This is a genomic window from Emergencia sp. (assembly GCF_048465375.1).
Classification (GTDB): Bacteria; Bacillota; Clostridia; order Peptostreptococcales; family Anaerovoracaceae; genus Senimuribacter.
The window spans coordinates 113,047-170,717 of sequence record NZ_DBFWLQ010000020.1 but is presented as its reverse complement, the minus strand read 5'-3'; the positions used below and the strand labels follow the sequence as shown (position 1 = coordinate 170,717).

Here is a 57,671-nt window from a genome sequence, read left to right as displayed (position 1 = left end):
TGGATAACCTGTCTTCCTGCAAATCCCCACACGAAATGATGGGGGCAATCATCAAATCCTATTATGCAGAGAAGATCGGCAAGGCGCCGGAAAACATCGCGGTTGTTTCGATCATGCCTTGTACTGCAAAGAAATTTGAAGCGCAGAGAGACGAACTCAATGTAGACGGACAGCAGGATGTCGACGTAGTTTTGACGACAAGAGAACTTTCCAGAATGATCAAAGCCTTTGGCATCGATTTCCCCGCTCTGCCGGATAGTGAATTTGACAATCCACTGGGTGTTTCAACTGGTGCTGGAACCATCTTCGGCGCCTCTGGCGGTGTAATGGAAGCGGCGCTGAGAACTGTTGCCGATATCGTCACAGGTCAGAGTTCGGATTCTATCGACTATATGCAGGTTCGCGGTCAGGAAGAAGGCATTAAAGAAGCGGAAATCAAGATTGGCGATGTGACGGTCAAAGCTGCCGCAGCCCATGGCCTTGGTAATGCCAGAGCCCTGATGGAGAGAGTGCAGGCTGGCGAACACTTTGACTTTATCGAAGTCATGGCATGTCCTGGCGGCTGCATCAACGGCGGTGGCCAGCCACAGCAGCCATCTTCGGTTCGCAACTGGATTAATGTCGGCGAAGAGAGAGCGAAGGCGCTCTACAGAAGTGACCACGAGAATTTCATCAGAAAGTCTCATAAAAATCCAGTTATCAAAGAATTATACAAGGAATATCTGGGTGAACCTGGTGGCGAAAGAGCACATAAACTGCTGCATACCCATTACCATCCGAGAGGCTGATAACCTAAATAGTGACAAATAGATAAAAATGCGGCAGGCCGGCAGCGGTCAGCCGCATTTTTACAATTATGTAGGAAATATAGATGAGGTCGATAACGAAGCTGGTTCAGCAGCAGAAATTTACTATTTAGGGGGCTTTTTATATAAATGAGTATAAAATTTTTCGGTAGATCGTCTCAATCTTTGATTTGAAGGAGGTTATTTGATTATATATGCCTTAAAAGGCAAGGACTTTTCCAGTTCATCCCCAAAAATTATACTCAATTTAAAAAAATATTCTCATATAGTAAAACTATACACAGGTTCACTTAGCCAGTTTTCTGGTGCCTGGTGCGGGAGACTTTACGCTGTCAGTCTTGACCGCCTGGGCCAGCGCCAGTATAATATGAATAAATAAATCCTATCGTTAATTGGGAGGAGAAATTATGTCTGATAAAAAGAAAGTGCCATTCTGCACCTGCGATGATCACCAGTGCCCCTTTAACCCAGTCAACCACGACCAGGGCTGTACACCGTGTATCGCAAAGAATTTAAAGGCCGGAGAAACGCCAAGTTGTTTTTTCAACAAGCTGGACCCGGAGAAAAAGGAGGATCGTGGCGATTATTTACATAAAGACTTTGCCAGAATCGTCATGAAATTGCATGAAGATTGAACAGCTGCAGCAGCTTTTAAAGATCGTAGAAGAAGGCAGTATCAACGAGGCGGCAAAAGAACTGTATATCGCCCGTTCCTCACTGAGCACTTCTATGAAAAATTTAGAGACGGAATTAGGTGCACCGATTTTCAGCCGTAACAGTAAAGGCGTCTGTCTGACTGACTTTGGCGTCGACGTTTACAATCAGGCAAAAGATATCTGCACCAAAATTGATTTTATACAGAGTGTTCCTCATGAGGAACATCCAACGAATCTCTCCATTTCCAGCATGTATTGCTCCCTGGCCAATGATGCCTTTGTAGAACTTTATCAGAGGCATTATCAGGAGGATTTTACCGGAAGCATAGAAGAGTGTACGCTGAACCAGGTGATTAACCAGGTTCAATCTGGACTGAGCGAACTCGGCATGGTGACGCTGTTTTCTGACAGCGAGTCGGTGGCGCTGAAAAAGATCACGGAAAATCATTTGGAATTTCATAAGGTGATTGACCGCCAGCTGCACGCCATCATCGGGCCTAAAAATCCTCTGTACCTGGAAGAGCGAAGCTCGGTCTGTTTGACTGATTTGAAAGACTTCCCCTATATCGTCAACTATGCGTCGCCTTCGGACTACTCCTGGGAACGGACCTTAGACGGGCGCAAGCGGAAGCGGGCAGAGATCCAAGTCAGCGATTTAGGCTGCGCCCTGCGGCTCATAAACGCCACTGACGCCATTATGATCGACACCTACGATAAAGACACCTACGCGCAGCTTTATGCGCCTAATGGCTGCAAATTTATCCCTCTTGCAGATTCACCTCTCGCCTGCAAATTGGGCTGGGTCAAAGCAAAAAACAGGGTGTTGTCTGCCGCGGCAGAGGAATTTATTGAAATTTTGACGGAAAAGAGTGAATAGAAGAAAGAGGGAAAGACCATCTCTGCGGAGAAATATGGTCTTTTTTTCTTGCCATTGACCACTGTCGAGATTCCCGGCGCATTTTGTACGGAATACTGTATGACCAGACCACATAAAATTATGGTAGCATATAGGTAAGGGATGGGATGAGTTTGAAAGAAAAAGTAAATATATTGAGTGTCATCAAGTACGCAGGTGCATATATCGCCTTTGAAATAGGATCAGGCTTTGCGACGGGACAGGAGATTCTGCAGTTTTATACATCTTATGGCGTTTGGAGTATTGGAGCTGCCGTCATCAGCATGTTTCTCTTCGCTTGGGCTGGCGGCAGCGTGATGAAAATCGGTTATGAGACCAGGAACGTGGAAGACCTCAAGCCATATCAGCTCCTTTGCGGAAGAGTTATGGGGACCTTTTACGAGTATTTCGTCCTGTTTTATCTTTTCGCCGTTTTGGCAGTGATGATTTCGGGCGCAGGCGCATCGCTGCAGGAATACTGCGGTGTCAGTTATTATGTCGGCGGCCTGTTCATGGCTCTGCTGGTATTCGTCGCTTTTGCCTTTGGTCTGGAGAAACTGATCGACATTGTGGGTCTCATGGGTCCTCTGATTATTGGATTTTCCATCTTTATTGCCATTTGCACGATTACGGCTAATTTTGGAGACCTGATGGTAGGCAACATCGATGTCAGCAGATTGGTGACGTCAAAACCCACTGACAGCTGGTGGATGAGCGGGATACTCTATGTGGCATACAACGTGGTCAGTTCTATCGCCTTTCTGATGGCCCTGGGCAGAGATGCAAAATCCGCCCGTGAGGCAGCGGCAGGAGGCATCACAGGTGGTATACTGCTGATGGTCACCGTCATCTTTATGAATTTTGCGCTGCTTTCAAGGCTGGATTTAATTGAAGGCAGCATCGTTCCATCGCTGAAACTGGCAAATGAAGTATCCTCCTTGGCTGGAACCATCTTTGTCGTGGTCATGATCTGCGGCATCTTTTCCACTGCAGCGCCGGTGCTCTGGACTATTTGCAATAATCTGGCAAAACCGGGAAGCAAAATCTCCTTGGTGATTGCCTTGCTGGTCAGCCTGGATGCTTTTATCCTGGGGCAGATGCCCTTTGATAAGCTGGTCAGCGTCATCTATCCTTATACAGGATATTTGGGGATGATTCTGTTGTTCTGTATTTGGAGATACAAGAAGTTAAAACATAAGACAATTGGCAGGTGAATACAAATGATGAAAATTAGAGAAGAATTGCTGGCCTTGAAAAAGAACAGCTACGCTACCGGAGATTTTGAGATTCCAGAGGGCAGCATGGACTGCACAGAAGGCGTGAACCCTTATGGCTGCCCTGAGGAAGTTCTGGATGCGTTTAGACAGATAAAACTGGAGGAAATCATCAACTATCCTCACGATGTGAAGGTGTATGAGACAGTCTGCAATTACTGGTCAGATATGGCCTCCTTGAAAAAGGATAATATCATGTTGACAGACGGCAGCATTGCGGCAATCTACATCGTCAACAACATCTTTGCGCAAAAAGGTGCAAAGGTTCTCGGTGTAGCGCCTCAGTTCTCTGACTACGTGTCCAACGCCAGACTTCTGGGCATGGAGTATCGCTTTGTGGCACTGGATCGGGCGGATCGTTACAAATTCGACGTTAATGCGCTTTTGGAACAGATTACGGAAGATTTGGCCGTAGTATATCTGGACAATCCTAATAATCCGACGGGTCAGATGATTACAGCAGGCGAAATTGAGATGGTACTGCGCAGAGCAAAAGCAAAGGATGTCTGCGTCATTGTGGACGAGGCCTATGGTGATTTTGTATCAAAGAGGGAGTCTGCCATGCAGCTGATGGATGAATACGAGAACCTCATCGTATTGCGGACCCTGTCGAAGGGATTTGGCATGGCGGGAATTCGAGCGGGTTACATCGCTGCCTCAAAAGAATTGATTTCCTTTATGAATCAGATTACAAATCCTTATGCTGTGGGACAGATGTCGCGCAGGATGATGGCAGTGGCTTTGGATAACGCCTATAGACTGGAGCGGGATACCCAGGAGTTCGCCTCAGCAAAGGTGAAAGTGAGACGAGTGATCGGGGAGAACATCAAGATGGCTGCCACCGATGACAGAGTGCCGATTTTTCTTCTGTACCATAGAGATCCTGCGGTGGATCTCTATCGACTGCTGGCAGAGAACGGCATCGTCGCCGTAGCGGGCAGCGCTTTTGACGCCATTGATAACAATTGCGTCAGAGTGAGACTGTCTTCGGAAGAGGACTTTCCGCCATACCTGGAAATGCTGGCTAAGGCGGAGAAAGCAGCGGGACAGATTAGCGAGACGAAAATGGCTTGAAGCTTTATCTACATCAGACAGGCAGATCAAGATGTGATGTTAAATAAATGAATAGAGAATGAAATAGCTCTGATCAAGATACGGAGGAACGGCGATGCCGGCTTCCGTATTTTTAATGCCGAAATTACAAAATAATTTGACAAATCTGAAAAATAAGATATAATGGGTATATAATATTAAATGCATTTAATATTGCGCATTTAATATTAATCGCTTAACCATAAATGAAAGGAAGGTTTGCCATGAAAGAAAAGAAAATTGGTTTTTTCTCTGTAACTTGTCTAGCCATAGGAACCATTGTTGGAGCAGGTGTATTTGGAACAATACCGGCGGCTGCCGGTATTGTAGGAACTGGCATAGAATGGGCCTACTTTATTGCATTTATTTCAATCTTGATCTGCTATATCCCGCAGATGGTGACAATATCTGTGCTTCCGGCGCCATTCACGTTTTATATGCATACTACCCGTCTTGTTCATCCGACGGCTGGCTATATGTTGGTGATATTTGGTTTCAACTATGTATTCATCTTGTCGGCCTTGGCAGGTGTCTTTGCAGAATATGCGTCTGTTTACATACCTGTTGATCATCGTATTTTAGGCGTGGGGGCCTTGCTCTTTTTCGCCTTTATTACCACTCTGGGAGTTCAGGCCAATGCCATTGCCCAGAATATCATGGTAGTATCACTGTTTTCTGCTCTGTTCCTCTATGTCTTTGTGGGAATGCCCGAAATCCGTCAGGAGTTTTTGTCCTTTGGTGACATCATTAAACCGGAGAATCTGACTATCGTAACTCTTGGATCTGCTGTGGCATTGCTCAGTGCTAGCCTGCAGGGCGGTGTGAGCATTGCTTTTTATCCAGAGAAAATCAAGAATCCGGGAAAGACTATCCCTCGGGCATTTGTATGGGCAACGGCTATTTGCTGTTTTGTTTTTATGCTGGTAAGTGCTGTAACGATTGGAGTGCTGCCTATGGAGCAGGTATCCTCCCTTCTCGATGTGGCAAAGGTTGTCTTTTCACCTGGCATATATCATTTCTTTATTTTGGCTGGGGCAATCTTTTCCGTACTCACATCTTTGAACGGAATCTTTATTGCAGGCGGAAATGTGGGCAGTGCAACCGCGGATGATAAGGTCATGCCTATGTGGTTCGGCAGGCTGAACAAACACGAAGTTCCTAAAAACACGGTGTGGCTTTTGGCAGGCGTTTCTTCCGTATTTGTCGCCTTCGGCTTTCCTATCGGCACGCTACTGACGGCATATTCGTTGTTAAATCTATTTTGTCTTCTGCTCCTGTTTATTCCGGCGCTCAAGGTGCATAAGCTTTATCCTAATTCTTTCCGAGCAGCATCTTTTCAGATTCCGCCGACAGTAACCGCGGTACTGAGCTTGCTCGGTGTAGGTATTTGTATCTGGCAGTTGGTTTCAACTTTGATTACTCTGGATATGAAAATGATCATCACCATTATTATCTGGTATGCCGTTTGGTACGCATTTTACTTTGGCAGACGTTATTGGCTAAAAAATCAGGGATTTGATTTGAACCGTCAAATGAGGCAGCCTTATCCAGAATGGGTAGAGCGCGAGAAAGAATTATCGAAGATTGCTGAGAAGAAGGAGTGTAAGACAAAATGAAGAAACGGAAAATTATCGACTCTCATTCACACCTGGCCTGCAAGATGTTTGGCAACCCAGAGGAAGGCGCAGGACATCTGTTCCGCTATAGAGCAGCGCCTGACGTGCTGGTTCCGGAAACGGAGGCTTTTGGAAACGTAAATTATTATGAACTATATACAAGGGGACAGTTTCAAGGGGAGCGGATGTGGCCCGACGATCTTTGGCAGAGGGCAGAGGAGGATCCTGCACTGAAAACAGCTATGACTGCAGCTGATACGAAATGGATGGGCAATCGCTGTCTGAAGAATACCTTTTGGAATCTGCAGAAAATTCTCGATGATAATGAAGTTGACTATATTTGTACGCTGCCTATATGGCCGGCTAATAGTTTTGAGGATTATAAAGTTGCAGCGAGTCTGGATTCAAGAATCCTGCCTTTTACTTGCATCTATAATACAGAAATGAATGCGGAGGATGCCATCAGTAAGCTGCTGAATGATGTGAAACAGGGGGCACGGGGATTGAAGATACACCCCATCATACAAAATCTGGACTTAAAATCAGATTACATAAAAAAGATTCTATCAGCTTGGGCAAGAACGGGTCTGCCTGTTATCAGCCATTGCGGTAATGTGGAGTATGGGATAGAAAATCAGGGCGCGCCAAACTACGGTAATCCGGAATTCCTGGCTGATTTAATTGAAGAGATGCCAGAGGTGAAATTTGTCGGCGCCCACTGTGGCGGTTGCCGTTCCTGGGAAGCAGAGTATTTTGCAAAACGGGTAGGAGGGCGGAAAAACGTCTGGGTGGATACCAGTTTCCGCAATCCGAAGGAAATTGCCTGGATGGTTGACGCATTTGGTGAAGACAAAGTATTATTTGGCGTCGATATTCCTTTTTCTGACATGGATGTGAGTATTGCATGTGTAGAAGAATCGCCGTTAAGTGATAGGGAAAAGGAAAGAATCTTCTGGCACAATGCCGCTGAATTATTGAAAATTGAATAAAATGATTGGCTGATTTCTTGACAAATTGGTGGATGCCATTTACTATTAAATAAGACGCTGATACGGCGGATATAATGAAATTCTAACGAAGACAAGGTGGTAATCATGGCAACGATTTTATCGGTGAAGGAACAGACCTATCAAATCATCAAGGAAAAAATTCTCAATCAGGAATATCCTGCCGGTGCTCGAATCAATATCAATGAATTGGCAGAAGAGTTGGGTATTAGCAATTCTCCAATTAGAGAAGCGCTCAGCCTGCTTGAACAGCAAGGTCTAGTCATATCTAATCGCAGCAGTGGGGCGACGGTGACGACTTTTACACACAGGGATCAGTATGAACTTTCACAGATGTATTTGTTTTGGATTGTAGAAAGCTATCGATTTTGTTGTGAGACCAACAGGCTTGGCAAATTGATAAAAAGAGCAGAAGAGGTTCTGGAAACGCAGAAAATCTATTTTAAGAGCAAGGACTACAAAGAGTGCGCATATTATGCTAATTTGTTTGAGCGATGCATTATAGAGGCGACAGGCAATAAGAGAATGCTTGCACAGTATGATAGTATTTTTCCCGTATTTTTCCTCGGTTCTATTTACTTTCTTGAGGGCAAAGAGGAGGAACGGAGGCTTGGGCTTGCACAACACGAAGAAATACTTGCTGCTATGAAAGATGGACGTCATTCTGATGTAATTGATATTTTTAAAAAACATTATTACAAACCGATGTGGGATTTGAGGCTCCAAGACGATGAAACAGAATAAAACGGAAAAAGTGCCAGATAAAAAGTCATCTGGCACTTATGTTTTTTGGACTACTCTTTGTCCTGAAACCGATTGTAGTGTTTAGATAACAGCGTCTTGGCAGTTTCAAATTTGCCGTTCATGATGGCGCCGAGAATCTGCTGGTGCTCCACAATCGCCTCCATACGGTTGGTGTCGATATACCATTGATCATATAGCACTGTCAGATAAAACAAGCCTTCGATTTCGGCGTACTGCTTTGATATATAAGGGTTGTTGCAGCATGCCACGAAAGCCGCTTCGAATGCGATAGAATATTTTGCGTATTCTGGCTGGCTCTCTAAATTCATGTGGCCCATCTGTTCCTTCAGCGCTTTCTGAAGCAGTTCGATCAAGGTGTCTGTCTGTTGGCTCTGCAGGCAGATTTCGAAGGAACCCAAGAGCATGCTGAGTATTGCCTGGGCGATGTGTCCCAGCCGCCTATTGGAAAAGGTAATCACGCTAGGGCCGGCGTTAGGGTAGATTTCTACCAGCCCGTCCCGTTCCAACATAGAGATCGCTTCTCTGACGGGAGAATTGCTCACATTCAGTTCTTTGGAAATGGACATGATAGAAAGTCTTTCGCCCGGCTGATATTTTAGTTCGATGATGTTTTTCTTGATAATGTTATAAATCTGTTCCCTGATGGGGGTTCTGTTCAGTCGTCTATCCATAGTCGTTCCTCACCTTCGTCATATCTATATTTTAGCCCTTTAAAGTGAAACTGTCAAGAAAACGTGAATAAATTAACAGAATATAATGAATAATGGGCAATGCGTGATTTATCTAAGACGAGATCAGATCTTACTGCGGTTATACATAAATTGGAAGCAGGTAAAAGCCTTGAACTTCAATTCTCCTGTCCCAATGCGATCCCAAAATTGTATCATGTATGCACTTGTATAATTAAACAAAAAATAATTAAAAAATTTAATGATAAAAACATGTTTCACTGTAAATTCGTAAAATCCTTCCCATTTAATCCCAAAAAATTTGACAAAGCTTTTTCGGAATTTTACAATAAAAGAAGAAACAGATATATTAGTCCAGCTGCGGAGATGCCGGTGCTCATCTGCGGCGTGATGATTGATAAAATTTAAAGGAGGACGAGAGACCTATGAAAAAATTAATGACAGGCGATGAAGCGATCGCTAGAGGTGCTTATGAGGCAGGGGTTAGACACGCATCCGCATACCCAGGTACTCCAAGTACAGAAATCATGGAAAACGTTTCTACATATGAGGAGATTTACGCAGAGTGGGCTCCAAATGAAAAAGTAGCTATGGAATCAGCTGTCGGCGCATCTATGGCTGGAGCGAGAAGCATGGCCTCCATGAAACACGTAGGTGTGAACGTTGCCGCTGACCCTCTGATGACATTTGCTTACATGAAAGTAAACGGAGGATCCGTTTTGGTTACAGCCGATGAACCGGGCATGTTCTCCTCGCAAAACGAACAGGATAACAGAAACTACGCCAAGATGGGCAAGATGCCGATGTTTGAACCGGCAGACAGCCAGGAATGCGTAGATATGATGAAAGAAGCTTATGAAGTGTCTGAGAAATACGGCGCTGTCGTCATCATGAGAATGGTTACTCGTGTTTGTCACTCCAAGTCACTGGTGGAAATCGGCGAAAGAAAAGAAGTCGGCGTAAAAGAATGGAAGAAAGATCCCCAGAGATATGTCTGTCTTCCAGCACATGCGAGAGTGATGAGAGTCGCTTTAGAAGAGAGAACAAAACAGCTTGCTGAATACAGTGAAACGACCAAGTTCAACTATGCCGAAATGGGTGGTACCAAAGTCGGCGTCATCGCTTCCGGACCTTCCTACTATTATGCAAAAGAAGTATGGGGAGAAGATGCATCTTACTTGAAACTGGGCTTCACCAATCCGCTGCCGGCAGAGAAAATCAAAGATTTCTGCAGCAAAGTTGACACAGTCTATATCGTAGAAGAAGACGACCCATATATCGAAGAATTTGTGCAGAGAATGGGTATCGAATGTCACGGAAAAGACACCTTCCCATCCTATGGGGAGATGACACCAAACGTACTGAGAAAGGCTCTCTACGGTGAAGAACTGCCGCAGGTAGAATACAACAAAGAAAAAGTCATCAAACGTCCGCCTACTTTCTGTGCAGGCTGTCCTCACAGAGGTCTGTTCTACAGACTGGGCAAGAGAAAAGACGTCATGATCAGCGGCGATATCGGCTGCTATACGTTGGCTACAGGCGCGCCTTATAACGCTATGGACGCATGTATCTGCATGGGCGGTTCCATTTCCATGGGCCACGGCGCACAGCAGGTATTTAACAGAGCTGGCGTAAAGAAAAAGGTTATCACTGTATTGGGAGATTCCACCTTCTTCCATACGGGTGTCAATTCACTGATTAACACAGTTTATAACAACAGCAACACCATTAACATCATCCTTGACAACAGAATCACAGGTATGACAGGCCATCAGCAGAATCCGGGTACTGGATTTAACGTAAAGGGCGAAGCCGCACCGATGATCAATATCGAAGAATTGGTTAAGGCAATTGGCATCAAACACGTTAAAGTCATTGACCCTAACAATCTGAAGGAAGTCGACGACGCCTTTGATGCGTTTATGGAACTGGATGAACCTTCTGTTATCATCACCAGATGGCCTTGTGTCCTGAAGAAATTCTCAGATGCAGATCTGGAAGAATGGCCGAACCTGTTTAAGACGAAGAACGTGGTTGACACAGAGAAATGTATCGGATGTAAGCAGTGTCAGAAAACAGGCTGTCCGGCTCTGATCTTTGACAAAGAGGCAAAGAAAGTACATATCAGCAGAGCTGACTGTGTAGGCTGTGACGTTTGTACGCAGGTCTGCCCTGTAGAAGCGATTGTGAAGGAGGATTAATTGAGATGACAAAGAATATTTTATTATCCGGTGTTGGTGGTCAGGGAACCATCACCGCTGCAAAGATGCTGACTTTTGGCTTGATGGAAGCAGGATATGACGTAAAGATGAGTGAAATTCACGGTATGAGCCAGAGAGGCGGAGATGTTGTTTCTCAGGTAAGATACAGCAAAGACAAAGTGTATTCACCTGTCATCGAAAAAGGAACGGCGGATATTGTCGTATCCTTTGAAAAGATGGAAGCCCTCAGAACGTTAGATTATTTGAAACCGGACGGTGCTGTTGTTGTCAATACCCAGGAAATTCCTTCCATGACAGTGCTGACAGGAGCAGAAGAATATGCTGATGATGTTCTCGACGAAATCGAAAAGTCTGCTAAGAAAGTGATCACCCTCGACGCTACGAAGATGGCTGAAGACTTAGGCAACGTCAAAGCTGCCAACGTTATCCTTCTGGGAACTTTAGTAAAGTCCATGGGACTGGACGATATCGATTGGGCGGACATCATCAAAAAGAATGTCAAAGAAAAGTTTGTTGACCTGAACTTAAAAGCTTTCCAAGTTGGAATGGATGCTGTAAAATAGACGGTAGCAAATTTAAGTAAAGGTAGGGAAAATAAGATGATTTCAAAAAAAATGGAGCCTTTGGTAAACAATAACTCTGTTATCAGAGCGATGTTTGAAGAAGGAAAACAGATGGCCGACAAATACGGTGCAGAGAATGTGTTCGATTTCAGTATCGGTAATCCTAACGTTCCTGCCCCAAAGGAGGTTCAGGAAGCGATTATCGACATCGTAACCAACGAAGATCCGGTCAAGGTTCACGGTTATATGAACAATGCGGGATTTCCTGAGACCAGGGCGGCAGTTGCCGGAAATCTAAACAGACGCTTCGGCACCAATTTCACAGAGAAGAATATCATCATGACCGTCGGAGCCGGCAGTGCGCTCAATGTATTGCTGAAAACTATGTTAGAGCCGGGAGAGGAAGTAATCGCCTTTGCACCGTACTTCGTCGAGTACGGTAATTACGTAGCCAACTATGATGGCAAACTAGTCGTCATTTCACCGAATCCAGAAGGCGGCTTCATGCCGAAACTGGATGAATTTGAAGAGGCGATCACACCGAAAACGAAGGCTGTTATCATCAATAATCCGAACAACCCGACAGGTGTTATCTATCCGGAATCTGTCATCAAAGAGATGGCGGCGATTATGGAGAAGAAGCAGAAAGAGTATGGCAGCGTAATCTATCTGATTTCTGACGAACCATATAGAGAACTGGCATATGACGGTGCAGAAGTACCATACCTGACCAAGTATTACGACAACACGCTGGTAGGATATTCCTACAGCAAGTCGCTGTCACTGCCTGGCGAGCGAATCGGTTATGTAGTGATTCCAGATGCGTCAGACAAGGCGGAGGAATTTATCGATGCGGCTACCATTGCTAACCGCGTCGGCGGATTTGTCAATGCGCCTTCACTGATTCAGCTGGTCATCGCCAGGTGCGTAGATGCCAAATGTGATGTTGCCTACTACGAGAGAAATGGCAAAACCCTGTACGAGGGTTTGACGGAAGCAGGATTTACCTGCACGAAACCGCAGGGTGCATTCTACATGTGGATGAAGTCGCCGATTCCAGACGAAAAAGCATTCGTCGCAGCAGGTAAAAAATACAACCTGCTGATGGTACCAGGAAGTTCCTTCGCCTGCCCAGGTTATGTGCGAATTTCCTATTGTGTATCTTATGATCAGATTGAGAGATCACTCCCTAAGTTCAAAGAACTGGCAAAGGAGTATTTCTAAATAATAAGGAAGGCTGAGCCGCACTTGGTAAGTCTATCCCGCAAATGATATTTGTTTATCCGAGAGCGTCGCTTCTCGCGGTAAGGACCTGGTCCGACCGCAGAGCGGCGTTCTTTTTGTATAAAAAACGCGGAAATGACGGAATCAGGCGGTCAAGTCCGTCAAATCGAGATTTGGGGACTTTTCGCATGAGACCTGCCAACGATTTACTTAAAGTAAATCGGACTAGGGCTTCAAGATTCCTATTTCCACATAAAAAACCTGCGCCAGAGACGCAGGCTTAAATGTATGCCTAATCAAGCTGTTCGCTGCCCCAGTCTTTTGTCGGAGCTGCCAGCAGGTATGTAGGTGCGGACAAGGAAGACTGATGCTAATACCAGGGCAAAAACGAAACCGATGACGTATGTCAGGCTGGTATAGCCATTGGCGCCCAGATTCAGGCCTTCTGGTGCGTAGAGGATGTAGGTCATGCTGACGGCAGACATGAAGGTGGCGGGAATTGCCGCCATGAGGCTGGCCTTCCTGCTGACAAATCTGCAGAGATAGACAGCGCCTGCCCATAGAGCCAGCATTGCCAAAGTCTGGTTTGCCCAGGAGAAGTATCTCCAGACCACTTGATAATCCAGCATGGAGATGAAGTAGCCGGCAATCAGCAGCGGTGCAGACAGGGCCAAGCGCTTCTTCATATCCTTTTGGTCGATTTTGAACCAGTCCGAGATGGTCAGACGGGCGCTTCTGAAGGCAGTGTCGCCCGAGGTAATGGGGCAGGCGATGACGCCGACCATTGCAAGTGCGCCGCCGATAGGCCCCAAAAGCTTCATGGACATCTCATATACGACTGTGGAATTGCCGCCGCCTAAATCCAGCAAGGCACCCATACCGTGGGTGGGGTTGTAATAGAAGGCGATGCCCGCAGAGGCCCAGATCAGGGCGATGATACCCTCGGTCACCATTGCGCCATAGAAGATGTTTCGTCCCTGTTTTTCGCTGGTCATACATCTGGCAATCATCGGCGACTGAGTCGCGTGGAACCCTGAAATCGCACCACAAGCCACGGTGATGAACATCAGAGGCCAGATTGGCGCACCATCGGGACGCAGATTGTCAAAGGTCAACTCCAGCATCGGTCTGGTCCCGCTGTGTAATACAGTAGAGCCGCCGATGCCGACAGCCATGACGATGAGACAGATACCGAAGAAGGGATACAGCTTGCCGATGATCTTGTCGATGGGAAGCATTGTTGCCAGGAAGTAGTAAACCAGGACTACGATGGTCCAGAACTTGACACTGAGAGTGCTCGGTGTCAGTAAAGCCAAAAGGCCGGCAGGCCCCACCATGAAGACGACGCCGACACCCAGCAGCAGAATGACGGAGAAGATGCGCATGACGGTCTTCATGACTGGTCCCAGATAGGTACCGACAATTTCTGAAATGCTGGCACCGTCATTGCGTTCCGACAGCATGCCGCACAGATAGTCGTGGACGGCACCGGCAAAAATGGTGCCGAATACGATCCACAGGTATACGACTGGCCCCCAGATTGCGCCGGAAAGGGCTCCGAAAATAGGGCCTAACCCTGCGATGTTGAGGAGTTGAATCAAGAAGGCCCGCCAAGGTTTCATGGGAACATAGTCTACGCCGTCGGGATGGGCCGTGCAGGGCGTCAGTCTCTCATCAGGCCGAAAGACCCTTTCAACGATTTTTCCATATGTGAAAAAACCGATAATCAGTAGTGATAAACAAATGAAAAAAGTAATCACAGAGATCCCTCCTTTGGAAATAGGAATCTTCGATTCCGTCATTTCCACGTTCTTTATTATGTAGGAGATATCGATGAAATCGATATTGACGGAATATCAAAGAACATACCTTGCAAAGAGTCGCCTCCCCTTGCGGACGACATCTGGAAATAGGAATCTTTGATTCCGTCATTTCCACGTTCTTTATAACTCTAGCTATTCTGTGCGTTTCTTCTGTGGCAGCAGAATGCTGACGATGCCGCAGACTGCCATCAAGTATGGATAGAACAGATATGGAATGATGGCGAAAGGTGTCAGTCCGCTGAGAGCGGCAGCTGTCAACAATTGTGCACCGTACGGGATGATGCCTTGGAAGACTGAGGCAAACATATCGAGAAGTGAGGCGCTTCTGGACGGTTCGATATCGTAGTCTTCGCTGATTTCCTTGGCTATCGGTCCTGCGATGACGATGGCGACGGTGTTGTTGGCCGTGGCGGCATCTACCAGAGAAATCAGGGCAGCAACGCCGAATTCTGCGCCTTTGTAGGTGTGTACATGGTTATGTATCTTCTCGAGGATAAAGGCGAAGCCTCCATTTTGCTTTACTAAGGCGCTGATTGCCGCTACCAGGATGGAAATGACCGTGATGTCATACATGTTGGTAACACCTGTGCCGATGGAAGTAAATACTGCGGAAGGAGCCATAGCGCCAGTGGCAATTCCGACGATAACGGAAAGCACCGTGCCGCTGATCAAAACGATAAATACGTTGATGCCGATGATGGCCGTGATCAATACCAGCAGATACGGGATGACCTGCAGGATGTTGTAGTCCAGATTGTCGTCCATGTTGAACTTGGAGCCGCGGGTCAGGAAAAAAAGAACAACGATGGTCACGATGGCCGCCGGCAGGACGATGAGAAAGTTTCGTTTGAACTTGTCCTTCATTTCGCAGCCCTGGGTTCTGACTGCTGCAATGGTGGTATCGGAAATCATGGACAAGTTATCTCCGAACATGGCGCCTGAAACTACCGCGCCGACACAGATGGCCATGGCAAACCCAGTCTTCTCGCTGATACCTACGGCGATGGGAACGAGTGCGGTGATGGTTCCTACCGAAGTTCCCATGGAGATGGAGATGAAACAGCCGATGACGAAGAGCCCGATGACGGCGATGCTCGGCGGCAGCAGTGACAGCCCCAGATTGACAGTGCTGTCTACGCCGCCTGCCGCTGAGACAGACCCGGAAAAAGCGCCGGCAGCCAGGAAAATCAGGCACATGGTGATGATGTTCTCATCTCCCACACCTCTGGCGACGATTGAAAATTTTTCGTTAAATGATTTGCCTCGTGTTTGCATAAAGGCTACAATGAGTGCGATGAGAAACCCAACTACCGCTGGCATGGTATAGAAGTCTTTCAATATGATTCCCGTTCCAAGAAAAAGAACCAGAAAGACCAAAATCGGGAGCAGGGCTAGTCCGTTTGGTTTGATGTTTGATTCGTTCATTTCTATTCTCCTTAATATTGTGGATAATTACGAAAAAAGCCCGGCCTCTGCGGACAAAGGTCGAGCCAAATACTATCGCTTTGCAAGAAATATTTTATCAAAATATTAACTGTGGTGCAAGGCTAATTTCTTGATTCTATGCTGTCTATAGGGTGAATACAGGAATCCCAGACTGCGATTGTATGCCTTGAATCCCCATGTGGCAGCAAAAGAATTTCTCTTTTTGTGTTTTCTTAAAAACACCCGTTCTGTTCCGCCGAAAGCGGCGACGCCACCTTCCTTGACGCATTCGATGAGATCATCGTTGCATGTGATATCGCGGTCGAATTCGGTAAAGGCCATGCCCACGTATTCTTCCTTGTGAGAATCAGAGCCGCCAAGGCACTGCTTGCCGTATTTTTTTGCCAGCAGCTGGGCAACCTGATTGGCGTGGACGGTCTCGCAGGTATTGAATCCTTCCAGGAAATCGAACTTTCTCACTAACTGCGGATTCTTGCGCATTTTGTTGAAGAACATGGCACTGGAACTGCGAGCGCCGAATGGATGTGCCGGGCCGAGGATTCCGCCAAAATGATGTACAATGCGTTCCAGCATTTCTACGGACATGCCGCGAATCTGCAGAACTCTGAGGCAGAGTTCGTCAGGCATGATGACGAGAAAATGTCCGGCATCTTTTGTATCGTACTCTACACCCATCAGTACGACAAAATCATCAGGCATCTGTTCCTTGTTTTGCTGCCAATACCTGAATCCTTTATATGAATCATGGTCTGTGACCAGCATGCCATCAAAGCCTTTTTCTTGCAGCAGCTCGATATATCTTTCGATAGAAATTTTCGAATCAATGGAGCCAGCCTTTGTATGGCAGTGCATATCAAATTTCATATTTATATCACTTCCTTCTTGAATATAGTTTACACCTGTATTAGACTTTATACAAGTTAAGAATTGATGAAAATCATAGTAATTATTTGTGAATGAGGTAAATAATGTTTGTATCCTTGGAAGAAATTTTAAAAAACGCCATGTTTGATGACGCAAAGGTTTTGGCCGGCAGCAGAGGCTTAAACAAAAAAATCAAACGAATTTCCGTCTTTGACTGTCCCTGCAACAGAAATCTTGTTGACAGAGACATCATTGCAGCAGGCGATGTGTTTATTACCTGTCTCGATCAATTTAAATATGAGACGGAGAACATCTACGAGTATTTAGATACTTTAATCAAGACAGAGTGCTCTGGTCTCTTTGTGGTAACAGATGATATGCTGTACGTTTTAACTGATGACATTTTGCAATCCTGCGACCGCAGCAACTTTCCCGTTGTTTTAATTCCAGAAGATATTCCTTATGCGGCAATTATAGATACCGTTAACAAATATATTTCCATCGACAATTTAAATGCCATCAACACCCTGAAAATTGAAAAAATCATGTATGGCAATGTTCACCCCGGCGAGAAGATGGAAATTCTCTACAGCATCAACCCGAATATGAAGAACTATCTGCGCGTGATCGAAGTCGAAGGAGACTTCAATTCTGACATCGCTCAAGTGGAACTGCATTTTTATTATTTGAAACAAAAAAACGACATCTACGTGAGAAGTAACAATCAACAGATTTTTATTCTCAGCGATGATGACGAAAAGTCCCTTCGCCGTCATTCTGACGTAACTTCTATCCGCATCAAAGAGTTCATCAGTGAACCGGTGATGGGCTATAGCAGAATATACAACAGAAAGGACATCGGCAAAGCTTTGGAAGAGGCAAAAAGGGCCTTAGAAACCGCCAGGACCATGAACATGTCCTCTCAGAACTATGACCCGCTCTCGGTGCTGCAGCTGCTTTTGACTGTGAAAGATACACAGGAAGCCCATGACTTTTACAAAGCTTATGTTGACGCCATCAGGCAGAAAGTGTCAATAGAGAATGTAAAGGAAATCCTGCTGACCATGGAAGTTTATGTCGCCAATTCCGGCAATTTTCAAGCGGCCGCCTTGGAAATGAATCAGCACGAAAATACCATCCGCTATCGGGTGAACAAAGTGAAGGCGGCTCTGGGCATGGAGAATGACAACGTGAAATTTCATGAGACAGTAGCTGTGGCTGTCAAACTACGGACGCTGATCAACGAAAAACTCTGATTGAAATTATTTTAAAAAAACCATCATTATTTTAAAATAATAATAAAGTGGTTTCCTTCGAAAATTTGTATAATTTAGAAAAATCACATTGGAGGAGACCTATGGACGAGAAGAAAAAAAGAGGCAGCAATATAGAGACGACGACTCTTGAGAAGGTGCCTGTGGAAGAACGAAAAAATTGGATCGACGTCGCATTAATTCAGGCTGGCATCATGATTTGTGTTCCAAGCCTGCTGCTTGGAGGCATTCTGGCAGAGAGCATGTCACTGACAAATGCCATTCTTTCTGGCGTTGTAGGATATTTCATTGTCATCGTGTTGTTCTGCCTGATGGGTATCATGGGAAGCGATTTGGGTGTGCCCACCTGCGTAACGGCCATCGGCGGCTTTGGTAAAAAAGGAGCGAGGTTCATCATCAGTACGTTAATCTTTATCTCCATGATCGGTTGGTTTGCCGTGCAGACCAGCGTCTGTGGCGATGCGTTTTCCAATCTGATTGACCAATTTTTCCATGTAAACGTGTCCCCGATCATATCCATGATTATTTGGGGATTGATCATGCTGATTACGGCAGTTTACGGCATCAATGCACTGGACAAACTGAACAAAATCGCAGTGCCCGCCCTGTTTATTGTTACGATTGTTGGCTGCATCATGGCACTGAACAAATATGGAACACAGCAGCTGTCAGTTAATCCAGCGGTACCGTCTATGTCGTTTATCGATGGAATCGTATTGACCGTCAGCTTTATGGCGGCAGGCTGTCTCGCGGCTTCTGATATCACCAGATACCAGAGAACGAGAAAAGATACGATTATCTCAAGTTCGCTGGGTGTGGCACCAGCTGGTGTTTTGATGGTGGTTCTGGGCGCAATCATGACCAGAGTCGCTCAGCAGTATGACATCACTTTAGTATTTTGCGAGATTGGCATTCCAATTATCGGCATGCTGGTTTTAATTTCAGCCACTTGGACGACCAATACGACCAATGCTTATTCAGGCGGCATCAATGCCGTTTTGATGTTCAACTTGGCAGAGAACAAGCGGGCGGCAGCAACCATGGTCGCTGGGCTCATCGGTACGGTCTGCGCGGTGTTGGGCCTGGCAGATCATTTTGAGGATTTCCTCTACATATTAGGTGATGCACTGCTGCCGACCATGGGTGTCATTTTGGCCGACTACTGGATTATCGGCAGAGGAAAGCCTGAGAATTACAGAATGCCGGAGGGCTTCAACTGGATTGGCATCTTATCATGGCTCTGTGGTTATGCGGTCATCAAATTGATTCCTTATGGCGTACCTTTTGCACAAGGCATCATCACAGCTGCAGTCTTATACATAATCTTGGCAAAGGTGGTCAAAAGACCGCAGGACAAATTGAATTAGCAGTGGATAGGATTGATGACAAAAGAGGTGCACGTTTGATCCGCCTGTTTGGTTCGCAGCGCCAAGATTTGCCTGAAAGTGCCTTGAAATCAAGTCATTCAGGCGGATTTCGAGAATTGGCAGGGGTATAGCAGTGCAAGAGCGCTTGTGAGAAGGCAAAAAAGTAATCGAAAGATAGATGCGTGAATTATATAATATGAACGAGTATCATTGTTTTAACTGTACTTAATGAATTTTTTCGTCCTGAAACCCTTTGATGGGCAAGAGGAAATGAAAGAGATAGCGCAAAGGCAGGGAAATCCGCCCGAATCAGACCTAAAGTCGGATGATTGAGGCGGATTTTCTATGATTGCTGCGTAATATACGGAGGAGGGGTATGATTTGGACGATTTTACTAAATTCATATTGACAAAAGATGGAGATTATAGTATAGTTAGTTAAAACTAACTGAATGAGAAAACAGATAGTTTATAGTTCTCCTTAAGTGATTTTGATTAACGAATGTGTAGTCTGTAGGCGGGCATATAACATGCCCGCTTCCTATAGACTAAGCGGTTAGCCTAAACTAACTAGACGGAAAGGAAGACAGTATCTATGGAAGATTATTTGATTGAGCATTGTTCTCCAACTTTGGCATCATTGAAAACGGCCAATTTATTTAACTACATATATGATTCAGATGAGCAATTGCATGCATATATCGATGAGCTAAACCGAAATCTGCGGGGAAAAGGCGTTTCGATTGTGATATTGAGAAAATATGAGCACAGCGCTTTGATCTATGTCTATCGGGAAAAAAAGCTGCAGGCAGATTTGGCGCAGAATGGTGTCGAGGATTTTCTCAAGAGTTTTGGTTATGAAAAGTTTTCTGCAGGCGAGGCTATTTCAGTCTTACAGACACGTTTTGAGAAAGAAGGAACGTTTCCTCACGAAATTGGCATTTTTTTAGGATATCCTTTGGGCGATGTGATCGGGTTTATTGAAAATGCCGGCAGAAACAGCAAGTGCAGCGGCTGCTGGAAAGTATACTGCAATGAATGTGAAGCAGTCAGGCTATTTGCTAAATATGAAAAATGTAAAGAGGTCTATAAGCGTCTTTTTCATCAGGGAAAGACCGCTTGGCAACTGACAGTTGCCATATAAATATAAGGAAAGAGGTATGAATAATGAGCAAAATCGCAGTGGTATATTGGAGTGGAACTGGCAATACCGAAAAGATGGCAGAACTGGTTGCAGCAGGCATCAAAGATGGAGGGGGAGATGTGACCAGCTTTCAAGCGGCGGAATTCTCCGCAGAATTAATGGATCACTATGATGCAGTTGCCTTCGGCTGCCCGTCCATGGGCGCGGAAGAATTGGAAGAGGCAGAATTTGCACCTCTCTTTGAGCAGTGTGAGAAAAAATTGAAGGGCAAGAAGATTGCTTTATTTGGTTCTTATGGCTGGGGAGATGGAGAGTGGATGCGCTGCTGGGAGGACCGCTGCATTGAGGATGAAGCCGTCATCGCTTGCCCATGTGTGATCTGCAATGAGGCACCTGATGAAACTGCGCAGCAGGAATGCAAAGCACTTGGAAAATCCTTGCTCTAGGCATTGCTAGCGTAAAGATCAACATAATCTCAACGGGGAACTGCTTTGAGCTGATTAATATTCGGCTGCGAGAGCAGTTCCCCGTTTTTCATCATTCTTTAAGAATCTCCGCTTCCGCGAAAAGAACTGCCTTTCCGCTCAGTATCGTGCGTTCTCCAGCGTAACGACAATAGAGAACGCCACCCCGCTTTGAGGCCTGATATGCAGTAAGCTGATTCTTCCCCAGCTTGTCTGCCCATAATGGAATGACATGACAGTGGCCACGGCCGCAGACGGGGTCTTCTGTCACATTGCATTTTGGCGCGAAGGTGCGGGTTACGCAGTCACTGACGTCACCTTTTGCTGTAACGTGGAGCAAAAGGCCAGCTAGCTGGCGAATTTTTTCCTGATCGCCAGTAACATTTTTTACCTGTTCTTCACTTGCAAGAACACAGACCATATCTTCACCTAGGTACGCTTCCATGGGCTTTATGCCGATAGCTTCAATGATTTCCTGCGTAATGGGGGTAGGTGTCAGTGAAAAGGATGGGAAATCCATGGAGAAGAGATCGTCCTCTTTCTTGACTGTCAGAGTGCCGCTGAGGGTTTTGAAGCGAATTTCCTTCAATGCAGTCTCTGAAAATGTAGTGATGACATATGCAGTGGCAAGAGTGGCGTGACCGCAGAGATCGACTTCACCTCCAGGAGTAAACCAGCGCAGATGATAATCTTCGCCCTCTTTTACGGCAAAGGCTGTCTCCGACAGATTGTTTTCGATGGCGATTTTCTGCATGAGCTCTTCAGGAATCCACTGTTCCATCACACAGACGGCTGCCGGGTTCCCAGAAAAGACCTGATCCGTAAAGGCATCTACGATATATTGTTTCATTGCTTATCCTCCGTTTCCATCTATTTATCTATTGATCTACTTGCCCTCAGTATATCATCGTAGTACAATACATACAATGTAAAAATTGTATGTACAACAATGAGAGGAGGAGAATCTGATGCCGATAAACGCATTCGATCAATACCCATTGACATGGAAGCCGGAGAAGCATCGGCTGGAACAGCCGTATTATAAAGCACTGGCTGCGGATCTGGAGAACAAGATTAAAAGCGGGGTGTTAAAGCCAGGGACAAAACTGCCGCCTCAGCGTGAAATTGCAGATTATTTAGATTTGAATTATACGACCATCACCAGGGTCTATGAAGTTTGCAAAAAGAAAGGTCTGATTTACGGCACCACGGGAAAAGGCACTTTTGTTTCGCCCCACTCTTCAGAAGACATCACCATCACCGCGTCTAATCTCGATAGCCAATGTATCGAGATGGGGGCTGTCAACGGCTTCAGCGAATACAGTGAACTTGTGGAACGAGCTACCCAAACGGTGGTAGAAAGAGGATACCTGCGCGGCCTATATGGGTATTCGCAGCCAGCAGGCCATCCTCATCAGATTGCGGCGGGAATCAGATGGATGGAACAGCTAGGCGTTCATGGCAATCACGATCATACCGCCATCTTTTCAGGTGCCCAGAATGCCCTGACCGTGGCGTTGATCTCTCTGTTTTCACCAGGTGACAGATTGGCCACGGATCGTTACACTTATTCCAATCTGATCGAATTGGCGAAGATGCTTCATATTGTTTTGGTTCCTATAGAAGGGGATCAGGAGGGAATGCGGGCCGACGAACTGAAGAAGCAGTGTACTGTTAGCAGGTTGAAAGGGGTCTATCTCATGCCATCCTGCGGCAACCCGACGACGGTGACCATCTCGGAAAGACGACGGAAAGAACTGGCGGCGATCATCAAAGGGTACGGCCTGATTTTGCTGGAAGATGATATTTCCGCCTGGCTGACTGCGTCCGGCGGCGAAAGGGAGACCTCCCTGTTCGACCTGTTAAAAGGGGAGAGCATCTACATCTGCGGCATGACCAAAAGCTTGTGCCCAGGGCTAAGGGTCGCATATATGACTTTTGGGGAAGGTTTTAGACGTGAAATCCTTCATGGGTTGTTTAATGCAAACATCAAGACCTCTTCCCTCGATGCAGAAATCATCACGGAACTGATTTTAAGTGGTGATGCTTATAAAATCGCTATGCGTAAAAGAGAGATGACAGAGAAGGCCTGTGCGTTGTTTTCAGAGGTGTTCCCAAGAGAAGACGGGGATCCGTGGAAAGTCAGCTACTACCAATGGCTGCCCATTGCAACATCAAAACCTTTTCGCCGGGTGGAGGAGGATTTGCTGGAACGAGGGCTTCGCGTCTATCACTCTGAGCGGTTCGCGGTGACAGAAAACAAGCGCCAAAAGTACCTGCGGGTGGCGCTTTGTTCTGCAGGGAGTATGCATAAGCTATCAAAAGGATTACAGGCGCTCAAAGACTATTTAGAGTAGTAGTGGGCACTGTCTTGCTGAACCCTTTTTTCTTTATATTTCTATTATCATAACATAGGGGCGCAATACACCAAAAGACCTCATCTGACGATGAGGCCTCCTGGCTGCGATATTTTATTTAATTAAGAAAGAACGTTCAAAAGAAATTATCTCGTAACCCTGTATCCTTTTGACACTCTTAGTATAGCAATCTTTTGTGACGAGTATGCGAAGAACGTTTAACGTTTTTGTGGCGCTTTTGTCAAGGGAAAATGGTAATACCATTCTTCAGGCTTCTTCCTTTACTTTCTGCAAGAAAGCTTGGGCGGCTTTGGAAAAAATTTGATATCTTTTCCAGATCAGTGACATGCCTATTTTAGATTCTGGCACCAAGGGTCTGAAACACAACTGGCTATCGCCAGCAGTATTGATCAGCTGATCAAAGCATAGGGCGTAACCCATGCCTTCTTCTACCATCAGAGAACCGTTATATATGAGATTATAAGTGGCGACGACGTTAATCCGTTGGTCGCCGTTTTTGAATGCTTCCTGAAAAGCGGGGTTCTGATAAATCTGTCTGGAAATGATCATGGGCTGACCACGCAAATCCTCTTTCGTGACAGCTTCTTTTGCTGCCAGAGGGGAATCGCGGCGCATGAGAATACCCCAGATGTGGTGATAAGGCACGGGATGAGATTCAAAATGGGCAGAATCTACATCGCCGTGGAGGAGTGCGAAGTCGATCAGGCCCTTATCCAGCTGGTCCATCACTGTAGCACGGTCGCCGCTGATGACGTGAAACCGGATCAGAGGATATTGACGTTGCAGCGCCTGGGCAACCTGCACGAGAAAGCGTACCGGTTTTGCTTCAGCCGCACCGATGGTAATGTCACCAGCAACATTGTCATCGGACTGGGAAATTTCGCTTTCTGTTTTTTGCATCAGTTCTGTAATTTCTTCTGCCCGCTTGCGGAGAAGGATGCCTTCCTCTGTCAAAGTGATCTTGCGGTTTCCTCTGATAAAGAGCTGCTTTCCAAGCTCTTCTTCTAAATCTTTGAGTTGTCTGGATAGGGTGGGCTGAGAGAAATGCAGGGCTTCAGCCGCACCGGAAATACTCTGCTCCCTTGCTACAGCCAAAAAATATTGTAGTACGCGAAACTCCATCGGGTGAATCTCCTTTCTGCTTTATTTGTGAGGTCAGTATATCATAATTACACATGCCTGTAAAGCATGTGAATGTATTTAATATGAGTATTTGCTAAGTGATAAGCCGGATGCTAAAATGAAACTACCGACAGAGGATATAAAGGAGGACAAAACTCATGAAAAGAAGAATATCCCTTTTCCTGTGCGCAGTATTGCTGCTTTCGCTTTTCGCCTGCAGCAGCAATTCCAAACAGGATTCTGATGATGACAGTGCAGATCAGACTTGGGAATCAGAAGAAAATGACACTGATGTGCTACAGATTCGAGTAGAGGGAGCATCTGGACAGAACGTCGTATTTCAGCTCAATGACAGTTCAGCCGCAAAGGCACTGTACGAACAGCTGCCCCTATCAATTCAGGTGGAGAATTACAGCAATAATGAAAAAATCTTCTATCCGCCGGAGGAACTGGACACCAGTGATGCGCCCCCTGCTGAGGGTCCCTCTGGAACCTTGGCATATTACGCCCCTTGGGGTGATGTAGTGCTTTTTTATGGGGAATGCGGCGGCGCAAGCGGTCTGTATGAACTTGGAGAAGCGGTGTCGGGGGCTGACCAGATTGAGACATTGTCTGGGGTGATACAGGTGAGCAAAGTGGCAGCGTAAAAATAACTTTTGCAAAAATGAAAAATAACCCTTGACTTGGAGTCCACTCAAAGTGATAAGGTCTATACATGAAAGGAAGATAAAAATGAAAAAAATATTATTAAGCATATTGATTACTGTGATGGCTCTTGGATTCGCTGGCTGTGGTCAGCAGGAGGAGTCTGCGGGAAATGACAATCAACAGGAACAGACACAGAAACAAAGCCCAAAGGAAGATGGAAAGGTTTTGATCGCCTACTTCTCCAGGGTCGGCAATGTCCAGGAAGAGGATGGTGTAGATGCCGTAGCCTCAGCCAGCGTTCAGGTCGTGGGCGGCCAGCACGAGGGGAACACCAAAATCATCGCTGACATGATTCAGGAAGAGACAGGCGGCGATTTGTTCTTTATCGAGATGGAAGAGAAATACGACGTGGACGATTATGATGGGTTTGTCGATGCAGCACAAGGTGAAGGCAGTCAAGGAATTCGGCCGGCACTAGCGTCTCACGTAGAAGATATGGAAAGCTATGACACCATCTATCTGGGATTTCCGAACTGGTGGTTTGATATGCCGATGGCGGTGTACAGCTTTTTAGAAGAATATGATCTGGCCGGCAAAACCATCGTCCCTTTCTGCACCAGCGGAGGCAGCGGATTCTCGGATGCCATTGCAGCCATTGAAGAGGCGCAGCCAGAAGCTAGCGTGGCAGAGGGGCTGCATATTTATCAGGACGATGTGCCTTCAGCCGGTGACGAAGTGCGGCAATGGCTGAACCGATTATAATATTGGACACCCAGCCGAAAGGAGATAAGAAAGATGAATAAGAAAAGAATCAAAGTCTGTATCGACCTGCTTTTGATTGCTTTATTTCTGGCATTGATGGCATTTCATATAACGGGAAACCGTATCCATGAGTGGCTGGGTGTTGCACTCTTTGTGCTCTTCCTGGTGCATAACGGGCTGAATCTGAAGTGGTATAAAGCCCTGTTTAAAGGAAAATACAAGCCGGCGCGGATTTTTTATACCGCAGTCAATCTCCTGCTGGCTCTGGCCATGATTGGCATGATGATTAGCGGAATCCTGTTATCGACGGAAGTCTTCACCTTCCTGGAACTGCCCGCGTCGATGTTTGCAAGGAAACTCCATATGTTTTCTACCTCTTGGGGATATGCACTGATGGCGATACATCTGGGATACCATTTCGCTCTTTCCAGCCGCAGTGTCAACGATAAAATCAGTCGTGTCTCCGTGGGCATGGGTCTTGGCATCGTTTCGGCGTTTGGCATCTTTGCCGCTGATTCGCAGCAGCTGTGGCAGAAAATGTTTCTGCGCATCGAGTATGTGTTCTTTGATTTTAACAGACCAGCAGTATTTTTGTTCTTCGATTACATCGCCGTCATGGTGCTCTTCGCCTGTATCGGCTATATCAGTAATCGGTTCTTGAAGAAAAGGAGGAAAAATGAAATACAGAAATTTAGGGAAAACGGGCTTACGAGTCAGTGAAATCAGTTTAGGCTGCGAAGGTTTCGTGGATCACGACGGAACTTTGACGCCGCTTCTGATGGATAAGGCGGAGGAACTTCATATCAACTATCTGGATTTTTATACGCCGAATCCGAACCTGCGAGATCGTCTGGGCAAAGCCCTGGCAGGCCGCAGAGAAAAGTTCATTCTGCAGGCCCATCTGTGCACCACGTGGAAGGTCGATCAGTATGAGCGGACCAGGGATATCGAAAAAGTGAGAACCAGTTTTGACGATTTGCTGACTCGCCTTGAAACTGACTACATAGATGTAGGTATGATACACTATGTGGATTCTATGCAAGACTGGCAGGAAGTCTGTCACGGTCCGATTATGGAATTTGCAAAAGAACTGAAGGCTGCTGGAAAGATCAGGCACATTGGCATGAGCAGTCATAATCCTGTCGTATCAAAGGCAGCGGTGGAAAGTGGATTGATTGAAGTTCTCATGTTCAGTATCAATCCGTGCTATGACTTACAGCCAGCCAGCGAAGATTGCAATGACTTGTGGGACGACAAAAACTATCAGTCACAGCATGTCAATATCGATCCGGACAGAGAAAGTCTCTATGAGTTGTGTGAACAAAAAGGTGTCGGCATTACAGTCATGAAAGCTTTTGGCGGCGGTGATCTGCTGGATGCTTCCATGTCCCCTGCAGGCGTTGCACTGACAGCAAATCAGTGCATTCACTATGCATTGACCAGACCAGCCGTAGCTACCGTCCTTTCTGGCGCCCACACTTTGAAAGAACTGGAGATTAGCGTGGCCTATGAGTCGGCCGCAGATGAGGAGAAGGATTATGCGGTTGCTTTCGCTTTGATGCCGAATATCAGCTGGCAGGGACATTGCATGTATTGCGGCCATTGTGCGCCGTGTCCTGCGAACATCGACGTGGCTACTGTGACCAAGTTCCTCAACCTTACGAAAGCACAGGGTTCGATACCAGAAACAGTCAGAGAACACTACAGCGCACTGGAACACACGGCTGAAAACTGCGTTGCCTGCGGTGCCTGTGAAAAACGTTGTCCATTTGGTGTAAGAATTATAGATAATATGAAAGAAGCAGTTACAACCTTTGGAAGATAGTAGGAAAGGAATGTTTTATGAAACAGAAAAATTTAGTCGTATATTATACTCATTCTGCAAACACGCGGAAAATTGCCGAGATCATCAACGAACAGGTGGATGGCACCCTCTTTGAAATCATACCGACGCAGCCTTACCCTGCCGGATATGACGATGTGGTGAAGCAAGCCAAAAAAGAAATCAATGCCGGACACCGGCCTGCGTTAATGTCAGATATAGATATCGCAGCCTATGACGTCATCTATGTGGGGACGCCTAACTGGTGGAGTACCATGGCGCCGCCGGTAGCGGCCTTCCTGGAAGCCCATGACTTTGGCGGAAAAACGGTCGTGCCTTTCTGCACCCATGGAGGCGGCGGAATGGCGCACATCCAGAAAGATGTAGAGAAGCTGTCTGACGGCGCACAGGTCCTTGCAGGCTTTGAAATCTACGGCAGCGGTGGCAGCAATGCGGCATCCGCTGTAGAAAAGTGGCTGAAGGAGGTACAAAAATGATATATAAAGACTTTCAAGATATGAAATTATCGGCGCTGGGTTTTGGCGCTATGCGGCTGCCTACGGTAAATCGTGATCCGAATGGCCCCATTGATGAGAAACAGACAGCCGAGATGACCGCTTATGCCATAGAACACGGCATCAACTATTTTGACACGGCCTACGGTTATCACGACGGTCAATCCGAAGTGATCATGGGCAAAGTTCTGAGCCAGTATGCGAGAGAAAGCTACTATTTGGCCGACAAGTTTCCAGGTTACGATCTTGCCAATATGGATAAGGTGGAAGCGATTTTCGAGGAACAGCTGTCAAAATGCGGCACCGAGTATTTTGACTTTTATCTGCTTCACAACATCTATGAGAAAAATGTCGATCCCTACATGGACGAAAAGTACGGCATCATGGATTATCTGCTGGCGCAGAAAAAGGCTGGCAGAATCCGTCATCTGGGATTTTCTGCCCACGGCCGCTTTGAAACCATGGAGAAATTTCTCAAGGTCTACGGAAAGGATATGGAGTTCTGCCAGATCCAGCTCAATTACCTGGACTGGACGCTGCAGGATGCAAAAGCCAAAGTGGAGCTGTTAGCACAATATGAAATCCCGGTGTGGGTCATGGAGCCTCTGCGCGGCGGCGCTTTGACAAAACTGTCAGATGAGAATAAGGCAAAGCTGGCTGCCCTGCGCCCTGAGGAAAGTGTACCGGCATGGGCTTTCCGTTTTCTCCAGTCCATAGACAGCGTCAAAATGGTGCTCTCCGGCATGTCTGATCTAGAACAGATGAAAGAGAACATCAAAACTTATGAAGAAGAGAAACCTCTGACGGAAAAAGAAACAGCGGCTTTGATGGAGGTTGCGGACAGTATGCTGGATATTCTGCCTTGTACTGCTTGCCGTTATTGTACGGCGCACTGCCCGCAGGAACTGGATATTCCGGTTCTACTGTCCATGTATAATGAAACGCGTTTTTCCAACGGTCTGATCACCCATATGGCTGTAGACGCTCTGGCGGAAGAGAAACGTCCAAGTGCCTGTATCGGCTGCAAGAGCTGCGAAGCAGTCTGTCCGCAGCAGCTTTCTATCGCAGATGCCATGAGCGATTTTGTAGAGAAATTGAATCAGCCGGCAGGGCTGTAAAAAACGTGGAAAGGCCATACGTCATTATGATTGTGGCTGGTGTACCTAAAGACTGTAAAAGAGATATAAAGGCAGAGAAATTTATGGTAAAATAGGGACAGATTAAAACTAGAAAGGCGGCTATCTATGAAACTTACCATGCTGGGAACCGGCAACGCCATGGTTACGGAATGCTACAATACTTGTTTTGTCCTCAGCGAAGGGCAGCGGCATTTCTTGGTGGACGGCGGAGGGGGAAATACCCTGCTGCGGCAGTTGAAGGGTGCGGAAATAGACTGGAGGAACATCGAAGACATCTTCGTGACCCACAAACACATCGATCATGTGCTGGGCATCATCTGGATGCTGCGTATGATCTGCCAGAACATGAATGGAAATAAGTACGAGGGTGAAGTGCGAATCTACGCCCATGATGAAGTGATTGGGCTGATTGATCAGATGGCACAGATGCTGCTGCCAGAAAAGCAGAGCAGATTTATCGGTCAAAGGGTTCATCTCATATCCGTATCTGATGGAGAAAGGCGCAGCATCCTGGGACGAGAAATTGCATTCTTTGACATTCAATCGACCAAAGTAAAGCAGTTCGGCTTCACCATGTATTTTGATGACGGCAAAAAGCTGACCTGCTGCGGCGACGAGCCTTACAACTCTTGCAACGAAGCCTATGCGGCAAGCAGCACCTGGCTGCTCCACGAAGCCTTCTGCCTTTCTTCGGAGGCAGAAATCTATCATCCCTACGAAAAACACCATTCTACAGTGAAAGACGCCTGTCAGCTGGCAGAGAAGCTGCAGGTGAAGAATCTGCTTCTTTACCATACAGAAGATGAGAACCTCTTGCATCGAAAGAAGCTGTACGAACGAGAAGGCGCAGCCTATTTCAGTGGAAACCTGTATGTACCAGAAGACTTAGAAGTAATACAGATTTAGAATGCTGCCGCACTCATCATAACAAAAGCCCGCGAATGAACTTCGCGGGCTTTTGTCATGCGTTGTTATTTCACTGGTGAAAGTGCAGCCAGTTCCTCGTCTACAACGATACCTTCTTTCATGATCAGCTTGCCGTCCAGCCATACGGTGGAGTTCAGGCAGATGCCGTCTGTATGGGATTTCGCATCCTGGCCTGCTGGCGGCGCATCGATTGGGCTGACATAACCGATTCCCCATTCTGTACATCCCCACACTCTCTCATCTTCTACCACGTTGCCGGTCAGTTTTGCTCCCGGGTTGAAGCCGTAGGCGATGTGCGCCATCTTGAACATTCCTTCATCGTCAAAGGATTTCAGGTATTTTTCGTATTCGGCCGCTTCGGGACCACCTTCGAATTTGACGATTTTGCTGTTTTCAACGGTCAACACCACTGGCTGGGAAGGTACCTTGCCAAATGGAGGAGTGATGGTTCCATCGAAGACGATTTTGCCGTTGATCGTTCCAAAACGAGGGACGACGTTGATTTGTCCCGTCAGCATGTGCATGCCGGGAACAGTGGCATTGCCGCAGTCGTTGCAGACCAGGTGACCAGGGTCCAGCTCAAAGCTGACATCGGTGCCGGCAGGTGTTGTGACGTGCATCTCTTTGGCATCGATATGTTTCTGTGTAAATGCTTCCATGAAAATCTGCAGCTGTGGCGTTTCTACGTTGCCGACAGTTCGGATCAGAAGTTCCTGGGAGAAGTCAACAAGGCACATGTATCTCAGCTTCGGATTTTTTTCCATGGCGATTTCAAATGGCGTGGAGTAGAGCATCCATTGATGGTTGAATTCTACCCATACGTCGGCTCCCAGCAGCGCGCCTGTCAATGCTTCTACAGGGATATCTGGATCAGCGGCTTTGCCCACACCGCCAGGCGTAGCGATGGTGATGACCATGGGATAACCGCCGACGCTGTAGACGCTGGCGGCCACAGCATCCACAAGGCCTTCATCTGACATGGTGTCTGCGGTAATGACTACAGTTTCCCCTTTTTTTACTGCAAAGATCTCGTTGATCAGCTTATCAGCTGCTCTCTGTAATTCAAATTTTAACATTTTTCCACCTCGTGTAGTTTTCGAATTTTGTAGCTCCATTATAGCCAAAAAAGGGTCTGATTGCGTTGTAATAACTTCAAATACAAAAACTGAAATTTAAAATAAATACAAGGCAAAAGGGGAAGGGGAACCTTATAATGACAGGAAAATGTAAAGAGGAGGATTTGTCGATGACGATACATGAATTTATTGAAAGAAACAGAGAGGCGATGATTGCTGATGTCGCAGAACTGATAAATATTCCTACCGTTTTTTCTGAGGATGGAGGCAGCAATCAGCCCTTTGGAAAAGAGGTGGACAGAGGTCTGCGGTGGATTCTGCAGCGGGCGGAAGACCTTGGCATGAAAACTCGCAACTTCGACGGTTATGCAGGGGAGATTACTATCGGTGATGGACCGTTCATGATCGGCGTTTTGGCTCATGAGGACGTAGTGCCGGCTGGGGAAGGCTGGGATACGGATCCTTTTGATAGCGTTGTAAAGGAGGGGAAAATTTATGGCAGAGGCAGTGGAGATGACAAAGGACCGCTGATCAGCAGTCTTTACGCCATGAAATATTTGATGGACGAGGGCAGGATTCCTGCCGGGACTAGTCTGCGTTTGATTGTAGGTACCAACGAAGAAGAGAGCTGGGGCGGTATCAACTATTATACCAGCCATGTGGAAAGACTTCCTGACTATTCCATCGTTCCTGACGGATACTTTCCGCTGATTTTCTGCGAAAAAGGTCTTGTCGATTTTGATATGAATATATCGTTATTTGACGATAAGGAGGCAGATATCAGAGTTGTGGGGCTTTATGGCGGCAGCGGCAGAAATGTGGTTGCCGGAAAAGCCGGCTGTGTATTGCAGTGCCACAATGCCGATCCGACAGAAATCATTGCAGAGTTGAATGAATTTGAGGGCATCACGGCGGAATATGCTGACGATGAGATTATCGTCATAGCCCAGGGAAAGAGCACCCACGCCATGTCACCGGAAAAAGGGCTCAATGCCATCAGCCTGCTGATGTTGGGGCTGAGCAGAATCAAATGCACATTGTCAATAGACGATTTTGTTGAAAAATACAACCGGTACATCGGTATGGATTGGAGCGCAGAGAAGTTCGGCTGCGGCTTTGAAGACCAGTTATCAGGGAAAACGACGTTTAACATAGGGGTGCTGCGCTGTGAAGACGGAGACGTGGTATTGGAAGCCAATCTGCGTTATCCTGCTTCTATGGAAAAAGAGACTGTGGTAGGTGCCATTGAGATGACCTGCAGCCGGGCAGGATTTTTCTACAAGGAGAAAGATTTCCTGCCGCCCGTCTATACGGAACCGGACTCGGATTTTGTTGTCAAGCTGATGGAAGTGTACCGCAAGGTGACTGGGGATCAGGAACATGAAGCCTTTGCCATCGGCGGTGCAACTTATGCCAGAGCCATTCCCAAGGCAGTGGCATTTGGACCGCTGTTCCCTTACGAAGAGGAACTGGCCCACGAGGCCAATGAGTTTCTTGCAATCGACAGCCTGGAGAAGATGACCTGGATCTTTGCAGAGGGGCTGGAAGCACTGCTGGGAATGGGGGTAAATAAACGCTGAGATTGGAGTGCTGACCTGCTATCACCGTCATTTTACCCGTCATTTGTCAAAAAACCCCTCAAAACACCTAACAGTTCCCGTATTGCAAAGGGGGCAGCCTTCATTGCGATGGCTGTAACCTTTGAAACTTCGTTGTCAATTGCCGTCCTGCCACCGAATAGAAGAAAATTGTTAGGTGCTTTCATCAAAAAAGACGCAAATGACAGGTAAAATAGACAGGCGGCATGGCAGAATCGCCGATTTTGTCGGGCATAATTGTCACCTTTTGAATAAAAATGGGTTGACGAAAGAAAAGCGCTGGTGTATACTTTCTCTAACAAAAGAAAAGCGGGGAAGTATCTATGACGACGATAACGACAAAACGAAATAAAACTTATGATATGGTATGTATTGCTATTTTTGCAGTGCTGATGGCGGTCTGCTCCTGGATTGCTGTTCCTACGACGGTACCCTTCACCATGCAGACCTTCGGTCTATTTTTGACGGTCGGCGTGCTGGGCGGCAAGCGAGGCACTTTGGCAATTTTGATTTTCATTCTCCTGGGAGCAGTGGGGATACCGGTCTTTTCTGGTTTTACAGGAGGCCTTGGGATTCTCTTTGGAACGACCGGTGGTTACATCATTGGATTTATCTTTTCCGGTCTTGTCATGTGGGCCATGGAGAAGCTGATCGGTAGAAAAACATGGGCCCTGGCTTTGGCCATGGTCTTAGCCATGATCGTCTACTTCACCTTTGGTACGGCTTGGTTTATGGCAGTTTATGGGAGAACCGTCGGTCCTATCGGCCTCTCCGCCGTGTTGGGATGGTGCGTTCTGCCCTTTGTCATCCCTGACATCCTCAAGATGATGCTCGCTCTGATGCTCAGCGGCAGGCTGTCGAGGATGATTGAGAAGGTGTAAGCACAGGCGCCAGTTATGCAAATCGGTCCGTTCTTGGCAATCTGCCGCATGGGATGACATTTTTACCGTTGTTTTGCATAACAACTGATGAAGTCAAAGTTCGTATTTCTTGATTTTTCGATATAAGGTTGCCAGACTGATTCCCAAGAACTCGGCGATTTGTCTCTTAGCCTCCAGCGACGTTCCATTGGTCTGCAGGAGGCTTTTTATCTTCTCTCTTTCGGACATCTGCTCTATAGAACCGGCCGTCGTCTGCAGCGTGTGCTGAGAAAGCCACCTGGGCAGACTGGCTGCGTTGATCAAGCCGCCATCAAAGGTATAGTTGATGGCGTATTCTACCGCATTCTCCAATTCCCTGATATTCCCAGGCCAGTCATATTGATAAAGCAGATCCAGGGCATCCTCTGAAAGCCCCGTAATTTCACGATTTAAAACCTGCGCATATTTGCCGCAGAGAAAATGGATTAACAGGGGGAGGTCCTCTTTGCGCTCTCGTAGGGGCGGAATGGTCATAGGAATGACATTGAGCCGGTAGAACAGATCTTCTCGGAAAGTGCCAGTCTTTATCTTTGCACTGAGGTCTTGATTGGTGGCGGCGATGACCCGCACGTCCACGGGAATTTCCCTGGCGCTGCCGATGTGCTGTACGGTTTTCTCCTGCAGGACTCTCAGCACCTTGACCTGTAAATTCAGCGGCATATCACCGATTTCGTCGAGAAAAATCGTCCCGCCCTGGGCCATTTCAAAAACGCCGGGTTTGCCGGCTGCTTTTGCTCCCGTAAAGGAACCTCCCTCATAGCCGAAGAGTTCACTTTCTAAAAGAGCGTCGGGAATGGCACCGCAATTGATGGGGATAAAGGGATTGTCACTGCGCAGGCTGGCATTGTGAATCGCTCTGGCAAAGAGTTCTTTGCCGGTGCCGCTTTCACCGGTAATCAGAACCGTGGATGGGCTCTTTGCGATGGCGCTGGCGGCAGATTTGGCATCCCGCATGACGCGGCTCTGTCCGATGATGTTTGAGAAAGAAGCTGCATCGTCTCCCCGAAGAAGGCGGTGTGCGATACGAAAGAGGCTCTCATCGGTGTTGAATGACTCCACTGCACCTAGCAATTTCTCTTCTTTTTTAACCAAGGTGACGTTGGAAATCAGATGGAGGGGGCTGCCGTCTGCGGACTGATATTCTGTGCCCTTCTCAAAGATCGAGGTCTTTTTTTCCAGAGCGTCAACGAGCAGGGAGCCGGGAATGACCTCCGCAATCTGTCTGCCCAAAGCGTCGTCACTGGCGATACCCAGTTTTTTTTCTGCCGTCTCATTAAAACAGGTGATGATCCCTTCCGTATTACAGGCGATGATGCCTTCGTGGACAGAAGAAATGATGGTCTTCAGATATTCGTTGGTGCTGCTGAGTTCTTCTCTGATGATCAGTTCCTGAATCTTTGCAGCCAGTATTTCGGCCATTTTGCTGGTGAACTTCATGAAGGCGTAGCTGTTGTCCATGATGTTGCTGCGCTGTTCTTCATTAAACGCTACCAGGCTGATCATGCCATAGCAGGTGCCGCGAAGAAGGATCGGATAATAAAGGCCGGCTTTATAGAAGCAGCGGTCTTTTTCCGTACACTCCGCGCAGAGCTGGTTCTGACCGGGATCGGAGAGAAGCAGCGCACGCTTTGTCTCAAATACCTGTCTGGTAATCTTTGAGTTGGTGTTGTTCCATTCCATGACAGGAGCTTCGAATACCAGGCAAGTTGCGCCTGTCACCTGCCAGCTGTCATCGACGATTTCGGTCTCCACGTGAAGTGCCTCGGAAATGACCTCTGCAAACTGCTGCACTTCCGTCTGAATCTGTTCTAAGTAACTCACCTGCGATACCACCTTTCGTGAGAAAATTGAGAATAGTTCTCAAATGTGAGAAACCACTTGTATTACACACATTATACAACATCTGACAGCAAAAGGATAGAGAATGATTCTCAAATCTGAGAATTGCTTTAGTTTGAGAATGGGCTATGGGCTCACTTTCCTCCTTTGGCACATTTCTTGCTGCTATATGATGGTATACGAAGTGCAAAATCAGAATCTTTGATTCCGTCATTTTTGCATTTTTATAGCAGAACACTGCAAAGGGAAGGGTCCTGCAGCACAGTCACGATGTTTTTATGTTTTTGGAGGTTTTTTGATGATTTGTCATAAAATTCAGGGCGTAGAAACGCCAAAGGCGGCAGCCTGGAATAGGAAAAGTCACATTGAGCCATGGCAAGGAGCAAAATACAGCGCAGGGTTACTTTTGTGCCATTTGGGACAATGATTTGGGGCGTGCAGAGATGCAAAAAAATAACCAGAAGTGCCATTCCAGGCTTACTTCGGCTTCATTTGCGGATACTCATTATGTCAAACAGGATCAAATGTTCTCAAAAACACAAAAACATCGTGGAGCAGAATATTCGCCTGCGGCTCTTTGGACAGAATGCTACAGATTGGAGGGAGTTATATGAGTGAAAAGCAAGGTTATTTCACCCGCATGGGTGACGGCAGCGGGCTTTATATGACGGCGGAAGAGATTCGCAGTGACATAGAAGCAGGGATTCACGATGCGATGCGGCGCGGTAAAATTGACGGATTGACAGAGGCGGAAAAAAATCATCTCTTTGATATTATCGTCATGGACGGCAACGTGGTAGGCGTGACCCGGGGTCAGGAGGTGGTTTCTACTTCAGATTCCGGCTGCTTCAAGCTGAACTATCAGGCCCACGTACCTATGGACCGCTCAACAGCAGTGCTGATTAACGAGAGAGTTCTCGGGTTGGATTCGGTGGATATTGGCAATATCGACTACAGCTACAAAACAGTAAAACCGATTCTTCACGATGAAGCCAAGGTCATGGAAATCGCCCAGTCTCAGGCAGTCATTCCGGTGCTTTATGGAGGCATGCCGGATTTGGGCAGATATACCAAGCCGGATGGTCCAGTGGATAACTGGTCGGAGCTTTTGCCTATGGGCAAGATCGACGAGGCAAAGGCGGCACAGGAAGAGGCGGTGGAACATGCGGTAAAGGATATGGTCTACATTGCCAAAGGCATGGCGGCGGCAGGCGCTGACGGTATGAATCTGGATACCAGCGGTGCATCAGGAGATGCGGACTTTTTGGCTGCGCTGAAAGCCATAGAAGCCATCAAAGCGGAGCACCCTGACTTCGGCATCGAAATCGGCATGGCCGGGGAGTTTGTCATGGGTATGCACGGCGGACTGAAATACGATGGTGTCAGGCTGGCCGGACTGTATCCGCACAAGCAGGTGAAGCTGGCAGAAAAGGCTGGCGCCAATATCTTCGGGCCGGTGGTCAACACCAACTGCAACAAATCTTTTGCCTGGAATATTGCCAGAGCAGTGACCTTCATCAAAGCCTGCTCGGAGGCGGCGGAAATTCCCGTTCACGTCAACGTAGGTATGGGGGTTGGCGGAACACCGATGGCTTACGTGCCGCCAACTGATGTGGTATCAAAGGCCGCCAAAGCCATGGTGGAGATTGCCAAAATCGACGGATTGTAGATAGGCTCGGGTGATCCATTTGGAAACGATGCAACACAGGAAATTGCTGTCTGTATGGGCGGTATCCGCAGCGCTGGAGATCTGGTACTGCGGATGCAGCTGGCAAAGAGCATGCGGCTGGCAGAGGCGAAATCCTACGTTGCAGAAAAACTAGGCGTCAATGTAACAGATCTGGCGGACTGCTCCGTGATGAGAGAGCTGAGAGAGGAAATGGGGTTAGGATACTCCATGCCTACTGACGGTGCTGCAAAAGGGATACAGGCAAAGTTTCGCATTGCAGACCTTCTCGGCATCAAAATCAACTCTGTAGAGCAGTTTAAGCAGAAAGCAGGATTGGAGGCAGGGAAAAAGTGAGTTTTACATTTAGCAGAGAAAGACGTGGTTATCACATCCTGGACGATGCAGGTGTCCTGGCCATTCACGATGCAACTATGAAGCTGATGGGAGAATACGGTGTGCGGATTTTTGGCCAGGAGGCCAAGGAACTCTATCAGAAGGCGGGCTGCGACGTGGACGCGGGCAGCCACATGGTCAAATTTCCCAGAGATTTGGTGGAGTGGGCCATCGAGGTGACACCGGGTACCTTTACCATGTGCGGAAGGGAACCGAAGGATGATTTTGTCCTCGGAGACGGAACTGTTTCTTTTACCAGTTTCGGCACCGGACTGCAGATGTTCGATATCGAAACAGGGGAGGTCAGGGAGACCAAGACGGAGGACCTTGAGAACTTTGCCCGCTTCTGTGACGCGATTCCGGAGATTAACGCCTTCACCACAGCGGTTGCAGCCCAGGACGCGCCGGGACCGCTGAAGGATTTTTATGAAGCGGAAGCCATCTTTAAGAATACGACAAAGCACGCGATTTTAGATGCTGAAAACGGACACAATGCCAGAGCCATCATCGACATGGGAATTGCCATTGCGGGAAGTGCACGGGCGCTGCGGGAGCGGCCTTTTTTCACCCTCTGCATGTGTCCGAACAGCCCTCTGGAAATTCACGATGGTGCTTCTCAGGTCATCATCGAGACGGCAAAGGCGGGACTGCCGATCAGTATTCTCTCCATGGGACTGGCGGGCGGAACGACGCCGGCAACCCTGGCGGGAACCTTTGTCGTGACTAACGCGGAGATTTTGGCAGGAATCGTGCTGACACAGCTGGTACACGAAGGAAACCCCGTCATCTACGGCAGTTCCACCACGGTCATGGACATGAGACGTGCCACTTCCCCGGTGGGCGCTCCAGAACACGGTATGTTCGGTGCCATGGTAGCGGAGATGGGAAAATACTACGACGTCGTGACCAAGGTAGGCGGAACGTAGGCGGACAGCAAAGTCATGGATGTGCAGATCGGCCACGAGAAGACTTTGACCGGACTGATGCCGGTACTGGCCGGGGTGGACCTGGTCTATGGCCTGGGCATGATCGATATGGGCATGGCCATCAGCTACGAACAGTTCCTCATGGATGCAGAGTTTGTGCGCATGTTCAAGAGAACAGAAAAGAAAGTCATGGTGGATGAAGATGCTCTGGCGCTAGAGGTGATCGAGGCTGTAGGACCGGCTGGTAATTACCTGAGCCAGAGACACACTTTGAAACATATGAGAGATGAGATTTCTACCACCACTCTGATCGACAGACAGATGCGCGAGAAATGGGAGAAAGATGGTGCGAAGGATATGCCTGCGCGAGCCAGGGCGCTCGCTAAGGACATTCTGGCAAACCATCAGCCAATCCCTCTGCCAGAAGATGTGCAGGATAAGCTGCGGGCGATGATAGAACGCGAAGGAGAACTGTTATGCAGATAGAGATTAAAGTGTTCAGTGAAGAAGAAAAGCAGCTGGTTCACAAGAGGACGATGGAAATCCTCTCTGAGACTGGCGTATGGATCAAAAGCGACAAGGCTTTCTTTGCCTTGAGAGACGCAGGGGCACGCACTGACGAAAAGCGCAGAATCGTGTATTTTACGGAAGAGATGGTGCAGTCGGCCCTTGCCGCTGCGCCGAAGGAATTTGTCCTAGGCGGGCGAAATCCAGCCTATGATTATCCGCTGCCGTCAAAGGAGAGCCGTCACCTGATGAGCGGTATCACCACTAATATCTACGATCCCTACACCGGTGAGCGCAGGGAATCCACCAAAGCGGATGTGGTCAACGTGGGCAGGATCTTCCAACATGCGGAAACCGGTGTCGCCTGCTGGACCGGCTGCAGTGCAGGGGATGTTCCGGAGAAGACCCACTGTCTCCACGAGATGGCAGCCATCATAGAGGGGACTTCTAAACATGTGCAGTTTGAACTCGCAAGTCCCTATGAGTCGAAGTTTGCCATTGAGATCTTACGGGCGATTCTTGGCAGCGATGAGGAGATCAGAGCGCGAAAAATCGCATCGGTGCTTTACTGCCCCGTATCGCCGCTGACCCAGGACAAAAACATGTTGGAGGCCTATCTGGAACTGGCGGACTACGAGATTCCTGTCAATATCTATCCTATGCCCATGATCGGCATGACCTCGCCGGCTTCGATTTTCTCCACCATCTGCCAGATTAATGCAGAGGTGCTGTCGGCTGTCGTATTGTTCGAGACCGTAAAGCCGGGCTGGCCGCTGATTTACGGCGTGGCCTCTGGCGCAGCAGATCCCGTAACTGGTGCATATGTGAAAAGCGGTGAAGCAGCCCTTGTCAGCCTGGGCGGCACAGAGATGGCCAGATTTTACGGTCTGCCATGTGCGGTGACTGGTGGAGGCAGCTTTGAAACCATGCCCGCTTATCTGGGTCGAGCCGACCTGATCGACGGTATTGGCACCACGGATAACGGTATGGCGGTCAGTCTGGAAATGATTTTGACCGAGGACGAAATTGCGAAGCGTTGTCTGCGCATCGGCAAGGGTATCCGCGTCGGTGAGAATACGGATTTGACAGCAGATATCAAGGCGGAAGGACCGGGCGGTACGTTCCTGGCACACAAGTCTTCCATAAAGAATTTCCGCAATCCCGACGAATTGTATTACTCTAAGATGTTTCCGTCAAAACTGCGCGCGACTACTTATGAGAAGCGGGACAGTATCGAGATTGCAAACAGGCGGGTGCGGCAGATTCTGGAAGGTCCTGTCGTCGATGCCCTGCCTGATGAGGTGAAGGCGAAGATTGATGCAATCTGCCAGAGAGCAGATGAAACCATCTTTACAGGAAATAAGCAGTAAGAGAGAGACATGACTGTTTCTCTCTTTTTTGCTTTTGCATAGCCCGGCTCGGCAATTTGCGCAGTCCTGCCGGGATTTTTTGCCCAAAAGGCGTTTTTGGTTCGACTAGGAAAAAAGTTTTTAAGCAAGTGTTTGCAACGGTTCCAGGACTAAAATCGTCGAATCATCCTGGTAATTGATATATAAACGGCTGTATTCCAATGGGTACGAGGTTTTTTCAAAAGACATGTTTTTTGTTCGTTTTAGCAAAAATTCGATAAGATTCGACAAATAGGGATTCATTTTGATGTGAAAAACTCCTTGCCATATGGGGATGGTTCCTATAAAATTATAAACGTGTCCGAATGAGGATACGCCGCCCGGCCTGGTGAAATACAGGAGACTCGGAGCTTCGCGTCGCAACAAATAGACGAAAACTAAACTGAAGGAGACATAACCTTTATGATTTTACTGACAGCAGAAAATATAAAGAAGAGTTATACAGAAAAGCCGTTACTTACGAGCATCGATTTGACTATCAATGACAGCGATAAGATCGGACTGATTGGTGTCAATGGCAGCGGCAAGTCCACCCTGCTGAAAATCATCGCAGGCGCTATAGAGGCTGAAGGCGGCACCATAACTAAGGGAAAAGAGCTGCGCAGGGCTTACCTGCCACAAAATCCGGATTTTGATGAAGCTCTCAGTGTCATGGATCAGGCGGTCTTATATCTGGAAGCAATCAGTCCTCACTTTGAAATTTATCAGTGCCAGACCATGCTGACCAAACTGGGTATCAGCGATTTTGATCAGAAGATGGGAGAACTTTCGGGAGGACAGCGAAAGCGTGTTGCTATGGCGGCGGTATTGACTGCGGAGAGCAACCTTTTGATCCTGGACGAACCTACCAACCATATGGACAACGACATCATCAGCTGGCTTGAGGATTTTCTGATTCAGTATCGCGGAGCTGTCTTTATGATCACCCATGACCGCTACTTTCTGGACAGAGTGACAAACCGCATTGTGGAAATAGACGGCGGTCGTCTTCACAGTTATGATGGCAATTACGACTACTATCTGCAGACCAAAGGGGCTCGCAAGGAGATGGAATTAGCCAGTGAACGAAAGCGGCAGGCCATCTATAAAAAAGAGCTGGCTTGGATCAGGCGCGGTGCGCAGGCCAGGACGACAAAGGCAAAGGGGAGGATTCAGCGATTTAACGAACTGGCGGATAGCAAGCTGGTCATCGATGACTCTGTTTTGGAGCTGAATACCATATCCAGCAGGCTGGGAAAGAAAATTATCGAGATGGAGAATCTATCAAAAACCTACGGCGGCAAGGTTTTGATGAAAGACTTCAGTTACACCCTTTTGCGGAGTGACCGCATCGGCATCATCGGACCCAATGGATGCGGAAAATCCACCTTGCTGAACATCATTATGGGCCAGGTACAGCCAGACAGCGGCGCAGTTGAGAAAGGGGAAACCGTAAAAATCGGATATTTCTCCCAGGAAAATCAAGCGTTGGATGACGGCTCGCGAGTGATCAAATACATTGCGGATATATCAGACAATATCAAAACCTCCGAGGGGAGTTTCTCCGCGTCACAGATGCTGGAACGGTTTTTATTCCCGCCCGCCATGCATTCGGTGGAAATCGGCAGATTGTCAGGCGGAGAAAAGCGCAGGCTGTACCTTCTCAGCATTCTTATGACTGCGCCTAACGTGTTGATATTAGACGAACCGACCAATGATTTAGACATAGAGACACTGACCATATTAGAAGACTATTTGGACAGTTTTAACGGTGCGGTGATTGCCGTATCCCACGACCGGTATTTTCTCGATCGAGTTACAAGGAAGACCTTTGCTTTCCTAGGCGGCGGATGCATCAAGGAATATAACGGCGGCTACAGCGATTATGATTCCAAGCGGCAGGAAGAACTGGCTCAGGAAAAAGAAGTGCAGCGGTCAAAGGAGAAGCGGCCGAGTACAGAAAAGACAAGAACATTGCAAAAACCTCAGAAACCAAAATTTTCCTATAAAGAGCAGAGGGAATATGAGACCATAGATGAAGAGATTGCCAATTTGGAAGCGTCTCTTGCAGAGATAGAGACAGAGATGCTGAAAAATGCGACAGACTTTCCGAAGCTGGCCAAGCTGACGGAAGAGAAGGCGCATCTGGACGCACAGCTGACTGAGATGATGGAGCGCTGGGAGTACTTGTCTGAACTGGCGGAGAAGATTGCTAACTATAAGAACTAGAGATTTTTACAGTACAGACTTGCCGGAACGTTCTAAACGGGATTCTAAGTGACAAGGAGAAAACGGTTTACAATGAACCGTAAAAGTGTACAATATAAATGATGGGATTTATAGTCAAAATGATATTTGGAGGTAACGTATAGATGGCAGATATTAAATACGAGATTGTAGAAGAATTAGGCGTATTATCAGAGAACGCCAGAGGCTGGCGCAAGGAACTGAATCTTGTCAGCTGGAATGGGGCACAGCCCAAATATGATCTGAGAGATTGGGCGCCGGAGCACGAGAAGATGGGAAAGGGTATCACCCTGACCCTTGCTGAAGTGAAAGAATTAAAAGGGCTTCTGGGCGGCATAGAATAGAGTGTGGGGGCAGTACCATGAATACAGACGAAGTAAGAATAATAGAAACCGGCAGATATATGGAACTAGTTCCACTGTTTAGAGAATCTGGACTTGAGATTCATATTGAGGGCGACGCACCGCCGGCCATGATTACTTGTTGGCGGGCAGAAGATGCGACGGGATCTCTCCTCGGCGGCATTTCTATCGAACACAAAGGCGGCGAATTTGTCATCGGAGACATTGCAGTCAGAGAAGAATCCAGAAAACATAAAATAGGGGCACTGCTGCTGAAAACTGCCATGGAAAGAATCGCTGACATGGAAGGAGAGCGCATTTATCTGGTGGCTAAGGCACCAAAGTTCTTTGAGAAGTTTGGATTTACTTATCTAACCCCGGAAGAGACGCCGAATATTTTTAACTGTAAGACATGTGATCAGCTGAACGTCAGCTGTCATCCGGAATTTATGACATATCATTATTAAAAGAGGAGAAATTTAAAAAATGGAAAAACTTTTATTTATCGACGCATGCATCAGTACCCATGCATCAAGGACGAAGCGGTTATGCACTACATATATTGATCAATTTATGAAGAAAAACCCGGAGGTTACTCTGGAAACCGTAGTTTTGCGTAAAGGGAAGGTAGAACCTTTGACCAAGGAACGGATTATTGAGCGCGACAACTATATCAAGAAAAAAGATTGGAATCAACCCATGTTTGATTTTGCTAAACAGTTTCAAGAGGCGGATTATGTCGTAGTGGGAACACCGTATTGGGACTTGTCCTTTGCGTCGATTTTGAAGGTATATATCGAAAACATCATGGTGGCGGATCTGACCTTTGAGGCTACCAATACCGGCTTTGTCGGGTTGTGTAAGGGTAAGCAAATGGTATACATCACCACGGCCGGCGGGTTTATCGGCGATAAGAACTTCGGCTACGACTACATGTGCGGCGTGGCAGACATGTTCGGCATTCCGGAGACGGAACTGATCAAAGCGGAAGCCTTAGACATCGAAGGTTTCGACGCAGAGAAGATCATGGAAAAGGCGATAGAAGAGGTAAAACAGAGATTCTAAGAAAAAAGGGGCTGTCGCATTAGATAAAAATCTAATGCGATCTGCCCCTTTTGCTATAGATGTGTAATTTATTGCGATGCAGGTAAATGCGTCATCTTTCATTGGGGACTTTTCCTGTACCCAAAATAGGGGCAGTACTCTTACTGTCCCTGTTTTAACTCTATATTTGAATTGTTAAATTATGCGGCTTTTCCTGTATCTTCTTTCAATTCATACAGATGCAGGTCCAGCCTGTCATCCTGTATCCTGCGGTGCAGCCACCCGAGGTTATGGGCCATTGCAAAAAGGATGCTTTCCGCATGCACGTTGTCCCTACCGCGGCACAGGAACCTCGTAAATGCGCTGTCGGCCTTGATATCGCCGAATGAGCCTTCCGCCTGGATGCTCCTGTTCATCCTGAGCTTCTTCCCTTCTTCGCTGTCTATCAGCTCATATTCCATCGCCCGCAGCCTTTCAAATTCCTTTGACACGGTAAGGCTCTTGTACCTCTCTTCAACCGGCTTCTTCCAGTTCTTCCCCGGCATGCACGCCTCCCTGTACGGACAGCCGCCACACCCGTCGCAGCGGTAATGGGTCTCCATGCGCAGATAGCCGCCTGCCGTCTTCCGGCCTTTCTCATACTGCCTCTTTATCTTTCTGCCGTTATGGCATATGTAGCAGTCCTCCTGTGCATCATAGGCCATATTGTCCCTGTGGCCTATCTGGGCGGCACGTTTCTTCGTGCCGCGCTGCTCATAATCCGCCGGTTTGATGTATGTCTCCATCTCCCTGTCTTCAAGGAATTTCAGGTTCTCCTCGCTCTCATACCCTGCGTCCGCCACGATCCTTTTGAACCTGAACGGGAGGCTTTCCTCCATCTGTGTGATGAACGGTTTCAGGGTGGGCATGTCCCCGGGGTTTTGGAAGATGCCGGTCATGACGATGAACCCTGAGTTCACCGCATGCTGCAGGTTGTATGCGGGCTTCAGCTGCCCGTTCATCATATGGTCGTCCTTCATATGCATGAAGGTGGCATCATTGTCCGTCTTGCTGTAGCTGTTACGCCTGCCGCATTTATGCAGCTTCCCTTCATACTCCTTCAGCTTTTCCAGGGCGGCCCGCAGGTCCTCGATGTCCTTCTGCAGCTGTGCCTTCCTGTGGCCGCGCCCGTGTACGAACTGCAACCCTTCCCCTTCCGCCATCGCTTTCAGTTTCTTCAGGAGCTTCTTCACGTGCTTCTTCTTCACCTCCCTGTGCCATAAGGGACCGAAGCCGTACCGTCCAATGATGTCGCCCACCAGCAGGGCCGTCTTCTGCAGGAACCTTGCCTGGTGCTTTGTCGTGGACTTCTTCCATACAAAGGTGTACCGGTTGGCGGACGCTTCGATCTTTGTGCCGTCGACATGCACCTCCGCGTCCGTGACCTGTCCCAGCCCGTAAAGGAACCCCGTCATCTGTGCCAGGAGCCCCTGTGCACATTTTGCGAAATGCTTCGTCCTGAACCTTGCGATGGACGCATGGTCGGGCGCCTTCCTTCCCTCCAGGAGGTACATGTAGTTGATGTCCCGCCTGCAGTTCTTCTCGATGGCCCTTGAGGAGATGTCCGTCCTTTCATGGCAGGCGTAGAGCATGACCTTCAGCATGGTCCCGGGAGACGCGTATTTCCCCGACGGTATCCTTTCATAGGTGCCGTAGAGGGCAGCCAGGTCCAATTCCTCCACAAACTGGCTGATGAGTCTCACGCAGTCATCTTCTGGTATGCATGCGTCAAGTTCCATTGGAATTTTCAGTTGATAGTTCCGCTCGTTCAGTGTATACTGTTTACGTAAGATATTGTGTTTTGTCATACAATTATTTTACCATAAAAGCCTGCGTTTCCAATGGATTCGCAGGCTTTTTAGTGGTTTTTGTATGTTTTTTGTATACGAAAAGGGGCCTCGTCACTAACGGATATATATCCGTTAGTGCGACAGCCCCTCAGCACAACGGCATAAAACATTCAGAAGACAATGTTTTGCGCCGTTTTCGGGTTGATGATGCAGCCCTTATGCAGTTATGGAAAATCGAATTTATTGTAAAGGCCTCTCTCGTTCCTGTACGAAGTCACCGTCAAAGGTGATTTCTAAAGCGGCATAGTTTATTTTTCTCCCTGTGAGACACACAACGTATTCATCATCTTTTTTTACATTATTTAATGAAATGGAAAAGGTATCTGACTGAACCTCCCCGTCCCAGGTACTGCTCCATAAGACTTCCTTTGTCTTGTTATTTTTTACTTCCAAAATCACGCTTTTGCCATCCAAACGCAAAGTTCCCTCAGCAATGAAAGTCTCCATATCATCTGATACAGAAAACAATTTTTCATTTACAAAGGGCTCGGTATCATCATAGCCTTGATCTAATTCCATTTTTATGGTTAATTCATTTCCGTCTGATAGGTCAGGTGTATTTGAGCAAGCTGTCAAACCAGCCATAATGACAAGCATTATAAATAGAACTGCTATCTTTTTCATTAAAATTACCTCCATATGCCTTTACATCGGTTTCAGATTCTGATTGAGGCGGTCAACCATCCACGCCAGGCGTTTTTCACGGCCGGCATCTGTTTTTGCGTCAAAATACGCCCGCGTATAGGTCTTTTTTACTGAAGGCGACATTTTCTGGAAATTCGTATAGGCGGGTTCATAGTCTTTTAGTATGTCCGTTAGAGAAGCAATCTGTTCTTCTGTTATCACTGAAGTTTTGGGTGCGTCCCACTGACCGTTTTTCTGAGCTTCTGCGATTTTCTCTCGGCCATAATCCGTCATGATACCCTGTTGCTCCAACTGCAAGGCAATTCCTTTATTTTTCTCTGACCACTTGCTGTTTTCCCTGCGTTGCGAAAAGTATTTCTTGTAGGTCTTGTCGTCGATGCTCTGCATCTGGCCGTCAATCCAGCCAAAACAGAGGGCCTCTTCGAGGGCCTCTTTCGCCTTGATGGTCTTCGGACCGCCCGCCTTGCCAAATAGAAGCCAGACGCCGTCGCTAGCCAGACAATTGCTGTTTAACCACTCTCTGAAGTCGTTTCTGTTAGCAAACTCTAATATTTCATTCATATAAACCTCCATCCTGATCTATCCGCATGGGACGGTCTCCCGCCTTTTTCGTCTTTCCTTTGCCCTAATTTTAATATCTGGCTGTCCTTTTGTCAAACCCCTTTGATTACTGGAAAGATGGGGAAGATAGTGATATAATTAATAATAGAAAATTGTTAATTATCTGTAAATTTAGGTAAGGAGGATACCATGGAGCAGTATTATCAGATGGCGCAGAAGATTGCGTCTGCCAGTCAAAGGGGGACTGGAACGATACGTCACAATTTGGCCAGGGATTTTGACTACGAATATATTACCTGGCGTTTGGGCGGGGAAGACCTGCTGAAGAAAAAGTACCATCAAGTGTACCAGATGCTGCAGGAAACCCGCGGTCAGGATTTGAAGATGGCGGAAAAGGGCGAATGCCCGATGAACGAGTGCGAAGCAGATGGCACGGGACTGACTGACGCCATGAACATCCGCACACTGAACTTTCATCCGCAAACCACACTTGAAAGCACTTCCTGTATGGATATGACGCGGGAAAATCCGTCGATTGTCATCATCGGCGACGTGTCAGACGTGGTCAGCAAAAAAAGCGTGGACGGTTTTGCCATAAACGATAACTACTCGTCTTATCTGACAGGCGGTATCAAAGTGCCGGCAGCCAGCCTGATCAGAGGACAGGAACGCCATTTTCTCGCTACATCCACCTTTTATTGGACGGAACAGGATGAAGAAGGAAAGCCTTTGCTGAGGAGCAAAACCGACGTGTCTGATGTGGTCAAGATCATCGGCGCCAGCAGTCTGGTCACGTCCATGACTGTGGAAGCGCCTATGCCGATGCGGCATATAGGAGGGCAAAAGACCACCATCTACTATAACCGAAAGGGAATCCTGGACGATTCTCTTTGGGATTACTACTATGAAAAAGTAGGGACGACGCCAGAGAACATCAGTGTCCATATGCCTTTTAAAGGCAACGCCACCTTTCTTGACGGTTTTACACCAAAACCGTATATCGACCGCAACGAGGATTTCTTCCTCTACATAGAAAATAAGAAGAACGGCGTAGCAAACTTTAATTTGTCTCAGATGAGCGCCATCAGTCTGCGTGTCAGCGGACAGACGATATCCTGGGAATTTCCCATAGACTGGAAAACCACCATCGCAAAGAAAGCACTGACCGGCGCACAGCAGCTGACATTCTACGCCCACGTGCACATCATGACGGAGAAGGGAATCAGTGTGCCCCTGACCATTCAGAGCGATGGAGTTACCCATGAGGATCCATCCTATGCAAAGATTCCGAAGATAGATATCCTGTGGGGCTGCTTCGCAAAGGATACGCACATTACTATGGCCGATGGCAGTGAAAAAATGGTCTGTGAGATCAGGCCGGGTGAGCAGGTCAGAACCCGTAATGGAAACTGTAAAGTGGAAGATCTGATTCAGGGGCCTGAGGAAAGGTTGGTTTTGATCAGGTCTGTCAAGGGAAATGTAATCCGTTTGACGGAAAATCATCCCCTGCTGACTACGGAGGGAATAAAAATGGCGAAGGACCTCACATGGGGCAGCATCCTGGAAATGGAATACGGCAGGGACGCCATCGAGGAACTTCATATGGTGGAATATCATGATACGGTCTACAGCCTGCTGCTTGCAGACGAAGAATTTTTGATCGCGGACGGCTATTTCGCTGGTGACTTCAAGGCACAGAACAGGGCCATGAAAGAGGCAGAGGCGGCAGCCAAAGAAGAGAAGAACAGGAAGCTCGCGCCTTTCCAGCAGGAACTGAACGAGTTGATCGCATCTCTCGCAGAAGAGAAAGGAGAACGCCATGAAAGAGAATATGGTGAAAGAAGCCTATAACGCGCTTAGCATCAGCAACAAAGAGTCCCTGGGAAACTATGTGAGTGTAAATATTGCCAATCTGGTTACGAGTCAGTACACCTTGGATGTATGGTTCTACTTAGTGGAGGGAAGCAGTGACATGATCAGCCAGGAGAACGGAATTCGCATCGGCATAGAAAACGAGATGTTCTATTTCTATCACCCTGCGGCAGGACAGAAGGCTGTGCGGCCACTGGGGCCTTTGCCGCGGAAAAAGCAGTGGAATAATCTGCTGGTCAGCTATAACGGCAGCAAGGTTTCCTTTGTGCTGAACGGCGTTCCGGCAGGAGAAGCCGACGCCAGCGGCGCAGTCCTGATAGAGAATGCGCCATTCCGGCTGGGCTACAGCTTTCACGGCTATATGCGCAGCTTCCGCTGCTGCAACTGCGTCCTTACAGCGGAGCAGTATAAAGATTACGTATATGAAACGGTTTATGACAGTGGGTCTATGACCAGCCTGCTGGCTTTCGTCGATTTCTCAAAGGAGGAAATGCCGGATATCAGCAACCACGGAGCTACGGTGTCTCCTCACGGTTCCTGCGGAGTCATGAACTTGGTGCCCGTCTATCTGCCGTCAAAGGGCAAGTTTGCATCGGTCACCCTCGGAGGTGAAATCAATCCAGGAGGATTTGAGAGCGGAGAATTTTCCGTCTATATCAAGCTTTATCTCAGACCTTCGCTGAAACAGACGCAGGTGGTCTTTTCAAACGGAGATATTGTTGAAACGGGATCAGTCAGTCTCCATTTAACAGATCAGAACGATAAGATACAGTTCAAACTGCAGCTGGGTTCAACAAGTATGTCCTTGGGGCCGCTTTTCGATGTCTTTCAGTGGGTAGACGTTCTCCTTACCTATGGCGGAGGCAAGGTAACTGCATTTTTTAACGGCACCCCGGTGACAGCGTCCCATTCCTTTGCTAAGAGACAGCAAAAAGGAGAATTCCGCCTGGGAAACGGCTTTGATTCGGCGAACCCTGACATGGACTTCACCTGTGAACAATACCTCTTTACAGCAGCTGTATTTGACAAGAAGCTGGGACAAGCCGATGCGGACAGCTTTTTGCAGAACCATCCTTACATCTTTGAGGACGGTCTGACCGCGTTGTTTTCCTTTTCTCCGGAGCCAGCCGAGCTGATGACGTGCCGCCAGATTCATCTAGACGAGGACGATGTAATCTTGGCACAGAGAACTCTGGACAGTCTGTCGGGAGAGCCATATGATTACCGCATCAATTGGACGGAGCCTGTCGTATCAGATATGGGAAAATGGAAGGCAGAATCCATCTGGGCAGGCTTGGCGGCCTATTATCAGTCTTGTGCAAATCTGACGCCGATGGTGAAGGAAAATCAAAAGCAGGCCGTCATCCACTCTATTGCAAGTGACACTGAGCTGCTGCAGACCTTTATTCCGGCATTAACCAGTGTCTCTCTGTCTGGAGAACTGTTTGCAAAGTGCCTTGCTGCGGAGCCGCAGAGAAAAATGGGCAGCTTGCTCAGAGCAGGAAGATTTTTGGGCACTGCCACCGCAGGAGCAGGAGGCGGAGCAGCTCTTGCGAGCGGTCTGAGCCTGACCGGCGGCGCTGCTGCCGGTCTTGCCGAAATCGGAAAGGATTTGTTGGTACTCAATGCTTTGACATCTTTTTTCTTGCTGACCTTGGATATGGCAATGAAAGCAATCAAAAATAAACGAAAGGACAAGCCAGACCATGACGATGACGACACGGATGTATCCCTGTCCATCACCAGCATGTCCTTCCAGCACAGTCCTGATAATTTCACGTCCAGTGCAGTTCGCTGCCGCACCTGTGATGGCAGCGTATCCCCGCCGGAGTGGACCAGCGCCAAGAGAGAAGGTGCAGAAGCCGTATACATCGCAGATAAACTGCAGACCGTAAAAGTGAAGGTGAAATTCATCATCACAGATAAATCAAAGACGCCGACTCCGCCATATGATGTATCAATTGAGGCATATGCTACAGACAGCAGCGCAGTCTTTCAAAAACTGGAGTATTCGGCAAATGGACTAGCGGCCGGAGTCGAATATGAGGGCGAATTTACCGTGACAAAGGGCAGCTTAGCATGCGGTGAACTTTCCTATCAAGATCTGGAACTGTGGTGGAATTATACGATTAACAGCAATATCAATACCCTGGCCAACACCAAGGCTCGCATCTACTTCCTTCCGACTACGCCGACAGAGCCGATTTATCTGGACCAGGAACACAAGGACCGCAGCGTACCCTTGGAATTGCTGCGGATTTTCTCGGAAAAACGGACGGTTCTCGAAGCTCGTGAAAATACAGATGTAGATCAGGTTACGGCGGCGAACTTGAAGACCTATACGGATCAGATCTACGACTGTGCAGCGTTTAAGTATAATCCCAGCGCCCATCCCTTTGTGACAGTCTGTGATGTGAAGGAGAATGCAGCGCCGTACACCTTGCGCGGTTATGTGGACCTTTTGGACCAAAACGCTATGCTGCGGGATATTGACCTCTATCGAAGAAATCCGGCCAGAGCTAAGACAGAGGCCAACTGTAACGTCTACGCCTGTATGCTCAGCTATAATTTCTCTCTTCACGGGATTTTTTCCACCGTCTGTATCATCACCGCGGATCAACCGATGGCAGCGCTGCAAACCAATGCCATTAAAGGAGCAGGGGCGGCCATAGCACAGGCGTTCCAATTCCGATATCACGCCATTGTCAAAGTACCGCCGCAGGCAGGTGTTACAGCACTGGTACACAACGCATATTACGATGCCTGCTGCCGGACGGCAGGCGGAGAAACCCTGGCCAATCTGACCTTCCGCAGTGATTTTACGAGCCCGCTGGTGCAGGCAGGAGAAGCGGCCACTTATCGCGGCAAAGTTTTCCAGCAGGGAACCTCTGCCGTAGAAGCGCGAAACATGCTGTGCGTGCCATATGGCATCATTGCACCGTAGGATGCAATTAGAAATGAAAACAAATAAATGAAAAAATATTTGTAATATAAAACAAAAAAATATTGACAACCGCATCTGCTGGTAGTAAGATACATGTAAAGCAAAATGAAATAGAAACCAAAGACATTGACGGAGACAGTAGATTTACGCCGAAAAGGTCAGAGCGAACCGGGGATGGTGAGAGCCCGGCACCGAAGGTAGACGTTTTTCGAAGATCACTCCTGAGTTGCAGGGCAGAAAAGCCGCAATTGGCTCAGTAAGCGCTGACGGGCCTTCCCCGTAATCGGAAGAACATATGTTAGTATGTTGTGTAGCAGGTGGTTTAACGAAGATATTTTATCTCCGTCCTGATACAGGACGGAGTTTTTTTTTATGGCTCTCGCCCCAATTTGCAGGGCAGACATTCGTAGCAAATCCAAAGGAGGAACCAACAAGATGTGTAAGGACAGCAACACAGTAGAAATCAGATGGCATGGCAGAGGCGGCCAGGGTGCGAAGACGGCCTGCCTGCTGCTGGCAGACGTCTGCTTCAGCTCGGGGAAACAAGTTCAGGGATTTCCTGAATACGGTCCAGAGAGGATGGGGGCGCCGATTACCGCCTACAACAGAATTTCAGATGGACAGAACAGAGTCCACTCCAACATATATCACCCCGACTATGTCGTCGTAGTAGATGAGACACTGCTTCACTCCGTCGATGTGACAGCGGGGCTTTCAGAAGATGGTGCCATCATCATCAACAGCAGCAAAGAACCAACTGAGCTGAGAGAACTGCTCGGCGGCTACAAAGGAAGAGTCTGCACCGTTGACGCGGAGAAAATTTCCGTTGCAACTCTGGGGAAAAACTTTCCCAACACCCCGATGCTTGCGGCAACGGTCAAAGTCAGCAAGGTCGTAGAAAATGATAAGTTTTTGCAAGATATGGAAAGCTCTTTCAGACATAAGTTCGCGTCAAAACCGAACGTCATTCAGGGCAATATGGAAGCGCTGAAAATGTCCATGGAAGAAGTAAAAGTTGGTTAAGGAGATATCCCGATGATAGAGGCAAAGAATATAAACGAACAGAGCCCTTGGCAGGAACTGACTCCGGGAGCGGAGATTTATGAGCCGGGCACATCAAAATTAGTAAATACCGGAGAATGGCGGGTTCTGACTCCCATTTTCGACGAAGAGAAGTGCAAACACTGCATGCTGTGCGTCCCATTTTGTCCGGACATATCCATTCCTGTAGAGAATGGAAAACGGCTCGAGACAGATTTTTTCCACTGTAAAGGATGTGGCATCTGCGCTAAGGTCTGTCCTTTTGATGCGATTACCATGGGAAAGGAGGAAAAGTAAATGGCAATAAAAGATAGGATGAGCGGCAACGAAGCTGTCGCTTATGCGATGAAGCAGATCAACCCGGATGTCATGGGGGCTTTTCCGATCACTCCTTCCACGGAGATTCCGCAGTATTTTTCAAAGTACATCGCTGACGGAGAGGTAGAGACAGAATTTGTCGCAGTGGAGTCGGAGCATTCCGCCATGTCTACCTGTATCGGCGCATCAGCAGCCGGGGCCAGGGCTATTACGGCGACTTCATCAGCGGGACTGGCTCTGATGTGGGAGCTGCTTTACGTTGCGGCGTCCAGCAGACTGCCTGTCACCATGGCGGTAGTAAACAGAGCTTTGACTGGACCGATTAACATCAACAACGACCATTCTGATTCCATGGGCTGCAGAGACAGTGGCTGGATTCAGATTTATGCGGAAAACAATCAGGAGGTTTACGATAATTACATACAGGCTATGCCCATCGGTGAGCATTGCAGGCTGCCGATTATGATCTGCCAGGACGGTTTTATCACCAGCCACGCGGTAGAGAACATCGAACTGCTGGAGGACGAGAAGGTGAAAACCTTTGTCGGGACATATGAGCCGGAAAATTATCTTCTGAAGAAAGAAAACCCTCTGGCAGTAGGCCCTTATGGCATTTCACCTTACTATATGGAAGTCAAAAAGGCCCAGGCAGAAGCCATGAAAGAGGCGAAGGCGAGAATCATAGAGGTTGCAAAGGAATATGAGAAGGTTTCAGGCAGAAAGTATGGACTCTTTGAAGAATACAGGATGGAGGATGCAGAATGTGCGGTGGTGGTCATCGGTTCTTCTGCAGGTACTGGAAAAGACGCAGTAGATGCTCTGCGTGATGCCGGCAAGAAAGTAGGATTGATCAAACTGCGTGTCTTCCGCCCGTTCCCGATGGAAGAACTAGCTTGTGCACTGTCAAAAGTCAAAGCTGTGGCTGTCATGGACAAGAGCGAAGGCTTCTCCGCTTGCGGCGGCCCTGTCTTCGCGGAGACCAGATCGGCACTGTACGATGCTGCGAAGCGGCCGATGATGGTCAATTACGTCTATGGCCTCGGCGGCAGAGACGTTACAGTCGATACCTTTGGGGAGATTTACAGAGCGCTGTTCGAAATGATAGAAACTGGTGAAACAGGTGAAGTGTACAGACATATCGGTGTCAGAGATTTGGAGGAGCAGAAGTCATGAGCTACAGTTTGAAAACAGAATTAGAGAAGAAAGAGAGACTGGCGCCGGGTCACAGACTCTGTGCAGGCTGTGGTGCAGGTATTGCGGTCAGCGGCGTGCTCCGCGCATTAGACGAAGGTGACAAAGCAGTCGTTTCCAACGCCACCAGCTGCCTGGAGGTTTCTACTTTTATTTATCCATATACCGCCTATGAGGACAGCTACATTCACAGCGCCTTTGAAAATGCGGCGGCTATGACCGGCGGTGTGGAAACCGCATACAAAGTGTTGAAGAAAAAGGGCAAAATTGATGAAACTTATAAGTTCATCTGCTTCGGCGGAGACGGCGGCACCTACGACATCGGATTTCAGTCGCTGTCAGGGGCTATGGAAAGAGGCCACGACATGGTCTATGTCTGCTATGACAACGAGGCATATATGAACACAGGTATTCAGCGTTCTTCCGCAACCCCACGTTTTGCCGATGCGACGACGACGCCTGTGGGCAGAGAGTCCTACGGCAAAGTACAGAACAAAAAAAATCTGACTGAAATCATGGCGGCACATAACATCCCTTACGCTGCCCAGACCACCTTCTTAGGCGATTTCAGAGATTTACATACAAAATCCCATAAAGCAATCTATACTGAAGGTCCTTGTTTCCTCAATGTTCTCTCACCATGCCCCCGCGGCTGGCGGTACGAGATGGAGGACCTGGCTGAAATCTGTAAATTGGCGGTGGATACTTGTGTATGGCCGCTCTACGAGATTGAAGATGGCGTGTGGAGACTCAACTACGAACCGGCAAAGAAGCTGCCTGTTGAGCGCTTCCTCGAAAAGCAGGGCAGATTCAAGCACATGTTTGCAAAGGGCAACGAATGGATGATCGAAGATGCCCAGAAATACGTCGACGATCAATGGGAAAAATTGAAAAACAGGTGTGAATAACCTCGTTATATGTAACTGCCCCGCAGCTCTGTCTGCCGGGCAGTTTTTTTGACCAGAAATATCGTGAAAAGACCGTCTCCTTATCTTAAGAATTCTTAAGTAGTGTTTTTTCGCGATATCCGCTATAATAGAAATAGAATACGTAATAGAAGGAAGGGAAAGAACATGACGAAAGATAGAAATCGTTCCATCGCTGTGATTGCCATGCTGGCTTTGGTCATAAGTCTGATACCGTCAATGGCTTTTGGCGCCGCGAAAACGGTGAAAGCAGTGACGGGACTGGAAGTATATCAGATGTCTAACACCAGCGCAGAACTCAATTGGGATTATGTCAACGGTGCAGAAGGATATAAAGTCTATAAGGCTGCCAGTAAGACCGGCAGATATACCCTTGTGAAAACCATTACAAGTGGAAAAAGGACGACCTTTACCAGCAGAAACTTGAAGCTGGGGAATACCTATTACTTTAAGGTCAAAGCGGTGGACACCATATATGGAAAGAGAACCCTGAGCAAAAAATTCAGCAACATCGATTCGGTAAAGATGGAGCAGTGTATACCAGATTATACTATTGATTTCCCGAAGAAGCTAAATGAAGACGGCAGTCTGACCGTCACCATCACCAACAAGAGCAAAAAGGAAATCCAGCTTGCAGCATCCCCAGTCATTTTCAACGACCTGAAGGATTGGAGCAAGGACGGGATTCTCTTAAAGGCAGTCAGATATGAGAATCTCAATACAGGGGATGTAGATACCGAATATCTGAATTATCCTTATTCTCTATTAAAAGGGGAGTCCGTGAAGGTCACCTATGAACTGAACAAAGAGCTACAAGGGACGGTTTCTGGAATCAAAGGAGAGGAAACCCCGAAAGCCATCAATTACAAAGAAGGTGGAGAAGGCTTTGCCATTGGCCTCACCTACAGAGGACAATTTTTCTATATGGCGATACAGTATCCGGACGGACAGAAGTTGATGACTTTGGACGAGTATCTGCAGGAGATTCTCGATTCAATGGACGCAGCGAACTGAAATTGAAAAATAGGCAACACCTATTTAGAAAAAAATCTAAATAGGTGTTGCTTTTTGTTTGCTGTCGTGTTAGTATCTATTTAGAAAATTTTCTAAATAGATATCGGAGGGGGTGATTTTCGTGGGACTTCCGGAAACGTTTAAGGCGTTATCTAATCCGGTACGGCGCGATATTTTGATGATGCTGAAGAGCGGCAGGATGCCTGCGGGAGAAATAGCTGAGAATTTTGACATGACCGGGGCTACAATATCCCATCATTTGAGCCAGCTAAAAAATGCGGGTCTGATATTTGAGACAAAAGAAAAGAACTATATTTATTATGAACTGAATACGACAGTATTTGAAGAACTGATGCTGTGGTTTTCACAGTTCAAGGGAGGCGACGATAATGAAGGACTATAAAAAAACATTGATTATTTCATCTGTGGTATGCCTGCTGCCCCTGGTCATATCTGTGGCAGTATACAGCAAGCTGCCGGATCAGATTGCGATACACTGGGATGATGCGGGAAATCCAGATAATTACGCGGCCAAATGGCTCGCAGCTTTTGGGATGCCCCTATTTCTGCTGGCGATTCATCTGATTGGCATGATTACCATCCTTCACGATCCGAAGAAAAAGAATCAGTCCAATGCCATGCGTCTGCTCAGCTTCTGGCTGGTACCAGTGCTCAGCGTGATTGTAGTGCCCATCACGCTTTTAATCGGCATGGGGCGGGATATTCCGATATCGACGGTCGTCACCATGATTGTCGGCATCGTGTTTATCGTTACGGGAAATTATCTGCCGAAAAGCAGACAGAATTATACGATTGGCA

General features: G+C 47.5%; 50 protein-coding genes and 2 pseudogenes (2 of these 52 only partly in view). 41 read left to right on the top strand and 11 right to left on the bottom strand.

Translation table 11 applies throughout. The features are described from left to right. The 8 genes from ACMQ5W_RS13740 to ACMQ5W_RS13705 form a co-directional block, all read left to right on the top strand. Nucleotides 1–788, top strand: partial view of an NADH-dependent [FeFe] hydrogenase, group A6 gene (locus ACMQ5W_RS13740; RefSeq protein ID WP_419025659.1) — the 3' portion only. It extends 973 nt beyond the left edge of the window; the window shows 788 of its 1,761 coding nt (coding positions 974–1,761); the start codon falls outside the window, past its left edge; its stop codon occupies nt 786–788. Between the two features lie 425 nt (nt 789–1,213). Beyond that, nucleotides 1,214–1,441: a DUF6485 family protein gene (locus ACMQ5W_RS13735; protein ID WP_148492393.1), complete on the top strand. Its 228-nt coding sequence runs from the start codon at nt 1,214–1,216 to the stop codon at nt 1,439–1,441. Continuing rightward, nucleotides 1,431–2,339, top strand: coding sequence for a LysR family transcriptional regulator (locus tag ACMQ5W_RS13730; protein ID WP_419025658.1), 909 nt, complete (start codon nt 1,431–1,433; stop codon nt 2,337–2,339). Before ACMQ5W_RS13735 ends, ACMQ5W_RS13730 begins: the two co-directional genes overlap by 11 nt. Before the next feature lie 152 nt (nt 2,340–2,491). Next, the gene (locus ACMQ5W_RS13725; protein ID WP_148492397.1) at nt 2,492–3,571 is read left to right on the top strand and encodes a hypothetical protein; all 1,080 of its coding nucleotides are present in this window, start codon (nt 2,492–2,494) and stop codon (nt 3,569–3,571) included. A 6-nt stretch (nt 3,572–3,577) separates the two neighbouring features. Beyond that, a complete protein-coding gene (locus tag ACMQ5W_RS13720) occupies nt 3,578–4,705 on the top strand; it encodes a pyridoxal phosphate-dependent aminotransferase (protein ID WP_419025657.1) in 1,128 nt (375 codons plus the stop codon). Between the two features lie 242 nt (nt 4,706–4,947). Beyond that, nucleotides 4,948–6,339: an APC family permease gene (locus ACMQ5W_RS13715; RefSeq protein WP_419025656.1), complete on the top strand. Its 1,392-nt coding sequence runs from the start codon at nt 4,948–4,950 to the stop codon at nt 6,337–6,339. Beyond that, nucleotides 6,336–7,328 (top strand): amidohydrolase family protein, encoded by a 993-nt coding sequence (locus ACMQ5W_RS13710; RefSeq protein ID WP_419025655.1) that lies wholly within the window; start codon nt 6,336–6,338, stop codon nt 7,326–7,328. Before ACMQ5W_RS13715 ends, ACMQ5W_RS13710 begins: the two co-directional genes overlap by 4 nt. A 105-nt stretch (nt 7,329–7,433) precedes the next feature. Continuing rightward, complete coding sequence (locus ACMQ5W_RS13705) at nt 7,434–8,090, top strand: GntR family transcriptional regulator (protein WP_419025654.1); 657 nt, start codon at nt 7,434–7,436, stop codon at nt 8,088–8,090. 50 nt (nt 8,091–8,140) lie between these two features. On the opposite strand, the gene ACMQ5W_RS13700 is transcribed toward ACMQ5W_RS13705, so the two are convergent. Further along, nucleotides 8,141–8,782 (bottom strand): GntR family transcriptional regulator, encoded by a 642-nt coding sequence (locus tag ACMQ5W_RS13700; RefSeq protein WP_419025653.1) that lies wholly within the window; start codon nt 8,780–8,782, stop codon nt 8,141–8,143. 443 nt (nt 8,783–9,225) lie between these two features. Here ACMQ5W_RS13700 and iorA point away from each other — a divergent pair, with 443 nt between their 5' ends. The 3 genes from iorA to ACMQ5W_RS13685 are packed head-to-tail and all read left to right on the top strand — an operon-like array spanning nt 9,226 to nt 12,809. After that, nucleotides 9,226–11,001: an indolepyruvate ferredoxin oxidoreductase subunit alpha gene (iorA, locus tag ACMQ5W_RS13695; RefSeq protein WP_419025652.1), complete on the top strand. Its 1,776-nt coding sequence runs from the start codon at nt 9,226–9,228 to the stop codon at nt 10,999–11,001. Nucleotides 11,002–11,006: 5 nt separating this feature from the next. After that, nucleotides 11,007–11,585 (top strand): indolepyruvate oxidoreductase subunit beta, encoded by a 579-nt coding sequence (locus ACMQ5W_RS13690; protein ID WP_419025651.1) that lies wholly within the window; start codon nt 11,007–11,009, stop codon nt 11,583–11,585. A gap of 36 nt (nt 11,586–11,621) precedes the next feature. Further along, entirely contained in the window at nt 11,622–12,809 is a 1,188-nt protein-coding gene (locus ACMQ5W_RS13685; protein WP_419025650.1) for a pyridoxal phosphate-dependent aminotransferase, read from the top strand. A 296-nt stretch (nt 12,810–13,105) separates the two neighbouring features. Here ACMQ5W_RS13685 and ACMQ5W_RS13680 read toward each other — a convergent pair whose 3' ends face one another. The 3 genes from ACMQ5W_RS13680 to ACMQ5W_RS13670 form a co-directional block, all read right to left on the bottom strand. Continuing rightward, a complete protein-coding gene (locus ACMQ5W_RS13680) occupies nt 13,106–14,569 on the bottom strand; it encodes a carbon starvation protein A (RefSeq protein WP_419025649.1) in 1,464 nt (487 codons plus the stop codon). A 195-nt stretch (nt 14,570–14,764) separates the two neighbouring features. Then, nucleotides 14,765–16,057: a Na+/H+ antiporter NhaC family protein gene (locus ACMQ5W_RS13675; RefSeq protein WP_419025648.1), complete on the bottom strand. Its 1,293-nt coding sequence runs from the start codon at nt 16,055–16,057 to the stop codon at nt 14,765–14,767. Between the two features lie 105 nt (nt 16,058–16,162). After that, nucleotides 16,163–16,942 carry a PHP domain-containing protein gene (locus ACMQ5W_RS13670; protein ID WP_148492408.1) on the bottom strand — a complete coding sequence of 260 codons (780 nt, stop codon included), beginning with the start codon at nt 16,940–16,942 and terminating at the stop codon, nt 16,163–16,165. A 104-nt stretch (nt 16,943–17,046) separates the two neighbouring features. Here ACMQ5W_RS13670 and ACMQ5W_RS13665 point away from each other — a divergent pair, with 104 nt between their 5' ends. The 4 genes from ACMQ5W_RS13665 to ACMQ5W_RS13650 all read left to right on the top strand — a co-directional run bounded on the left by ACMQ5W_RS13665 (nt 17,047) and on the right by ACMQ5W_RS13650 (nt 21,172). Further along, nucleotides 17,047–18,198 carry a PucR family transcriptional regulator gene (locus ACMQ5W_RS13665; protein ID WP_419025647.1) on the top strand — a complete coding sequence of 384 codons (1,152 nt, stop codon included), beginning with the start codon at nt 17,047–17,049 and terminating at the stop codon, nt 18,196–18,198. A 101-nt stretch (nt 18,199–18,299) separates the two neighbouring features. Further along, nucleotides 18,300–19,583, top strand: a complete 1,284-nt coding sequence (locus ACMQ5W_RS13660) for a cytosine permease (RefSeq protein ID WP_419025646.1) — start codon at nt 18,300–18,302, stop codon at nt 19,581–19,583. Nucleotides 19,584–20,177: 594 nt separating this feature from the next. Next, complete coding sequence (locus tag ACMQ5W_RS13655; protein WP_419025645.1) at nt 20,178–20,726, top strand: DUF3793 family protein; 549 nt, start codon at nt 20,178–20,180, stop codon at nt 20,724–20,726. Nucleotides 20,727–20,749: 23 nt separating this feature from the next. Continuing rightward, nucleotides 20,750–21,172, top strand: a complete 423-nt coding sequence (locus ACMQ5W_RS13650) for a flavodoxin (RefSeq protein ID WP_419025644.1) — start codon at nt 20,750–20,752, stop codon at nt 21,170–21,172. 91 nt (nt 21,173–21,263) lie between these two features. Here the strand turns inward: ACMQ5W_RS13650 and ACMQ5W_RS13645 are convergent, their stop codons facing one another. Next, nucleotides 21,264–22,040 carry a PhzF family phenazine biosynthesis protein gene (locus ACMQ5W_RS13645; protein WP_419025643.1) on the bottom strand — a complete coding sequence of 259 codons (777 nt, stop codon included), beginning with the start codon at nt 22,038–22,040 and terminating at the stop codon, nt 21,264–21,266. A 118-nt stretch (nt 22,041–22,158) separates the two neighbouring features. Here ACMQ5W_RS13645 and ACMQ5W_RS13640 point away from each other — a divergent pair, with 118 nt between their 5' ends. After that, nucleotides 22,159–23,547, top strand: coding sequence for a PLP-dependent aminotransferase family protein (locus ACMQ5W_RS13640; protein WP_419025642.1), 1,389 nt, complete (start codon nt 22,159–22,161; stop codon nt 23,545–23,547). A 267-nt stretch (nt 23,548–23,814) separates the two neighbouring features. On the opposite strand, the gene ACMQ5W_RS13635 is transcribed toward ACMQ5W_RS13640, so the two are convergent. Further along, nucleotides 23,815–24,690, bottom strand: a complete 876-nt coding sequence (locus ACMQ5W_RS13635; protein ID WP_419025641.1) for a LysR family transcriptional regulator — start codon at nt 24,688–24,690, stop codon at nt 23,815–23,817. Nucleotides 24,691–24,848: 158 nt separating this feature from the next. Between ACMQ5W_RS13635 and ACMQ5W_RS13630 the strand changes: the two genes are divergently transcribed. The 7 genes from ACMQ5W_RS13630 (at nt 24,849) to ACMQ5W_RS13600 (ending at nt 30,482) form a co-directional block, all read left to right on the top strand. Next, on the top strand, nt 24,849–25,337 hold the full coding sequence (locus ACMQ5W_RS13630; RefSeq protein ID WP_419025640.1) for a cyclophilin-like fold protein: 489 nt from the start codon (nt 24,849–24,851) through the stop codon (nt 25,335–25,337). Between the two features lie 85 nt (nt 25,338–25,422). Then, nucleotides 25,423–26,100 carry a flavodoxin gene (locus ACMQ5W_RS13625; RefSeq protein ID WP_419025639.1) on the top strand — a complete coding sequence of 226 codons (678 nt, stop codon included), beginning with the start codon at nt 25,423–25,425 and terminating at the stop codon, nt 26,098–26,100. 33 nt (nt 26,101–26,133) lie between these two features. Beyond that, complete coding sequence (locus ACMQ5W_RS13620) at nt 26,134–26,820, top strand: DUF4405 domain-containing protein (RefSeq protein ID WP_419025638.1); 687 nt, start codon at nt 26,134–26,136, stop codon at nt 26,818–26,820. After that, nucleotides 26,777–27,925: an aldo/keto reductase gene (locus ACMQ5W_RS13615; protein ID WP_419025637.1), complete on the top strand. Its 1,149-nt coding sequence runs from the start codon at nt 26,777–26,779 to the stop codon at nt 27,923–27,925. The genes ACMQ5W_RS13620 and ACMQ5W_RS13615 overlap by 44 nt, the downstream gene beginning before the upstream one ends. 17 nt (nt 27,926–27,942) lie before the next feature. Further along, complete coding sequence (locus tag ACMQ5W_RS13610) at nt 27,943–28,419, top strand: flavodoxin (protein ID WP_419025636.1); 477 nt, start codon at nt 27,943–27,945, stop codon at nt 28,417–28,419. Then, nucleotides 28,416–29,555, top strand: a complete 1,140-nt coding sequence (locus ACMQ5W_RS13605) for an aldo/keto reductase (RefSeq protein ID WP_419025635.1) — start codon at nt 28,416–28,418, stop codon at nt 29,553–29,555. The genes ACMQ5W_RS13610 and ACMQ5W_RS13605 overlap by 4 nt, the downstream gene beginning before the upstream one ends. Before the next feature lie 126 nt (nt 29,556–29,681). Then, on the top strand, nt 29,682–30,482 hold the full coding sequence (locus ACMQ5W_RS13600; protein WP_419025634.1) for an MBL fold metallo-hydrolase: 801 nt from the start codon (nt 29,682–29,684) through the stop codon (nt 30,480–30,482). A 65-nt stretch (nt 30,483–30,547) separates the two neighbouring features. Here the strand turns inward: ACMQ5W_RS13600 and ACMQ5W_RS13595 are convergent, their stop codons facing one another. Then, nucleotides 30,548–31,579, bottom strand: coding sequence for a hypothetical protein (locus ACMQ5W_RS13595; RefSeq protein WP_419025633.1), 1,032 nt, complete (start codon nt 31,577–31,579; stop codon nt 30,548–30,550). 170 nt (nt 31,580–31,749) lie between these two features. Here ACMQ5W_RS13595 and ACMQ5W_RS13590 point away from each other — a divergent pair, with 170 nt between their 5' ends. Further along, the gene (locus ACMQ5W_RS13590) at nt 31,750–33,159 is read left to right on the top strand and encodes a Sapep family Mn(2+)-dependent dipeptidase (protein ID WP_419025632.1); all 1,410 of its coding nucleotides are present in this window, start codon (nt 31,750–31,752) and stop codon (nt 33,157–33,159) included. A gap of 341 nt (nt 33,160–33,500) precedes the next feature. Further along, nucleotides 33,501–34,058: a biotin transporter BioY gene (locus tag ACMQ5W_RS13585; protein ID WP_419025631.1), complete on the top strand. Its 558-nt coding sequence runs from the start codon at nt 33,501–33,503 to the stop codon at nt 34,056–34,058. A gap of 93 nt (nt 34,059–34,151) precedes the next feature. Here the strand turns inward: ACMQ5W_RS13585 and ACMQ5W_RS13580 are convergent, their stop codons facing one another. After that, nucleotides 34,152–35,918 (bottom strand): sigma-54 interaction domain-containing protein, encoded by a 1,767-nt coding sequence (locus ACMQ5W_RS13580; protein ID WP_419025630.1) that lies wholly within the window; start codon nt 35,916–35,918, stop codon nt 34,152–34,154. A 604-nt stretch (nt 35,919–36,522) separates the two neighbouring features. Here ACMQ5W_RS13580 and mtbB point away from each other — a divergent pair. The 7 genes and pseudogenes from mtbB to ACMQ5W_RS13545 all read left to right on the top strand — a co-directional run bounded on the left by mtbB (nt 36,523) and on the right by ACMQ5W_RS13545 (nt 44,472). Next, nucleotides 36,523–37,959: pseudogene (mtbB, locus tag ACMQ5W_RS13575) on the top strand ([dimethylamine--corrinoid protein] Co-methyltransferase). After that, nucleotides 37,956–39,410 (top strand): annotated as a pseudogene (gene mttB / locus ACMQ5W_RS13570) ([trimethylamine--corrinoid protein] Co-methyltransferase). The pseudogenes mtbB and mttB overlap by 4 nt, the downstream one beginning before the upstream one ends. Then, a complete protein-coding gene (locus ACMQ5W_RS13565; protein WP_419025629.1) occupies nt 39,401–40,801 on the top strand; it encodes a trimethylamine methyltransferase family protein in 1,401 nt (466 codons plus the stop codon). The pseudogene mttB and the gene ACMQ5W_RS13565 overlap by 10 nt, the downstream one beginning before the upstream one ends. 441 nt (nt 40,802–41,242) lie before the next feature. Next, entirely contained in the window at nt 41,243–43,048 is a 1,806-nt protein-coding gene (locus tag ACMQ5W_RS13560; RefSeq protein ID WP_419025628.1) for an ABC-F family ATP-binding cassette domain-containing protein, read from the top strand. Nucleotides 43,049–43,191: 143 nt separating this feature from the next. Beyond that, entirely contained in the window at nt 43,192–43,410 is a 219-nt protein-coding gene (locus tag ACMQ5W_RS13555) for a YdbC family protein (protein WP_148492430.1), read from the top strand. 17 nt (nt 43,411–43,427) lie between these two features. After that, nucleotides 43,428–43,874: a GNAT family N-acetyltransferase gene (locus ACMQ5W_RS13550; RefSeq protein ID WP_419025627.1), complete on the top strand. Its 447-nt coding sequence runs from the start codon at nt 43,428–43,430 to the stop codon at nt 43,872–43,874. 19 nt (nt 43,875–43,893) lie between these two features. Continuing rightward, entirely contained in the window at nt 43,894–44,472 is a 579-nt protein-coding gene (locus ACMQ5W_RS13545) for an NAD(P)H-dependent oxidoreductase (protein WP_148492432.1), read from the top strand. Between the two features lie 179 nt (nt 44,473–44,651). On the opposite strand, the gene ACMQ5W_RS13540 is transcribed toward ACMQ5W_RS13545, so the two are convergent. The 3 genes from ACMQ5W_RS13540 to ACMQ5W_RS13530 all read right to left on the bottom strand — a co-directional run bounded on the left by ACMQ5W_RS13540 (nt 44,652) and on the right by ACMQ5W_RS13530 (nt 47,546). Continuing rightward, complete coding sequence (locus ACMQ5W_RS13540; protein WP_419025626.1) at nt 44,652–46,298, bottom strand: IS1182 family transposase; 1,647 nt, start codon at nt 46,296–46,298, stop codon at nt 44,652–44,654. 222 nt (nt 46,299–46,520) lie between these two features. Next, the gene (locus ACMQ5W_RS13535) at nt 46,521–46,964 is read right to left on the bottom strand and encodes a DUF4624 family lipoprotein (RefSeq protein ID WP_419025625.1); all 444 of its coding nucleotides are present in this window, start codon (nt 46,962–46,964) and stop codon (nt 46,521–46,523) included. 21 nt (nt 46,965–46,985) lie between these two features. Continuing rightward, the gene (locus ACMQ5W_RS13530; RefSeq protein ID WP_419025624.1) at nt 46,986–47,546 is read right to left on the bottom strand and encodes a YdeI/OmpD-associated family protein; all 561 of its coding nucleotides are present in this window, start codon (nt 47,544–47,546) and stop codon (nt 46,986–46,988) included. Nucleotides 47,547–47,735: 189 nt separating this feature from the next. On the opposite strand from ACMQ5W_RS13530, the gene ACMQ5W_RS13525 reads away from it, so the two are divergent. The 9 genes from ACMQ5W_RS13525 to ACMQ5W_RS13485 all read left to right on the top strand — a co-directional run. Then, nucleotides 47,736–49,397: a Hint domain-containing protein gene (locus tag ACMQ5W_RS13525; RefSeq protein WP_419025623.1), complete on the top strand. Its 1,662-nt coding sequence runs from the start codon at nt 47,736–47,738 to the stop codon at nt 49,395–49,397. Then, nucleotides 49,366–52,362, top strand: coding sequence for a LamG domain-containing protein (locus ACMQ5W_RS13520; RefSeq protein ID WP_419025622.1), 2,997 nt, complete (start codon nt 49,366–49,368; stop codon nt 52,360–52,362). The genes ACMQ5W_RS13525 and ACMQ5W_RS13520 overlap by 32 nt, the downstream gene beginning before the upstream one ends. Before the next feature lie 435 nt (nt 52,363–52,797). Then, on the top strand, nt 52,798–53,385 hold the full coding sequence (locus ACMQ5W_RS13515) for a 2-oxoacid:acceptor oxidoreductase family protein (protein ID WP_148492436.1): 588 nt from the start codon (nt 52,798–52,800) through the stop codon (nt 53,383–53,385). Between the two features lie 12 nt (nt 53,386–53,397). Further along, nucleotides 53,398–53,700, top strand: a complete 303-nt coding sequence (locus tag ACMQ5W_RS13510; protein WP_148492437.1) for a 4Fe-4S binding protein — start codon at nt 53,398–53,400, stop codon at nt 53,698–53,700. Further along, entirely contained in the window at nt 53,701–54,894 is a 1,194-nt protein-coding gene (gene porA / locus ACMQ5W_RS13505) for a pyruvate ferredoxin oxidoreductase (RefSeq protein WP_419025621.1), read from the top strand. After that, on the top strand, nt 54,891–55,820 hold the full coding sequence (locus tag ACMQ5W_RS13500; RefSeq protein ID WP_067539158.1) for a thiamine pyrophosphate-dependent enzyme: 930 nt from the start codon (nt 54,891–54,893) through the stop codon (nt 55,818–55,820). The genes porA and ACMQ5W_RS13500 overlap by 4 nt, the downstream gene beginning before the upstream one ends. Nucleotides 55,821–55,985: 165 nt before the next feature. Continuing rightward, the gene (locus ACMQ5W_RS13495; RefSeq protein WP_419025620.1) at nt 55,986–56,852 is read left to right on the top strand and encodes a fibronectin type III domain-containing protein; all 867 of its coding nucleotides are present in this window, start codon (nt 55,986–55,988) and stop codon (nt 56,850–56,852) included. 121 nt (nt 56,853–56,973) lie between these two features. Further along, nucleotides 56,974–57,255: an autorepressor SdpR family transcription factor gene (locus tag ACMQ5W_RS13490; RefSeq protein ID WP_419025619.1), complete on the top strand. Its 282-nt coding sequence runs from the start codon at nt 56,974–56,976 to the stop codon at nt 57,253–57,255. Continuing rightward, on the top strand, nt 57,242–57,671 hold the 5' portion of the coding sequence (locus ACMQ5W_RS13485) for an SdpI family protein (protein ID WP_419025618.1). The gene runs 212 nt beyond the window's last position; only the first 430 of its 642 coding nucleotides appear in the window; the start codon lies at nt 57,242–57,244; its stop codon lies off the right edge, out of view. Before ACMQ5W_RS13490 ends, ACMQ5W_RS13485 begins: the two co-directional genes overlap by 14 nt.

What these genes read in the sequence shown, in the direction of transcription:
- ACMQ5W_RS13735 (WP_148492393.1), top strand. Translation starts at nt 1,214, where the DNA reads ATGTCTGATAAAAAGAAAGTGCCATTCTGCACCTGCGATGATCACCAG.
- ACMQ5W_RS13730 (WP_419025658.1), top strand. Translation starts at nt 1,431, where the DNA reads ATGAAGATTGAACAGCTGCAGCAGCTTTTAAAGATCGTAGAAGAAGGC.
- ACMQ5W_RS13720 (WP_419025657.1), top strand. Translation starts at nt 3,578, where the DNA reads ATGATGAAAATTAGAGAAGAATTGCTGGCCTTGAAAAAGAACAGCTAC.
- ACMQ5W_RS13715 (WP_419025656.1), top strand. Translation starts at nt 4,948, where the DNA reads ATGAAAGAAAAGAAAATTGGTTTTTTCTCTGTAACTTGTCTAGCCATA.
- ACMQ5W_RS13710 (WP_419025655.1), top strand. Translation starts at nt 6,336, where the DNA reads ATGAAGAAACGGAAAATTATCGACTCTCATTCACACCTGGCCTGCAAG.
- ACMQ5W_RS13705 (WP_419025654.1), top strand. Translation starts at nt 7,434, where the DNA reads ATGGCAACGATTTTATCGGTGAAGGAACAGACCTATCAAATCATCAAG.
- ACMQ5W_RS13700 (WP_419025653.1), bottom strand. Translation starts at nt 8,782, where the DNA reads ATGGATAGACGACTGAACAGAACCCCCATCAGGGAACAGATTTATAAC.
- iorA (WP_419025652.1), top strand. Translation starts at nt 9,226, where the DNA reads ATGAAAAAATTAATGACAGGCGATGAAGCGATCGCTAGAGGTGCTTAT.
- ACMQ5W_RS13690 (WP_419025651.1), top strand. Translation starts at nt 11,007, where the DNA reads ATGACAAAGAATATTTTATTATCCGGTGTTGGTGGTCAGGGAACCATC.
- ACMQ5W_RS13685 (WP_419025650.1), top strand. Translation starts at nt 11,622, where the DNA reads ATGATTTCAAAAAAAATGGAGCCTTTGGTAAACAATAACTCTGTTATC.
- ACMQ5W_RS13675 (WP_419025648.1), bottom strand. Translation starts at nt 16,057, where the DNA reads ATGAACGAATCAAACATCAAACCAAACGGACTAGCCCTGCTCCCGATT.
- ACMQ5W_RS13670 (WP_148492408.1), bottom strand. Translation starts at nt 16,942, where the DNA reads ATGAAATTTGATATGCACTGCCATACAAAGGCTGGCTCCATTGATTCG.
- ACMQ5W_RS13665 (WP_419025647.1), top strand. Translation starts at nt 17,047, where the DNA reads ATGTTTGTATCCTTGGAAGAAATTTTAAAAAACGCCATGTTTGATGAC.
- ACMQ5W_RS13660 (WP_419025646.1), top strand. Translation starts at nt 18,300, where the DNA reads ATGGACGAGAAGAAAAAAAGAGGCAGCAATATAGAGACGACGACTCTT.
- ACMQ5W_RS13655 (WP_419025645.1), top strand. Translation starts at nt 20,178, where the DNA reads ATGGAAGATTATTTGATTGAGCATTGTTCTCCAACTTTGGCATCATTG.
- ACMQ5W_RS13650 (WP_419025644.1), top strand. Translation starts at nt 20,750, where the DNA reads ATGAGCAAAATCGCAGTGGTATATTGGAGTGGAACTGGCAATACCGAA.
- ACMQ5W_RS13645 (WP_419025643.1), bottom strand. Translation starts at nt 22,040, where the DNA reads ATGAAACAATATATCGTAGATGCCTTTACGGATCAGGTCTTTTCTGGG.
- ACMQ5W_RS13640 (WP_419025642.1), top strand. Translation starts at nt 22,159, where the DNA reads ATGCCGATAAACGCATTCGATCAATACCCATTGACATGGAAGCCGGAG.
- ACMQ5W_RS13635 (WP_419025641.1), bottom strand. Translation starts at nt 24,690, where the DNA reads ATGGAGTTTCGCGTACTACAATATTTTTTGGCTGTAGCAAGGGAGCAG.
- ACMQ5W_RS13630 (WP_419025640.1), top strand. Translation starts at nt 24,849, where the DNA reads ATGAAAAGAAGAATATCCCTTTTCCTGTGCGCAGTATTGCTGCTTTCG.
- ACMQ5W_RS13625 (WP_419025639.1), top strand. Translation starts at nt 25,423, where the DNA reads ATGAAAAAAATATTATTAAGCATATTGATTACTGTGATGGCTCTTGGA.
- ACMQ5W_RS13620 (WP_419025638.1), top strand. Translation starts at nt 26,134, where the DNA reads ATGAATAAGAAAAGAATCAAAGTCTGTATCGACCTGCTTTTGATTGCT.
- ACMQ5W_RS13615 (WP_419025637.1), top strand. Translation starts at nt 26,777, where the DNA reads ATGAAATACAGAAATTTAGGGAAAACGGGCTTACGAGTCAGTGAAATC.
- ACMQ5W_RS13610 (WP_419025636.1), top strand. Translation starts at nt 27,943, where the DNA reads ATGAAACAGAAAAATTTAGTCGTATATTATACTCATTCTGCAAACACG.
- ACMQ5W_RS13605 (WP_419025635.1), top strand. Translation starts at nt 28,416, where the DNA reads ATGATATATAAAGACTTTCAAGATATGAAATTATCGGCGCTGGGTTTT.
- ACMQ5W_RS13600 (WP_419025634.1), top strand. Translation starts at nt 29,682, where the DNA reads ATGAAACTTACCATGCTGGGAACCGGCAACGCCATGGTTACGGAATGC.
- ACMQ5W_RS13595 (WP_419025633.1), bottom strand. Translation starts at nt 31,579, where the DNA reads ATGTTAAAATTTGAATTACAGAGAGCAGCTGATAAGCTGATCAACGAG.
- ACMQ5W_RS13590 (WP_419025632.1), top strand. Translation starts at nt 31,750, where the DNA reads ATGACGATACATGAATTTATTGAAAGAAACAGAGAGGCGATGATTGCT.
- ACMQ5W_RS13585 (WP_419025631.1), top strand. Translation starts at nt 33,501, where the DNA reads ATGACGACGATAACGACAAAACGAAATAAAACTTATGATATGGTATGT.
- ACMQ5W_RS13565 (WP_419025629.1), top strand. Translation starts at nt 39,401, where the DNA reads ATGCAGATAGAGATTAAAGTGTTCAGTGAAGAAGAAAAGCAGCTGGTT.
- ACMQ5W_RS13560 (WP_419025628.1), top strand. Translation starts at nt 41,243, where the DNA reads ATGATTTTACTGACAGCAGAAAATATAAAGAAGAGTTATACAGAAAAG.
- ACMQ5W_RS13555 (WP_148492430.1), top strand. Translation starts at nt 43,192, where the DNA reads ATGGCAGATATTAAATACGAGATTGTAGAAGAATTAGGCGTATTATCA.
- ACMQ5W_RS13550 (WP_419025627.1), top strand. Translation starts at nt 43,428, where the DNA reads ATGAATACAGACGAAGTAAGAATAATAGAAACCGGCAGATATATGGAA.
- ACMQ5W_RS13545 (WP_148492432.1), top strand. Translation starts at nt 43,894, where the DNA reads ATGGAAAAACTTTTATTTATCGACGCATGCATCAGTACCCATGCATCA.
- ACMQ5W_RS13540 (WP_419025626.1), bottom strand. Translation starts at nt 46,298, where the DNA reads ATGACAAAACACAATATCTTACGTAAACAGTATACACTGAACGAGCGG.
- ACMQ5W_RS13535 (WP_419025625.1), bottom strand. Translation starts at nt 46,964, where the DNA reads ATGAAAAAGATAGCAGTTCTATTTATAATGCTTGTCATTATGGCTGGT.
- ACMQ5W_RS13530 (WP_419025624.1), bottom strand. Translation starts at nt 47,546, where the DNA reads ATGAATGAAATATTAGAGTTTGCTAACAGAAACGACTTCAGAGAGTGG.
- ACMQ5W_RS13525 (WP_419025623.1), top strand. Translation starts at nt 47,736, where the DNA reads ATGGAGCAGTATTATCAGATGGCGCAGAAGATTGCGTCTGCCAGTCAA.
- ACMQ5W_RS13520 (WP_419025622.1), top strand. Translation starts at nt 49,366, where the DNA reads ATGAAAGAGAATATGGTGAAAGAAGCCTATAACGCGCTTAGCATCAGC.
- ACMQ5W_RS13515 (WP_148492436.1), top strand. Translation starts at nt 52,798, where the DNA reads ATGTGTAAGGACAGCAACACAGTAGAAATCAGATGGCATGGCAGAGGC.
- ACMQ5W_RS13510 (WP_148492437.1), top strand. Translation starts at nt 53,398, where the DNA reads ATGATAGAGGCAAAGAATATAAACGAACAGAGCCCTTGGCAGGAACTG.
- porA (WP_419025621.1), top strand. Translation starts at nt 53,701, where the DNA reads ATGGCAATAAAAGATAGGATGAGCGGCAACGAAGCTGTCGCTTATGCG.
- ACMQ5W_RS13500 (WP_067539158.1), top strand. Translation starts at nt 54,891, where the DNA reads ATGAGCTACAGTTTGAAAACAGAATTAGAGAAGAAAGAGAGACTGGCG.
- ACMQ5W_RS13495 (WP_419025620.1), top strand. Translation starts at nt 55,986, where the DNA reads ATGACGAAAGATAGAAATCGTTCCATCGCTGTGATTGCCATGCTGGCT.